Genomic DNA, 48,848 nt, shown 5'->3' on the forward strand with positions numbered 1-48,848 from the left:
GGCCGTTCCCGGCGTGACCGCCGGGCAGGGGTCCGTTCCGGCACCCGCGACGACGGGCGCGCCGTCCGCGGCGTCCGGCCGGCCCGCAGCCCGGGACGGCGCTTCCGCAACGCGGCAAGCCACCGCGCCGGCCCGTCCCGCTGCGGACAGACCCGTTGCGGACAGACCCGCGCCGGACAGACCAGCAGCGGCGGCCGGGGGCATGCCCGTGGCGCCTGCCCAGCCTTCCGTCCGCCCGGGCGCCGGCTCCGGGGAGCGCGCGCCCCGCTACCGCGTGGTGCTGCCATGAGGCGGCCCGCGGGCAATGCCGGACGGCCGGGACGGCAGAGATGAAGGCGTTCCGCGCCGCTCTCTGGTGGCTGAGCTTTCTGGCGGTGGGGGTCTGCCTCCAGGCGCTCGTGCCGGGGCTGGACGTTCTGGCGGTCGGTCTTATCATCCTGCTTCAGGAACGGGATTACCGGAACCTCGTCTGGCTTTTGCCGCTCTTTGTCCTTGTGCAGGAAGGCATGGGCACGCGGCCCTTCGGGGCGGTCATCGTCTGGTATGCGGCCACCATCGTGCTGTTCAGGATCGGGCGCTGGCTCTTTCAGGTGGAGAATTTCGTCTTCGTTTTCCTGCTTTCGGCCTGTCTGGGCGCGGCCTACTACGGCGTGACGTGGCTCATGGCGCCCCTGCAGAACCTGACGTTCAACGTGGAGGACACGCTGGACAAGAGCCTCGTCCAGGCGCTGTTCATGCCGTTCGCCTGGCGCCTCCTCGTGGCGGCGCGGGGCTGGAACGCGCCCCCGGCCGAGGAATGACGGGAATGTCGAAAAAACGCTGAACGCGCCCCGGGCGGTGGCTGCCGCCGGGCCAACTCCAACCCCTCTGGAACACATGCAGCAGAACGACGCACAGCCGACCGCCACCGGCGGGGAGAACCGGCGCCCGCAGGGGCGCTCCTGGCTCAGGATCCAGGTGGAAAACGAGGGCTACCAGCCCCCGCGTGGCGGCGTCATTCTCCTCCAGGTGCTGGTGGGGATCTTTTTTTTCGTCTTTGTGGTCCGTTTCTGGTATCTCCAGGTCCATCTGGGCGCGGAGTTCTCCCGGCAGGCGCAGGAAAACCGCCTGCGCCAGGAGCGCATCTTCGCGCCCCGGGGCCGCATCCTCGACCAGGGCAACCGCGTCCTGGCGGACAACCGCACCGCCTATGGCCTTTCCCTCGTGCGCGAGGATTGCGAGGACCTGCCCGCCACGCTCGCCCAGATCAGCGCCTGGTCGGGCATCCCCCTCGCCCATGTGCAGGAGAAGTACCAGCAGGACCGTTTCAAGGTGAAACCCTTCGAGCCTCTGCTCATGATCACGGACATCGACTTTGACCTGGTGGCGCGCATCGAGTCCGAGATCCATGCCTGGCCGGGACTGGAGATCGTCGTCCGCACCAAGCGCAGCTATCCCGAGAACGAACTTTTCGCCCATGTGCTCGGCTATGTGGCCGAGGCCAACGAGCGGGAGATGGAGTCCGACCCGGCGCTTGCCATGGGCGATCTGGTGGGCAAGCAGGGCCTGGAATTCAAGCTGGAAAAAGACCTGCGCGGCAGCAAGGGCCTCTACGACGTGGAGGTGGACGCCCACGCCCGCGCCCTGGGCAAGACCCTGCGCGAGGAGCCGCGCGGCGGCGCGGAGATGCAGCTCTCGCTCAACCGCGACCTCCAGCGCGCCGCCTGGAACGCGCTCAACGGCGAGGCGGGCTGCGTGGTGGTCATGGAGCCTGATACGGGCAAGCTGCGGGCGCTCGTCACCTCCCCGGCCTATGACAACAACCTGTTTGCGGGCGGCATTTCCCGGCGCGACTGGGAAGCCCTGCGTACCAGCAACCGCTTCCCGCTCCAGAACCGCGTCATCCAGAGCGTCTATCCGCCGGGTTCGGTGTGGAAGCTGCTCATGGCCGCCATGTTCCTCGAGCGCGGGGTAAGCCCGCGCGACACCGTGTTCTGCGCCGGGCAGGTGCGCCTGGGCAACCAGATCTTCCGCTGCTGGAAAAAGGGCGGCCACGGCAGCATGAACATGGAGAGTTCGCTCATCCATTCCTGTGACGTGTACTATTATCTCATGGCCGAGCGTCTGGGCATCGACAGGATCGAGCAGTTCGCCAGGGCCTGCGGGTTCGGCAGCCCCACGGGCATCGACCTGCCGCACGAAAAGTCCGGGCTCGTGCCTTCCAAGGCGTGGAAGAAACGCCGGTTCAAGCGGCCCTGGGTGCGCGGCGAGACCTTCAATGTCTCCATCGGGCAGGGCTATACCCTGGTCACGCCTGTGCAGATGGCCGTCTATGTGTCGGCCATGCTCAACGGCGGCGACCTGCTCAAGCCCCAGTTGCTGGAAAACGCGCCGCGCGAGGTGCGGGGGCATGTGCCCGCGCGTCAGGAAACGCTGGATTTTGTCGTCAATGCCATGCGCAAGACCGCCGGAGCGGGCACGGCCCGCGTGGTGGGCCGCAAGGACGCGGACATGGGCGGCAAGACCGGCACGGCCCAGGTGGTCAAGCTCAAGATGGCCGCCGGCGACCGGCGCCTGCGCTCTTCCGAGATGGAATACGCCCAGCGCGACCATGCCTGGATCGCCACCTGGGGCAGCAAGAACGGCAAGCGCTACGTGGTGATCGTCATGGTGGAGCACGGCGGCGGCGGCTCCAGCGTGGCCGGGCCTGTGGCGAAGCGCGTGTATGAACACCTGTTCGGGCCGGACACCGGCGTGCCCCCGCCCGTCCAGCCCCTGCCCCGGGCGGCGGCCGGCACGGCGCCCGGAGGCGCGGCCGCGCCCGCGCTGCCCGCAGCTGGTGCAGGCCATGGATAAGCGCCTCTTCAGCCACCTCAACTGGGGCCTGCTCGGCTGCATGTTCGCCCTCTATCTCGTGGGCGTGGGCAACCTCTATTCCGCCAGCGGCACGCGCCTTGAGGCGGGGCTGGCCTTTTCCGACTTTTACCAGCGCCAGCTCATCTGGGGGCTGGTGGGCCTGTGCGGCATGCTCGCGGCCATGAGCTTTGATTATCGCCGCCTGCGGAACATGGCGTGGCCGTTCTTTCTCATCGTGCTGGTCCTGCTCCTCCTGGTGCCGGTGGCCGGAAAGACGGTTTACGGCGCCAGGCGCTGGCTCTCGCTCGGCTTCATGAGCATCCAGCCCTCCGAGCTTGCCAAGCTGGCCGTCCTGGTGCTGGGCGCGCGCCTGCTCGCCAGGGACGGGCGCCCGCTCGGCTGGAAGGCCTTCTGCTCGGTCCTTGCGGTGGGCCTTGTGCCGGCAGGGCTGATCCTCATGCAGCCGGACCTCGGCACGACCATGCTCATCCTGCTCATCCTCGGCGGCATGATCCTCTTCCACGGGGTCAGGGGCTACGTCATCAAGACCTGTCTTGTGGCCGCGCCCTGCGCCGCGGCGTTCATGTGGTTCGTGGGCATGCATGACTACCAGCGCCGGCGCATCCTCACCTTTCTGGACCCCGGCAACGATCCGCGCGGTTCGGGCTACCACATCCTCCAGTCGCGCATCGCCATCGGCTCCGGCGAGATCTGGGGCAAGGGCTATGGCGAGGGCACGCAGAGCCAGCTCCGTTTTCTCCCGGAGCGCCATTCGGATTTCGCCGTGGCGGTCTTCGGCGAGGAATGGGGCTTTGTGGGCTGCGTCGCCCTGGTGACGCTGTTCTGCCTGTTCCTCCTGTCCGTCTTTTCCACGGCCGTCCAGGCCAAGGACAGGTTCGGCAGCATGCTCGTGGTGGGCGTCTTTTTTTATTTTTTCTGGCAGATCTTCATCAATATGGGCATGGTCATCGGCCTCATGCCGGTGGTGGGCATCCCGTTGCCGTTCATCAGCTATGGCGGCAGCGCGACGCTCGTCAACTTTACCTTGCTCGGGATTGTGCTTAATGTGTCCATGCGGCGCTTCATGTTCAAGGGCTAGCATCCGCGTCATGACGGGGGAGGAAAAATGGGCAAGGATGAGATCGCCTATCTCGGCTCGGATACCGTGTATGAAGGCAAGCTCAGCTTCAAGGGCACGGTGCGCGTCGAAGGCAGGTTCACCGGCGACATCACGAGCGATGGCACGCTCAATGTGGGCAAGGACGCCCAGGTGCACGGCACCATCGCCGTGGGCGAGCTTCTGCTTTCCGGGCATTTCAACGGCGAGGTGACGGCCAAGCGGCGCGTGGTGGTCTATGCCTCGGGCGTGCTGGAAGGCACGCTCCAGACGCCGAGCCTGCTCACCGAGGAAGGCGGCATCATCGAAGGCCAGATCACCATGCGCAATCCCGGCGCCATGGCGTCCAAAAACGCGTCCGCGGAGAACTAGGGTCTGGACCTATTTGTGACTGCTGGCTTGGGGTGTGGCAGCTTGTGCGATGCCACAATCATCCGTCAAAAACAGCCTTTTTTGCGCTGGCCTGACGCGTTGCGGACGATGCCCGTACCTCGCTTCGCTCGAACGGGCACGGCGCTTCGCGCCGCCTTCGGTCGCGTCACTGGGCGATTTTTGTCGGTCATGTACGTGAGTACACTCCCTCCAAAAATCGTCCACTTCCTTGCCAGCGCAAAAAAATCTTATTTTTTAGGATCCTTGCGGCGACAGCCCCGCCCTTCGCTCTGCTCCGGGCGGCCAGTGGAAAAAACTCTTTTCCTTGCTGAAAAAACCATAACGTACTTTAATGAGGTCTGAGCCTAGCCCCACCCGGCCCGGGGCGTTCAGTCCCCGCCGTTTTTGGAGCCTTCCGGTCCGCCGGCCGTCAGACGCTCGTAGTCCGCGGCGAGCCAGTGGCGGATGACGGCGATGCCGCTCCTGTCCGTCTCCTCGTCGCCATTGGCCGCCGCGGCGTCCATGTCTGTGGAGAGTTCAGCGGCGCCATGGTCCGGCGGGGCGCACGGCGACAGGAACTGGAGCAGGAGCGTCAGGCGTCGCAGGCGGATGCTGTAGCTGCTGCTCACGCAGCGGCAGAGCAGGAAGGTATCCAGCCGTTCGCCGCTCGTCAGGTTGAGGCTCAGGCGCAGCAGGAGCCGGCTTTCGTCCAGCAGGGTGAACTCGTCGAAAAATTCCACGTCTTCCAGGATCGCCTTGGCCCCTCCGGCGGAGATGTCAACGAGACGCACGGCGTACTGGCGTCCCGTCCCCGGCAGGTCCGGCGGCGCCCCGGGGGCGGTCCGCGCCGGTATCCAGAGTCCGGCATCGTCCACCTGGCCGGAAAAGACCCGGTAACGTTCATGCCGCCGCAACTCCCGCCGGGTGTAGCCGCGGGGCATTTCCACGCTGATGTCGCGCACGTCGCCCCGCGCGTCGATCGTCCCGGGGATCAGGGAGCTTCGGCAGAGAAAGCCGTTCTGCCCCGGGCTTGACCTGATGCCGAACTCCCGTTTCAGCACGGCCGGGGGGAGCTTGAAGTACAGGGCGCAACGCCCCCGTTCCAGCAGGGCCGCGCGCAGGGGAAAGACAAGTTCCAGATTGACGCGGCCCTTGCGGATGTCATGGATGCGGCACTCCACATTGTGCAGGCTGCGCCGCCTGTCCACAAAGCTGACGCTGACCATCGCCTGGTGCTTCCAGGCGGACTGGAAGATGGCCGCGGGCGGAGGTTCGCGGCGGCGCAGCGCCGCGCGCAACCGCCGCCAGAAGGGGTTCGTCTTCATCATCGTTTGCCCGTCAGACGTAGCGGCGCGGATTGAGCGCGCCCATGAGGCAGAGGATCTCGTAGGGGATCGTGTCCAGCAGTTGCGCCAGTTCCTGCGCGTCCACCGGGCGTTCGCCAGGCTCCGCCGGGCCGCCGAGCGCCCAGGCGAGGTCGCCCCGGGTGGTCTCGGGCAACGCGCTCACGTCAAGCATGAGCATGCTCATGCAGATCCTGCCCACCTGCGGAACGCGGCGCCCGCGCACGAGCAGGGAAACACGGCCGGAAAGCGCGCGCGCATAGCCCGTGGCATAGCCCGCGGCGGCCACCGCCACGCGCATGTCGCGCGGGGCGGTGAAGATGCGCCCGTACGAAACGCTTTCTCCCGCCCGGAGCGGATGGACGGCGAGGATGGGCGCGGCGATGCTCATGGCCCATTCCAGGGAGCCGTCCGCCAGCTCGCGCCCGGTGCCGGCAAAGGGATCGCCGCCATAGAGCGCCAGGCCGGGACGGCAGATGCCGCTGCGCTGCCGCGCAGGCCCGAGGGTCGCCGCGGAATTGCCCAGGGAGGGCAGGATGTCGGGAAAGGCCGTCCGCAGGCCCGCGAGGAAGCGCTCAAAGCGGCGGATCTGCATTTCGGTGTAGGCGTCTTCCGTCGGCATGTCCACGCTGGAAAGGTGCGAAAGGGCAAGACGCGGCGCGAGCGCGGGATGGGCGCGCAGCCGCTCGGCGAGGGCGGGGGCGTCCTCCGGCGCGAAGCCGAGGCGCCCCATGCCGGTATCGCACTTGAGCGCCACGGGAAGGCGGCGCGCGCCGCAGGCCGATGCGGCCGCGGCGGCGGCCGCGATGTCGTCGAAACAGGTGATCAGGGGCGTGAGTCCGCAGGCCGCGGCGGTGCGCCAGTCGTCGCCGGTGAGGCAGCCCATGAGGGGCACGATCTCCTGCCCCATGCCGGCCCGGCGCAGTTCCGCGCCTTCGTCGGCGGTGCCCACGGCAAAGCGCAGCGCGCCTTCCTCGGCAAGGACGCGCGCCACAGGCAGCAGCCCGTGCCCGTACGCGTCGGACTTGATGACCGGCATGAGGTCCGCGGGACTGCCCATGCGGTGGAAATTGCGGCGTATGGCCGCAAGGTCAATGCGGCAGAAGGCGGGCGTGAACGTACACGACATGGATGCTCCGGCTGGGCTGTCGGCCTGCGGCCGACCGGGACGGAGGGGACCTCCGTCCGCACGAAACGTTCGCCCCGCCCCTCCAGTATGGGCCGCGCCGGGCGAACGCGTGCCATGGTTGTACAGGAGACGGCGCGAAGCATCAAGGGGCGGCCTGCAGCGCCCGCTTTTGCAGGAGAGTTTCCGCGATTTCCTTGCGAAAACGCTCCGGCTGTGTGGAAACTTTCGGAATTCTCCGGCAAAAACAGCCGCGGACATGCCGCCAATGCCCGCAACGCCTCGACAGGCACAAAAAAATCCTCTACACTGGAGCCATCGCGGCGGAGGAACGCGCCATCGGGCACCCTGCATCTTTCCCGGTTTTTCGCCCGCAGAACCATCCCCCCGCCGGGCCGCGCGGTCAGAGAGCCAGCGGCCGAACGAACGGGTCATGCGCTGCCCTCTCGTCTCCCTTCTCTCCGCTTCCGCAGCACAGCCCGGCTTCCTTCCAACCTGTACGTCCAGGAGGCCGTATGCGGTTCAGCTTCGACAAAGCCGCCTGCCAGAATACACGCCGTGCCCTCCGCAAGGAGTGGCTGCTCACCAACGGTCTGGGCGGCTACGCCAGCAGCAGCATCCTTTACTGCAATACCCGGAAATATCACGGGCTGCTCGTGATCGCCACGCCCGACGGGCGCCAGGTGCTGCTCTCCGCCATGGAGGAATCCCTCTTCGGCGGCGGCAAGGAATTTCCCATCTCCACCCGCCAGCATCCCGGCGTCCTGCACCCCTCCGGGCACCAGTATCTGGAGAAGTTCACGCTCGACCCGTGGCCGCAGTTCACCTACCGGGTGGGCGACGTGCGCCTGCGCCGCGAGGTTTTGCTGATGCAAGGGCAGAACCGCGTCCTCTTCCGCTGGACGCTGGAAGGCCCCCCCAGGTGTCACGCGCGGCTGCCGCAGCTCACGCTCCGGCTCAGGCCGCTGCTCGCCTATCGGGGCTTTCACGAGCTTGCCAGGGCAAATCCGCAGGTGCGGACCCATACCGACGCCGTGCCCGGCGGCTTTGCCATCACGCCCTATGACGGCATGCCCCCGCTCTATGTCCAGGCCGGGAGCGCCTCGCTCTTCACGCCCGCGCCGGACTGGTTCTACAATGTGGTCTATTTCCACGAGCGCGAACGCGGCTTCCCGGACAGGGAGGACCTGTTCCAGCCCGGCGTCATGGACATTCCGCTCCCGCCGCTGCCGGAAGGCGGCAGCGTTTATGTGGCCGTGGGCACCGAAGAGGTCCCGGCGGCGGGCAAAAACGGCGGCACGACGGACCTGGAGGCGCTCTGGCGCGCCGAGAGCGAACCGCGCGGCGCGGCGCACCGCGAAGTGCGCGGGCTTATCGGCCATCTGGAAAAGGCGGGCGAACAGTTCTGCGTGCACAACACCACGGGCGCGGCGGCGGTCGTCGCCGGCTACCACTGGTTCGACGCCTGGGGACGGGACACGCTCATCGCCCTGCCCGGGCTGGCCTTTTACGGCGGCCGCACGGCCTTCGGGCTTGAGGTGCTCGCCCAGGTGCCCGCCAGCATGAAAAACGGACTCGTGCCCAACTGTTTTTCCGATCGGGGGGCGCACGCCTACAATTCCGCTGATGCCGCGCTCTGGTACGCCTTTGCCGTCCAGGCCTATCTGGCGGAAAATCCCGACGGTTACGCCTGGGTGCGCGAGCACGCCTGGAGCGCCCTCAAGGAGATCGTGGCCGGCTACCGCAAGGGTCCGGGAATGGACATCTTTGTGGACGAAAACGGCCTGCTCCACGCGGGCAACGGCCACACGCAGCTCACCTGGATGGACGCCATGGCCGACGGCCGGCCCGTGACGCCGCGCCACGGCTGCCCGGTGGAACTCAACGCCCTGTGGTACAATACCCTGGCCTTTGTGGATCACCTGGCCCACAAGTTCGACGAGCCGGAATGGTACGCCGGCGACCTGCGCGGCATGCGCCAGAGCTTTTTCGAGCATTTCTGGGTGGCGCGCGACGGCGGCTACCTCGGCGATGTCTGGCGCGACGGCATGCTCGATCAGAGCATCCGGCCCAACCAGATCCTCGCGGTCTCGCTGCCGCATCCCATCCTCGAAGAGCAGTACCGTCCCCAGGTGGTGGAGTGCGTCCGCAACCGGCTGCTCACCCCGTACGGGCTGCGGACCCTCGCCCCGGCGGACCCGGCCTACAAGGGCCGCTACGAGGGCGGGCCGGCCGAGCGCGACGCCTCCTATCACCAGGGCACGGTCTGGCCGTGGCTGCTCGGGCAGTACACCGACGGCCTGCTGCGCGTGGCCTGGGACGTGGACGGCGCGGCCCGGGGCCTGCTGGACCGCGTGACCCCGCTCTTCTCCGATCATCTGATGAACGCGGGCCTCGGCAGCATCTCGGAGATCTTCGACGCGTCGCCGCCGGCCCGGGCCAACGGCACCATCGCCCAGGCCTGGAGCGTGGCGGAATGCCTGCGGATGCTCATCCGTCTCAAGCGGGCCGCGCCCGGCGTCTACAACGCCTGGGAACACCGGATCGCGCACCGGCTCGCCTTCCCCAGCACCGGCGACACGGCCGGCATCTGCCGCGTGACCATGATCGTTGATGACGATTCCCCAACGCCAACCACGCCTTCCCCGGCGCCGTCGGGCAAGCGCGCGAAGAAGGGGGACGCATAATGCGAGTATTAATGTTCGGCTGGGAGTTTCCGCCGTACATCAGCGGCGGTCTCGGCACGGCCTGCTACGGCATGACGCGCGCCCTGGCCCAGCGCGGCGCCGAGGTCATCTTCGTCCTGCCGCATGTGCGCGGGGACGGCTCCAATGACTTCCTGCGCCTGGAATCGGCCTCGGGCACACCCATCACCGAAGAGGTCCAGGAGCGCATCGCCTGGGCCGGACAGGAGGTCTGGCGCTCCAACATCCGCTTCCTCTCCGTGGAAAGTCCGCTCATGCCCTACATGACGCCGGAGAGCTACACGGAAGCGCTGCGCCGCATGAGCGCCAAAACCACGCCCGGCGGCGAAGCCCTCCGGCTGGACGGCACGCGCGCCTTCACCTGGCAGCTCAAGGGCGGCTACGGTCCCGACCTCATGACCGAGGTCTACCGCTACGGCCGCCTGGGGGGCGCCATCGCCCTGCGCGAGGAGTTCGACGTCATCCATGCCCATGACTGGATGACCTACCCCGCGGGCATGCTCGCCAAGGCGCTCACCGGCAAGCCGCTGGTGGTGCATATCCACGCCACGGAATATGACCGCAGCGGCGAGAACATCAACGAGGTGGTGGCGGGCATCGAGCGCGCGGGCCTTCTGGCGGCCGACGTTGTGGTGGCCGTGAGCCAGCTCACGCGCAACATGGTCATCCAGCGCTACGGCGTGCCGCCGGAAAAGGTCAAGGTGGTCTACAACGCGGTGGAGCGCCACGAGGTGGAGCGGCATTACGAGATCCCGCCGCGCATCCGCCACGAAAAGCGCGTGCTTTTCCTTGGGCGCATCACCTTCCAGAAAGGGCCGGAATATTTCATGGAGGCCGCGCGCCTGGTGCTGGAAAAGATCCCCAATGTCCGCTTTTTCATGGCCGGCAGCGGCGACATGCTCCCCCGCCTGGTGCGGCGAGCGGGGCGCCTGCGTATCGGCAGCCGCTTCCACTTCGCGGGCTTTTTGCGCGGGGAGCAGGTGGACCGCATGTTCGCCCTGAGTGACCTCTATGTCATGCCCTCCGTGTCCGAACCGTTCGGCATCACGCCGCTGGAGGCCATGCTCTACGATGTGCCGGTCCTGCTCTCGCGCCAGTCGGGCGTTTCGGAAGTGCTTGAACACGCGCTCAAGGCCGACTTCTGGGATACGCGCGACATGGCTGACAAGATCTGCGCCGTGCTCCGCTATCCGTGCCTCGCCAGGGAGCTTGTGAAAAACTGCCGCGAAGAGATGAAATCCATCCGCTGGGGCAACGCGGCGGATCAGCTTCTGCATATTTACCGCAACGTCACCGGAGGCAACTGATGCCAGCTCTCTGCCTTTGCTATGAAGTGCATGAACCGTACAGGCTGCGGCGCTACACGGTCTTCGACATGGGCCAGAACTCCATTTATGAGGACGATGACCGCAACTGCGACATCCTCCTCTACACGGCGCGGACCTGTTACCTGCCCATGAACGACCTTTTGCTCAAGCTCTTCCGCCGGTACGGAAAGGACTTCAAGGTCTGCTTCTCCATCTCCGGCACGGCGCTCGACCAGTTCGAGCAGTATGCCCCCGAAGTGCTGGAGAGCTTCCAGGCCCTGAGCGCGACCGGCTGCGTGGAATTTGCCGCCGAGACCGCGCCCCACAGCCTCTCCTTTCTCTACTCGCGCGGGGAATTCGTCCGCCAGGTGGAATCCCACGCCAAACGCATCAAGCGCCTGTTCGGCAAAAAGCCCGTCACCTACCGCAATGCCGAGCTGGTCTATAACAACGACATGGGCGTGGCCCTGGGCGAGCTGGGCTACAAGGCCGTGCTCGCCGAAGGCGCGGACCATGTGCTCGGCTGGCGCAGCCCCAACTATCTCTATACCCCCGCGGGCGCGCCGGAGGTGTGCCTGTTCCTGCGCAACATCTCCCTTTCCGCGGACCTGGGGCGTCGCTTCAGCGATCAGGCCTGGGACCAGTGGCCGCTCACGGCGGAAAAATACGCCGCCTGGATCCACAGCCTGGCCGCCGATGCGGACATCATCAACATCTTCAACGACTACCATGTCTTCGGCCTGCGGAATACGCGCGAATCGGGCATTTTCGCCTTTATGGAGGCGCTGCCGGAGCGCATCCTCGCCAATGGGGACTTCCGCTTCACCACTCCGGCCGAAGCCGTGAAAAAGCTCCCCCGCGTGGGCGAGATCGACGTGCCGGAATTCATGTCCTGGGATTACGAGGGGCGCGACCTGACGGCCTGGCTCGGCAACGACATGCAGAAAGATGCCATCCACTCCCTCTACGGCATGACCGAGCGCGTCCACGCCCTCGGCATCCCGCAGATCACGCAGGATTTTGAGCGCTTGCAAAGTTCCGACCATTTCCATTATATGTCCACGAAATGGTTCACGGCCTTTGCGCCGGACAGGCCCAATCCGTTTCCCGGCCCGTATGACGCCTACATCACCTATATGAATGTGCTCGCGGACCTTCAGATGCGCGTGGCCGCGGCGGAAGCGGAAAAGGAACTGGAAGCCGGGCCGGCCGCGCCCCGCAAGGCACCGGCCGGAGCCGCCGCCACGGCCCGCAGGCCCGCGGCGAAAAAGGCCCCGGCAAAGAAAGCCCCGGCGACCGCGGCCGCGAAAAAAGCGCCCGGGACCGGCAAGGCCGGCGCCGGACGGACGAAGGCGCCCGCCCCGGCCCGCAAGACCGGGGAAAAGAAGAACTGAACCGCTTTTGAACGCCGCGCGGGACCGTGTGGGCAGCCCCGCGGTCCCGCGCCGGTTCCGCCTCCGCTTCCGCGCGGGGGCGGCGGTTTTCGCGTTGTACGGACAGGATACGGCCACAGGCAGTCCCCACGCACACAGGACAGTCGCGCCCGGCGACGCCCAAAGGAGAAGCTATGGAATTCCACAATGCTCCCGTGAGCCTTTTCGAGGTGAGCTGGGAAGTCTGCAACAAGGTCGGGGGCATCTACTCCGTCGTCAGCAGCAAGGCCCTCCAGGCCGTGGAGACCTTCGGGGAGGATTATTTCCTCCTCGGTCCCATGCTCCAGCACAATGCGGGATTTGAAGAGACGGACGAGCATATCTGGGATTCCGTGCGCTCGGCGCTCGCGGCGCGCAATCTCAAGTGCAGCCTGGGCCGCTGGAACATCCCGGGCAGGCCCAAGGCCATCCTGGTGAATTTCGACCAGCGCTACGGCAGCAACCAGCTCCTCTACGAACTCTGGAAGAGCTTCGGCGTGGATTCCCTGTCCGGCGGCTGGGACTATGTGGAACCCGTCATGTTCGCCACGGCCTGCGGCGAAGTCATCGCGGCCATCCACGAATGCCTCGTCCAGCCCACGGGCGGCCGCTCCGTGGCCCTCTTCCATGAATGGATGTGCGGCGCGGGCCTGCTCAGCCTGAAAAAGAACGCGCCCTCCATCGGCACGGTCTTCACCACGCACGCCACCATGCTCGGCCGCGCGCTTGCCGGCACCGGGCGGGACATCTACTCCAACCTCAGAAGCATCAACCCCGCCCAGGAGGCGGCGGCCCAGAACATCACGGCCAAGTGGTCCATGGAAAGCGCCTCGGCGCGCGAGGCCGACGCCTTCACCACGGTAAGCCCCATCACGGGCGAGGAGTCCACGGTCTTTCTCGGCCGCTCGCCGGACGTCATCACGGTCAACGGCCTGGACATGCGGGTCATCCCCGACTTTTCCGAAAAACGCCAGGAACCCCTGGAACACCGCGCCCGGGTCATGGCCGCGGCCAACCGCTTCCTGCGGACAGAGCTTTCGCCCTCCACGCGCATTTTCGCCATCTCCGGCCGCTACGAGATGCACAACAAGGGCATCGACATCTTCCTCGACGCGCTGGCCCGCGCGGACAAGAACCTGCGCGGCACGGACGCCTCCATCCTCGCCCTCTGCCTGGTCATGGGCGGGCACACGGGCGTCAACCCGGCGGCCATCTCCGGCGACCCCGCCGCCACGGACAACGGGCAGCCCTTCATCTGCAGCCATCACGCCTGGAACGCGCCGCAGGACCCCATCATCAACGCCTGCCGCCGTCTCGGCCTCAACAACCAGCCGGAAAGCCACGTCAAGGTCATCTTCGTGCCCGCCATGCTGGACGGGCACGACGGCTTTTTCAACATGCCCTATGAGGATGTCATCTCCGCCTGCGACATGGGCTTCTTCCCCTCCTGGTACGAGCCTTGGGGCTATACCCCGCAGGAATGCGCGGCCTGGGCCGTGCCCACGCTCACCACGGACCTTTCCGGCTTCGGCATGTGGGCGCGCGACGCCCAGAAAGGCAGCGAGGAGACGAGCGGCGTCGCCGTCATGCCCCGGCGCGGCATGAACTTCGACCAGAGCGCGGAGATCCTGCACAACTATGTGCTCAAGGCCGCCACCATGGACCCGGAGACGCTCGCCACCCTGCGGAGGAGCGCCCGGGATGTGGCCCAACTCACCTCCTGGAGCCACTTTTTCGCCAATTATCTCGAGGCGTTCCGCATCGCCCTGGAAAAGGCCGCGGCCCGCACCGAGCTGGAGAACGAGGAGCGCGAGGGCATGAACCGGGTGCTCCAGGCCTCCTCCTCGGTGACGCCCTTCCTGCGGCCCATTCTCGCCGTCGCCGAGCTGCCGCCCGAACTGGCGCGCCTGCGCGAACTTTCCAACAACCTCTGGTGGTGCTGGAACGACAAGGCCAAGGCGCTCTTCATGACCCTCAACCCGCAGATGTGGGACAAGTGCCACAACCCCATCCAGGTGCTGGGCCAGGCGGATTCGGAACGGCTGGAGAGCCTGCTCGCCAACGAGGAGTATCTGCGCCTCTACGGCGAGGTCATGGCCGAATTCGACGCCTACATGGCCGAGCCGCTGCGTGACATCGACGAGCATGTCACGGCCGCGCACCCCGTGGCCTATTTCTCCACCGAATACGGCATCAACGAGTCCGTGCCCATCTATTCCGGCGGCCTGGGCGTGCTTTCCGGCGACCACCTCAAGAGCGCCTCGGACATGGCGGTGCCGCTCTTCGGCATCGGCCTGCTCTACAAGAACGGCTATTTCAAGCAGGAGATCGACGAAAATGGCCGTCAGGTGGCGGTCTATCCCCTGAACAACTTCGCCCAGCTGCCCGTGAGCCAGGTCACGGACGCCAACAACGAACCGCTTTTCGTCCAGCTGGAGCTGCCGGGCCGCATCCTCTACGCGCGCATCTGGCAGATGAAAGTGGGCCGCGTCACGCTCTACCTCATGGATACGGACACTTCCCGCAACAGCGAGGAAGACCGCAAGATCACCGACAGGCTCTATGAGGCCAACCGCGAGATCCGCCTGCTCCAGGAAATGCTCCTCGGCATGGGCGGCGTGCGCCTCATCCGCACCCTGGGGCTGGAGCCGCATGTCTATCACATGAACGAAGGGCATTCGGCCTTTCTCGTCATCGAGCGGCTGCTCGAATGCATGGGTCAGGGCATGAGCTATGACGAGGCCACGGTGCGCGTGCGCTCCAATACCGTTTTCACCACGCACACGCCGGTGCCGGCAGGCAACGAGTCGTTCTCCCTCGACCTCGTGGGCCGCTATTTCGGTCAGTTCGCCACCAAGCTCGGACTCGACTGGACCCAGTTCGTCCAGCTGGGCCAGATGGAGGGGGGCAACGCCCACAACTTCGAAATGACGGTCCTGGCCCTGCGCCTCTCCTCCTGGGCCAACGGCGTGAGCCGCCTGCACGGCGAGGTCTCGCGCCATATGTGGAACAAACTCTGGAAGAGCCTGCCCCTGGCGGAAACGCCCATCACCTATGTGACCAACGGCGTGCACACGCCCTCCTATGTGGGCACGCAGATGCACGAACTGCTCACGCAATATCTGGGCGAGGGCTGGCTCCAGGCCGGGCCGGATTCGCCCATCTGGGCCAGGGTGGACGACATCCCGGACGATATCTACTGGGCCGCGCGCATGACCCAGAAGGAAGAACTGCTGAACGCGCTGCGCGCGGGCATCCCGGCCTACGCGCAGAAATTCCGCCTGAACCGCGCCGAGCGCGCCCTCATGGAAAGCGCCCTCAAGCCCGGCACCCTCTTCATCGGTTTCGCGCGACGTTTCGCGCCCTACAAGCGCGCCACGCTGCTCTTTTCCGACCCGGACCGCCTCGCCAGGATCATCAACGACCCCGAGCGCCCGGTGGCCTTTGTCTTTGCGGGCAAGTCGCATCCGGCGGACGAGGCGGGCATCAATATCCTTCAGGAAGTCATCAAAATGAGCCGCGACGAGCGCTTCCTCGGCAAGATCTTCTTCATGGAGGATTACAGCCTCGCGGTCTCGCGCCTGCTCTCGCAGGGCTGCGACGTGTGGCTGAACACGCCGCGCCGTCCGCATGAGGCCTCCGGCACCAGCGGCATGAAGCTCCCGGTCAACGGCGGCATCAACCTGAGCATTTCCGACGGCTGGTGGTGCGAGGGCTACAACCGCCAGAACGGCTGGACCATCGGCCCGGTGGTCAGTCTGGAACTGCCCACCGAAGAGCAGAACGACTACTCCGACGCGGAAGCCCTCTACACCCTGCTGGAGAACGCCGTGCTGCCGCTCTATCACGAGCAGAACAGCGCGGGGCTGCCCGCCAGCTGGATCGCCATGTCCAAGCGTTCGCTCAAGAGCCTCACCGCCATGTACAGCAGCAACCGCATGGTCCGCGACTATGTGGAGGCGGCGTACTGCCCGGCCGCCGGGCGCCGGGACGAACTGGCGGAGAACAACTGGGAGCTGTGCCGCGAACTCGCCGCCTGGCGCGAAGACCTGGCCGTGCGCTTCGGCACCATGAAGCTGGAGGAGATCATCCTCAGCGGCGCGGACGGCAACACCATGTTCTGCGGCGAACCGGTCAATGTGCGCCTGCGCCTGACCCCCGGCGAAATGAAGCCGGAGGAGATCCTCGTCCAGCTCGTCATCGGCAGGACCTTTGCCAACGGCAATTTCCGCGACACGCCGGATGTCCTGCGGCTGGAGCCGCGCGCCAACGGCAATGGCATCATCTACTCGGCCACCTATATCCCCCGGCGCAACGGCGCCTATCGCTATGGCATCAGGGTCATGCCCGTGCACAGGGGCCTGAGTTCCCCGCTGGCGACGGGTCTCGTGCTCTGGGGCTAGCTGGCCCGGCTTCCGCCGGACCTCTGGAACCGACGCCCCTCCCCCCCCCGGGGGAGGGGCGTTTTTGCCGCGCGGCGTCCCCGGCGAAAGGGTCCGGCAGGCATGCCGCCTTGACTTGCTCTCGCCTCCACTCTACAGTTAAAATTCCGGTCGAGCGCAGCGGACATCCCGCCCTTCGGCCGCGCGCCGGGCATCTTCCGGCCGCGCCCGAAAGGCGCCGCCACGCGCGGCAAATCCAAAGGGAAAGGTGGCATCATGGCTAATACAGTCATCATCGGCGCGCAATGGGGCGACGAAGGCAAGGGCAAGATCGTTGACATGCTCAGCGCCCGCAGCCAGGTCATCGTGCGCTTTCAGGGCGGCAACAATGCCGGGCATACCATCAGGGTCGGCAACGAGGAGACCATCCTCCATCTCGTCCCCTCCGGCATCCTCCATCCCGGCGCCTTGTGCCTGGTGGGCAACGGCGTGGTGCTCGACCCCGAGGTGTTCCTGCACGAAACGGACGAGCTGGCCGCCCGCGGCGTCGATGTCTCGCCCGGCCGCCTTGCCGTGAGCAAGAAGGCGCACCTTATCCTGCCCTACCACAAAAGCCTGGACAAGGCGCGCGAGGCCAAGCGCGCGGGGCACAAGATCGGCACCACCGGCCGGGGCATCGGTCCCTGTTACGAGGACAAGGCCGCGCGCGTGGGTCTGCGCGCGGGCGACCTGGCCGACCCGGATCTTGTGCGCGCCAAGGTGCGCCACGCGCTGCTGGAAAAAAACGTGCTGCTCCGCGAGCTGTACAAGTTCGAGCCGCTGGACCCGGACGCCGTCAGCGACGCCCTGCTCGCCCTGGCCCCGCGCCTGCTGCCCTATGTGCAGGATACGGACGCAAGGCTCCATGCCGCCATGGATGCCGGCGCCGATGTGCTCTTCGAGGGGGCGCAGGGCATCCATCTCGACATCGACCACGGCACCTATCCCTTTGTGACCTCGTCCAACACCGTGGCCGGCAATGCCGCCGCCGGCAGCGCCGTGGCGCCGTCCGCCCTGGAGCGCGTGGTGGGCGTCATCAAGGCCTACACCACCCGCGTGGGTTCAGGACCCTTCCCCACCGAGCTTCTGGACGATGCGGGCAGTTACCTGCGTACCAACGGCCACGAGTTCGGGGCCACCACGGGGCGCCCGCGCCGCTGCGGCTGGTTCGACGCGGTGGTGGCGCGCGAAAGCGTGCGCCTCAACGGCATCACGGACCTGGCGCTCACCAAGCTGGATGTCCTCCAGAACCTGCCTGTCCTCAGGATCTGCGTGGCCTATGAACTGGACGGCAAGACGCTGGACTACCTGCCGCAGGAGGAAGGCGCCCTTGGACGCGTGACGCCCGTCTATGAGGAAGTCCCGGGCTTTGAGGAGGATATTTCCGGCTGCCGTGATTTCGCCGAACTGCCGGACACGGTGCGCGCCTATGTGGAGCGTCTGGAGGAACTCGCCGGGGCGCGGATCTCCTTCGTCTCCGTGGGGCCTGGCCGGGAACAGACCATCGAGCGCTGACCGGCGTTCCGCGCCGTCCCGCGGCGCCGCCCGACGTCATGGACGCAGTCGACAGCCTTCTTCCGGCCATCACGGGCGAGGAGTTTGCCCGCCTGCGCGGCATTCTCGACCGTCTGGCGCTCACCCCGCCCCAGACCCTGCTGCTGGAGGGCGGCACGGAAGCCTCGCGCCAGGATCTGGCGCGTTACTGGGCCGCGGCCTGCAACTGCCCGCAGGCGCTCGCCGCGGCCGACCGGGGACAGCCCGCGGCCCCCTGCCTTGCCTGCCCGGTCTGCGGGCAGATCGCCGCCGGAGAGCATCTTGACGTCCTGGCCTTTGACGGCCGCATCGCCAACCGCGAGGACGAGGAAAACCCCGGCCCGGTGCTGGCCTTCAACATGCGCCGCGCCCGCGAACTCAAGAGCCGCCTGCGCGACGCGCCGCACGGCGCGGGCCGTCGCGTCGTCCTGCTCATGGGGCTTTCGCCCAGCCGGGACGAAGCCGCCAACGCCCTGCTCAAAGCCCTGGAAGAGCCTCTCCCGCACACGGTCTTCGTGCTGCTGGCGCCGCAACGCGAGCAACTGCTGCCCACGCTGGTCTCCCGCGCCTTCTGCCTCACACTGCCCTGGCCCGACAGCCCCGCCGCCGACCCGGCGCTGGCCGCCTGGGAAACGACGCTGGCGGACTTTTTGCGTACCGGCCAGGGCTTGCTCGAAAAGACCGCCGCCAGGGGCGGCCTGGACGCGGCACTGGCGGGCAGGCTCCTTCTGGGCTGCCAGAGGGCGCTCCTCCGCGTCCTGTCCCAGAGGACCCCGGAAGGCCCGCTGGATGCGGCCCTGGCGCCGTTCAGCCCCGCGGCTGACCACGGAACGCGGCACCGCGGGGCGCCGACGTCCCCGGAGGCGCGCGCGGCCCTGTGCGGCCGCTGGCTCGACGAGGCCCAGGAAATGCTCCGCTACGGCGTGGCGCCGGCCCGCGTCATGGAGGCCTTCGCCAGCCGGCTCTTTGTGCTCCTGCGGGAAGGGACGGCCGAAAACGGGGCATGACCGGCCGCGCGCCGCCTCACAGCCCGAGCAGGGACTCCACGGCGGCCATGTCCAGACTGGCGGCCACCACATCCGCCACCCTGTCCAGCTCCGGCCCAAGCTCCCAGGCGATCCCGTCCATGGCGGGCAGTCCGGCTTCCCGGCGCAGGCGCCCGAGCAGCGCATGGCGGAAGGCGTCGCTGTCGAACACGCCATGCAGGTAACTGCCCCAGACGCGCGCGCTGCCGGCGGCATCGACCCTGCCCCAGCCCAGCGCCCCGCCCGCCGCGTCCCGCATGATCACATGCGCGCCGCCGCCGCTGAGCACACTGCGGCCATGGTGGATCTCATACCCGGCCACCGGCAGGGGCGCCCCGCCCAGGGAGGACAGCGCCGTCCCCACTGTCCTTCGCAGGGTCTTGGCCGCCGCAAGCTCCGTGACGAGCGGCAGCAGCCCCAGCCCCCCGACGCTGCCGCCGGCTTCCAGCGCCAGCGGATCGTCAATGCGCTCGCCCAGAAGTTGCAGGCCGCCGCAGATGCCGACCACGGCGCCGCGCCCCCCGGCAAGACAACCCAGGGCATGGGCGCGCAGGGCCTCCGCCAGGCCGGAGGCCCGCAGGAAGCGCATATCTTCGATGCTGTTGCGGCTGCCGGGCAAAATGACGAGTGCCGGCGCGCCCAGCTCCCCAGGCCGCCGCACCACGCGCAGGCGAAGCCCGGGTTCGGCGCGCAGGGCGTCGCAATCCGTGGCATTGCTGATATGCGGCAGATCGATGAGCGCCACATCCAGCATGCCGGAGGCCCTGTCCGCCGTTCCGCCGGCAAGGCCGGGGGTCCGGCCCAGCTTGAAGCCGACGGAATCTTCCTCCGGCAGCCGCAGGTCGGGGATCATGGGAATGACGCCGAAAAACGGACGCCGCGTGCGGCGGCTCACCGCCTCCATGGCGGGCGCGAGCAGGCTCGCGTCCCCCCGGAAGCGATTGAGCGCGAACCCCGCCACCCGCGCGCGATCCGCGCGCCCCAGCAGGCTCATGGTGCCCGCCAGGGCGGCAAAGGCACCGCCCCTGTCGATGTCCGCCACCAGCAGGACCGCCGCGCCCGCCTGCGCCGCCATACGCATATTGACGATGTCATGCGGCCGGAGATTGATCTCCGCCGGGCTGCCCGCGCCCTCCAGCACCATGGCGTCCCTGCCGGCGGCAAGCTCCGCATAGGCGCGGCGCACCGCCTTCCAGGCCGCAGGCTTGTAGGCGAGGTACTCGCGCACGCGCATCATGCCCACGGGCTTGCCAAGCACGATGACCTGCGAGCCGTGGTCGGAAGTGGGCTTGAGCAGGACGGGATTCATGCGCGCATCCGGCTCCAGGCCGCAGGCCGCCGCCTGAAGGGCCTGCGCGCGGCCCATTTCCTCGCCGCGCAGAGTGACGAAGGAATTGAGCGCCATGTTCTGCGCCTTGAACGGCGCCACCCGAAGCCCGCGCCGCGTCAGGAGACGGCAGAGCGCGGCCGCGATCAGGCTCTTGCCCGCATCCGAGCAGGTGCCCTGTACCATGAGGGCCGGGACGCGGCTCCCGGAACGCGCGTCAGTCATGGACCCGTGCCGGGGAGACGCGCGCCCCATCCCGGGCGGCCGGCCGGAGCGCCAGGCGCGGCCGACCGTCCGCGCGGAAGAGCGGAAAGGAAAGGGAAACGGAGCGCACGCCCGGGCAGGCTCCTATTTCACGCTTTGGGCAAGCACGTCCAGCATAAGGGCATCCGGCTGCCGCTTGCAGGCATCCAGAAAGGCATCCAGGCTTTCATTGCTCTCGAGGACTGAGCCGGACCCGCCGCTCTTGCCCCGCTGGTACCCGTCCAGCCAGATGACGAAGCCGCTGCCGTCCTCCTCGTTGGCCGCATAGTCCTTGCAGGTGGTCTTGTCCGCGCGCCACGGCCCCTCATTGGCAACGACCCTGTTCTTGCGCGCCTTTTCCCAGAGCGGGAGGACCTTTTCCGCCGGAGCGGCCTGGCAGGTATCGTACACTTCCTGGATCAGCGGCGCCATGAGGGCCGGATCGGCCACGGGCGCCCCCGCCCGGGCCGCCGCATACCCGTCCAGCTGCAGGCCCTCGAACAGCGGAGGCTCGCCGGAAACGGTGGAGGCCACCAGTTCCGCGCAGATATAGGTGGCGGGATCGATCTTTTCGTCGGCCGCCACGGCATTTCCGGCAAGCAGCAGGGCGCAGCAGCACAGCAACAGCGTTTTCCGCATGGGAGTCTCCTGAAAAAGGGGGTACGGCATGCACCGCGCCCCTCAAAAAATGTGATGGGTCCGGACAGGATCGGACCGGCGCCCTTCCCGGGGGCAGGACCGGGCATTGCCACGCCGGGCCACGCCGAACCGCGCCGAACCGCGCCGGGCCGGACCCGGCCGGACCCGGCCGGCCCAGAACGAGCAAACATCCGGGAAAGCGCCGCGCCCGCATCTGCCCGCGCGAAAGAGCCGAAGGTCTCTCCCCGGGAATGCCGCCGGAATTTCCGGGCCGCTTCAGGTTCCGGACGATGCCGATGGCCCTGCGCTGGCGCCTGAGTATACGGTCAACCGCCATGATGGTCAAAGGCCGCGGGAGGCATTGGCGTGGCCGGGATCTGTCCAGCGCCGCCATACACCGTCAACGGAGTCCGGCCGCGATTGCGTTGCCACGCGAAGCGCGGCGCACGCAACCGGAGAGCAACGCGGCGTGTATTTTGACAGGTTCGGCACTTCCCACTCAGGAGAAAATGTCCAGACGCCAGACGTTTTTTCCGCCATTTTTGGCGGAATACAAGGCTTTATCCGCTACCTGATAATACTCCATATAGCTATGCCTGACAGTCTGACTCAGGCCTATGCCAATACTGGCGCGTATTTGGAAAGGCAAATCCTTTTGTGCATCAAGCGTTTCAAAAATTCGTTCGCAGATATTCTTAATAAAGTCCGTACCATTCCCGTGCACAAATGCTCCAAACTCATCGCCACCCAGTCGAAAAACAATGTCATTGTTCCGAAACACATTTCTGAGGATCTTTCCAAATACCTGCAATGTACTGTCTCCGACAGCATGCCCATATGTATCATTGATGCCCTTGAAGTCATCCAGATCAAAAAGAAACAGGGCTTTGGAATTTTCTTCAGCGCAAATATCGTTTATCATGGCAATCGCGGTTTTTCTATTATACAGCCCTGTCAATCCGTCTCTGGATGCTTCATTTTCAAGCCTGTGTCGATGTGCGACTTCCTGATCGATATTATGCGCCAACACGAGAATATATCTTTTCTTGAACACCTCGTTAAAATATGTTGTAAATATCAATTTATACCATTGAAAATTGCCCTCGTTCCCGGTCAGATTCAAGGCAAATTCTCCCGTAATTTCACTCTCCCTCCTATCTTCATGTAACGATGAAAAAATATTTTCCATATCCGGCAAGTCCTTCTCCTGAAGGACCCCGTATTCGACGAGACTCCCGGGAACATTCTCCACCCGAAGCGGCAGGTTGCTTATGCGGGGGAGAATGTCATTATCATTGATAAGAGTTTTCTCATCAACATCATAAAAGAACATATAATCTATGGCGTTTTTCAATACGATTTCCATACAACGCCGGGCATCCTCAAGCTCCCGCTGGATATATATCCTGCCTGATACATTCGTAATGATGCAAGCACAGTAGCCGTACGCGATCTGGTAGCAGCTTATCTCAAGGTATCTCCCTATCTCAGGACTGTAATCCTTGAGCGTCTGGGCTACGCCATTGCATGCTGTATCCCAGTACGGAAGCAGCCATTTCCTGTCGCCATCAGGAAAAAGATCTTTATAAAAAGATGCGCCGAGCAATCTTTCAAGTTGGACATTTTCCAGTTTTGCCAATGCCTCATTGGCATAGACAAACGTAAAGTCGACGGGATTGTTTGTTTCGTCAACTTCAAGATGGATAATGGCAACAGCGGCTGACATCCTGTCCAGACACGCCGCCAGGAAGCCATCGCTCCCCCCGGAACAAGGACACTTCGGCATACTGTTTTCAGGAAAATGACAAGGCATGGAGACTCCTGCTCACCAGGGGAAAATGTTCATAAAACATCGGTGCTCTTTTCCATTTCATACCAGCGAATGGTCCATCACTCTCCAACACAACTCCTCGCAAAAGATCCCTATATCTCATATACCGCGTCGCGCGCAACAGCAGCAGTTGTGATGCGGAGGGGAAACCCGCGGCGCTCCCCGGTCCACCATAGGGGGGAGACATCTGCGCGTTCCGTCCCGCTGGTGGGGCGCTTCCGGCGTGCGCCCGACCGATCCGGCCTTCGCCTAGTGTCTACTTGCAAAAGTAGACACTACAAAACCCGTAAGGGTTTTGCGGCGGCATAGCCGCCGTGAGTGAGCGAAAAACCACGCTTTTTCGCGAACGATCCTGCAAAAATTCTGCGCGGAATTTTTGCAAGTAGACACTAGCGGGACCGCACATTTCCGGGATGGATGGTCGAAGCACCCGCGGATACACGCACCCCCGCCCACCGTATCCGCCGGAGAGCGCCGAAGGTCTTTCCTGAAGGAATGCGCCCCAGATGCCGGACAGCCTGATGGCCGGCACCAAGTTTTGATCATACGGTCAACAGCCATGACGGTCAAAGATTTTTGGCAGCTTTCGCGTGATCGCAACGGGTCCGCATCCTCCAGTGTCCAGAGCAGTTTGCTGAGGAAAATCTCTGCCGTACAGCTATTTTTCTCGGCTTTCCCCGTGGGCCGGCCGCCGAAAACGCAAGGGGCGCGCCCCTGCGGACGCGCCCCCCGGCTTGTGTGTACGCTGCTCCGAACGCTTAGGCGTTCTTCATTTCCTGGATGAGGCTGTTCAGCTTGTTGGCCTGGTTGGCAAGGTCGGCCACTGCCTGATTGGCGCCGGCCATGGCCTCGGCGGTCAGGCGGGACATGTCGTTGACCTCGATGATGGAGCGGTTGATCTCTTCGCTGGCGGCGGACTGTTCCTCGCTGGCGGCGGCAATGGCCTGCACCTGGTCGGACGTGGCTTCCACCGTGGCGACGATCTCTTCCAGCGCCGTGCCGGACTGATTGGCGAGCGAGGTGGCTTCGCTGATGCGCTGCACCGCGTTGTCCACGGCGCCCATGCTCTTGTCCGTGCTCTCCTGGATGGCGCGGATGGCATTGCTGACATCCTGCGTGGAGGCCATGGTCTTTTCCGCGAGCTTGCGGACTTCATCGGCCACCACGGCGAACCCGCGGCCGGCCTCACCCGCGCGGGCCGCTTCAATGGCCGCATTGAGCGCGAGCAGGTTGGTCTGGTCGGCGATGTCCGAAATGACGCCCATGATGCGGCTGATGTCCTGGGCGCGCTCGTTGAGCTGGACCATGTCTTCCTTGAGCTGGAGCGAGACTTCGTGCACTTCGCCGATGCTCTGGACGACCTGCTGGACCACATGCTCGCCGGCCTCGGCCTTGGCCTTGGTATCCGTGGAGGCGCTGGAGGCGGACCCGGCGTTGCGGGCCACTTCCTGCACGGTGGCGTTCATCTCGTTCATGGCCGTGGCGGCTTCCTGGAGACGCTGGGCGGATTCGGAGGCGCCGTGGTCGGACTGCTCGATCTGGGCGGACAGTTCCGTGGACGCGGAGGAGATGATCTCCACCATGCCCTCGAGCTGGCCGGCGGCGGCGAGCATGCCTTCACGCTTGGCGCTCTCGGCCTTGCGGGCGGCCTCTTCGGCGCGGGCCATGGCGGCCTTGGCCTCTTCGGTGGCCTTGGCGGCCTGCTCGGACTTGGCATTGGCCTCGGCGATGTTCTGCTTGAGCGCGGCCACCATGGAGCGCAGGGCGTCGGCGAGCTTGCCGGTCTCGTCCGTGGTGTGGACATCAAGCTCATTGTCCATCTGGCCGGCGGCCACATCCTGGGCGAAGACCTGGGTGGTGGCGAGCGGCTTGACGATCATGCGCGTGATGGTGATGGACACGATGACGCCGAGCACAAGCACGATGATGAGCATGATGGTGACCACCGTGGTGGAGGCCGAAAGGCTGCTGGCCGCGTCCGTGACCACCTGATTGGTGTTCTTGGTGGTCAGCTCCACCATGGCGGTGGCGTTGGCGAACATGGTGCGGAACTGCGCGTAGCGCGTCTTGCCCGCCTCGGCGAGGTCGCGCTGCACGGTGGCAAGTTCGTCGGCCTCGCGCGAGAACTCGTTGTATTCCTTCATGGTCTCGGCAAAGAGGTCGCGGCACTCCTGGCGCAGCAGATTGCCGGCAATGGCCTGGGACTTCTTGCTGATGCCGGGCAGGCGCTGCTGGATCTCCGCGAACAGGGCCACGTCGCTGTTGCGCTCGGCCGCGAGCAGTTCCCTGAACACGGTGCTCGCATCGGTGTACATGGTGGCCGCATCGACGATATTCTGCGAATACTGGGTGGCCGCGCTCGAGTTGCCGGACTGGATGAAGCCGCGCTGGGTCTCGCCCATGGTCTTGATGAGCACGGCGATCTTGGCGAGCGCCTCGTTGCCGCTGCTCATCATCTTGACCACCAGCGCCTCGGCGCGCTCGTTGAGGGCCTGGTTCTTGCGGATCAGATCCTCGTAGATGACGATGTTCTTTTCCGCCCTCTCAAGAGCCTTGGTCGTGTTCTCGAAATGGATAACGCTGTTGATCTGCTTGAGCGCGGCCAGCTTTTCCTTGTACAGCTTGAGGTAGTCAAAGGTCTGCTTGATGTTGGCTTCGTCGCTGTTTTCAAAATAGGCGCGCGCGTAATAGGCCGCGTTGAGCAGATCGTTCTGGAGATCCATCCAGTTGATGAGCCGGGGCATGCGGTCGTTGGCGATAGTTTCCGAAACCTCGGTGCCCTCGCTCATGCCGCGGATGGCAACAAAACCCAGGACCATCGTCAAAAAGATTACGGCACAAAATCCCCCGCCGATTTTCTTGCCTATACTCATTACCAGCCTCCCATGCCTTCATTTCCTGCCGCCCCGGCAATCGGGCAGCGTTCCTGCCAGTTCCCGCGCGGCGCTGCCGGGTCTGCCCCGGCAGACCTGCCATAAGAACACCGCCCGCCGGGCTTCCATTGCCTGCTCTATCGGCCATGGCGCGCAAAAGATTAGGCTTGCGCTCCATGACCGGCCCATACGCTACAAAAATCTGTCGTCCCGTTCCAGATGGCCGCGCACATAATCTTCCACGCCCGCCTCCAGCGGCGTGAAACGCAGCGGGCAGCCCGCGCGGGCCAGCCAGCCCATGTCCGCCCGGGTATAGGCCTGATACCTGCCCCGCAGGGTGACGGGCATATCCACATAGTCGATGACCGGCTCGCGCCCCAGGGCCACGAACACGGCCCGCACAAGATCGTTGAAGCTGCGCGCCTCGCCCGTGCCCGCGTTGCGGATGCCGTTGACGTGCGGATGCTCCAGCAGCCACGCCAGAAGCCGGACGCAGTCCTTCACATAGACGAAATCGCGCTTCTGTTCGCCGTCGGGCACCGCCGGGTCCTCCGAACGGAAGAGTGCCATGCGCCCGCTCTCGCGGATGCGGCCGTGGGTCTTGAAAACGACGCTCGCCATGTCGCCCTTGTGGTACTCGTTGGGCCCGTACACATTGAAAAACTTCAGGCTCGCCACCGCGTCTTCCAGACGCTCGCGCTGGAGCCAGAGGTCGAGGAGCTGCTTGGAATAGCCATACATGTTCAGGGGCCGCAGGCGCGGAACAAGGGCCGGATCGTCGCTGAAGCCCAGCGAACCGTCGCCGTAGGTGGCGGCGGAACTGGCGTTGATGACGCGCGCCCCCTTGTCGAGCGCATATCGGCAGACATCGCGGCTGTAATGGAAATTGTTTTCCATCAGAAAGTCCGCGTTCGTCTCGGTGGTGGAGGAGCAGGCCCCGAGGTGGATCAGGCCGTCCAGCTTCCAGGGCAGGGCGTCACGGCGCACAAGGTCGAGAAAAACCTCCTTGTGCAGGTAGTCCGCATACCTGCGCTTGACGAGATTGCGCCACTTGGGGCTGCTGCCGAGATCGTCCACCACGACGATGTCGTCAAGGCCCTGTCCGTTCAGCTGCCAGAGGAGCGCGCTCCCCAGGAAACCGGCGCCGCCGGTGATCACATACATGCCGCCTCCACGCCGAAGGATGCCCGGCGCTGATGCCCGCGCGGACTCCGGCAGAAAAGGGAACTCGGCTCCCGGATACTGCTCCGGGAGATGCTAGCGCAAAGCTCCGGCGCCCTCAAGCCCCATACGGGTCCGCGCTGGACAGCGACGACGATTTGCCGCATAGTCGGAGCATGGCGCGGGGCGCCATGCCAAAGCCCCGCGCCCATCCGGGCCGCGCCGTCCCGGACGCGGTCCAAGACAAGGAGACTTCCATGCTTCGCACGCATATATCCCACGCCACGCCGCCCGCGCGGGAGCGGCTCCGCGCGCCCGCAGCCCTGCTCAGGATGGCCGTTCCCGGCATCCTGGCAGGTTTTCTGTTTTTCTTCCCCTCCGGAGTGGTCCTGGCCGCTCCCGGCGCCCACATGCCGGACCACCGGGCCGCCGCGCCCGGCCATGCGCCGCGCCACGCCACGGCGGACGACCGCTTCGCCGCCATGGACAAGGACGGCGACGGCCGGGTGGTGCTGGAGGAATTCCGCACCGCCAACCCCGGCATGTCCGAACGCGCCTTCGTCGTCATCGACAGCAACGGAGACGGCGGCATCGAGCGCGCCGAGTGGGCCACCTTCCTCCAGGGGCATGCGGCGGGCATGCGGCCCGGGGGCATGGAGGGCGGCATGAACGCCCCCGAGCACGCCCCGCGCATGAACAATATGCCCGGCGATCCCATGATCCCGCCGCCGGACAGCGCGGACCTGCCCCTCATGCGCCCGCCCAGTGGCGACTGAGCGCCGTCCGCTCCCCGACCTTCCTTTCCCGCCGCCCCCGGACACGCCACCCGGGGACGCGCGGGAAGCTGAGGAACGGGAGCGCGCGCCTTTCCGCCGGGAGCCTCCCGCGTCCGCCGGGAACCGCCGCACCGCGCATCGCGGCGGCCGCACGCATGCAGCCGGAGTGCCGGGAAGCCTCGCCCAGCCGGACTTTCTGCCCATGAGCGCCGCCGAGCTGGACGCGCTGGGCTGGAACGGCCTTGACGTCCTGCTCGTCAGCGGCGATGCCTATGTGGACCACCCCGCCTTTGGCTGCGCCCTGCTCGGCCGCTGGCTCGTGAGCCGGGGCTTTCGCACGGGCCTCGTGTGCCAGCCACGCCGGGACGTTCCCGACGACCTGCTCGTCATGGGCCGGCCCCGGCTGTTCGCGGGCATCAGCGCGGGCGCGCTGGATTCCATGCTCGCCCACTACACGGCCTTTCGCAAAAAACGCCATGACGACGCCTATACGCCGGGAGGCCGCGCGGGCAGGCGCCCCAACCGCGCCTGTCTGGTGTACGCCAATCTCGCCCGCCGCGCCTTTCCCGGCCTGCCGCTCGTCCTGGGCGGCATCGAGTCCTCCCTGCGCCGGGCCACCCATTACGATTTCTGGACCGACGCCCTGCGCCGCCCCCTGCTGATGGACGCCAAGGCCGATCTGCTCGTCTGGGGCATGGGCGAACGCGCCATCCTGGCCTGCGCGCAGCGGCTGGAGCGCGCCGCCGCGCAAAACGCCGATGCCCGCGCCGTGGAAGGCGCCGCCCTGAAGGGCATCCCCGGCACGGCATGGTGCGAACGCATGGACGCGGACGGAAAACCGGACCCCGACGACGCCGCCCTGCGGGAAACTCTGGCGCGGGGTCCACTCCTGCGTTTTCCCTCCCATGCGGACATCTGCGCGGACGCCGACCAGCTGCTCCGGCTGGCCCTGCTCATGGAGCGCCATGTCCACCAGGGCGACGCCTGGGCCTTCCAGCCCGTGGACGCCCGCTGCATGGTCTTTGCGCCGCCGGCCGCGCCGCTCGCCACGGAAGAGATGGACGAACTCCACGGCCTGCCCTTCCGGCGGGCGGCCCATCCGTCCTACAGCGAACCCATCCCGGCGGCGGAGATGCTTGCCACGAGCATCACGAGCCACCGGGGCTGCGGCGGCGGCTGCGCCTTCTGCTCCATCGCCCTGCATCAGGGGCGGCGCGTCAGCTCGCGTTCGCAGGGGTCCATCCTGGCGGAGGCCGCCGCCCTGGCGCGCGCCCATGCGGGCAGGACGACGCGGCGCGGCGGGAGCGGCCTCGCCATTTCCGACGTGGGCGGTCCCACCGCCAACATGTGGCAGGCGCACTGCGCGCTGGAGGCGGCCCCGGGCCGGCCGCCCTGCCGCCGCACGAGCTGCTGCTTCCCGTCGCCGTGCCCCTCCTTCATCACGCCGCAACGCCGCCATGTGGGCCTGTTGCGCGCCGTGGCCGCCCTGCCCGGCATCTCGCGGGTGCGCGTGGCGAGCGGCGTGCGCCCCGACCTCGCCCTGCGGGAGCCTGCGGCCCTGGCGGCCTATGCCGCCGAGTTCACCGGCGGCCAGCTCAAAGTGGCGCCCGAACACTGCCAGCCCGCGGTGCTCGAGCGCATGCGCAAACCGGGCATGGCGGCGCTGGACGCCTTTCTTGAGGTCTTTGCCCGCGCCAGCCGTGAGGCCGGGCGCGAGCAGTATGTGATCCCCTACCTCATGAGCGGCTACCCCGGCTGCACGGACGACGACATGCGCGCCCTCGCTGCCTGGCTGGAACGCAGGGGCTGGAACCCGCGCCAGACGCAATGCTTCATCCCCACGCCCGGAACGGTGGCTACGGCCATGTTCTACTGCGGCAAGGACGAGTCCGGGGAACCGATCGCCGTCGCCCGGAGCGATGCGGCCCGTCTGCGGCAGCACGGCATCCTCATGGGCCGCACCGGCACCCGGAAGGCGAAACGGGGCGCGCCCGGGCGCGCCCCGGGACCCGCGCCGTCCCCGCCCCGCAACCGGCGCCCGCCGCGCCGTCAGGAAAGGAACTGACCATGTCCCGTCCCCGCCCCGCATCCGCCGCCCGGCCCGGCGGCCTTTCCGAAGCCGCGGAAGCGCGCCTGGCGCATCTGGAAGAGACCGCCTTTTTTCAGGAGGAACGGCTCCGGGAGCTGGATGCCGCGCTCACGGCGCAACAGGCCCAGATGGACGCCATGGAACGGCAGCTGGCGGACCTGCGCGCCCTGGCGCGCGCCTTGCGGGACAAGCTCGCCGACGCGCCGGAAGCCACGCTGCCGCCGCACTTCATGCCCGAACGCTATTAGCGCCGGACCTCATCAAAAAATCTGTCCCTCTGCATAGTTTTTAGACAGATGCACAGTTTTTTTACAGGCTTGTGATCAGAATTTTTTCAAGATCCCCTCTCTGGGCCGCCTCCGTTTTTGCGCCATCCGGGCGCCTTCCGCCCCTGACGCGCCGTTTCCCCGCGTTGGCAAGCTTTATGCTTCAGCCGGTGCAGCCTCACCTTCCTGTACAACTCTTTTTTGAGAGGGAAAATATATGAACACCGCCCCCTTGCAAGGCATCAGAATCGTCGATTTCACCGCTGTCCAGTCCGGCCCGTCCTGCACCCAGCTTCTGGGATGGCTCGGCGCCGAGGTCATCAAGATCGAACGGCCCGGCCACGGCGACGCCACCCGCAAGGAACTCCAGTTCGACCCCGATTGCCCGAGCTATTATTTCCTGCAACTGAATTCCGGCAAAAAGTCGCTCAGCCTGGACGCGGCCACGCCCGACGGCAAGGAGATCCTCACCCGCCTCATCAAGGGCTGCGACATCTTTGTGGAAAATCTGCACCCCGGCGCCATGGACAAGCTGGGCTTTTCCTGGGATGTGGTCCACAAGCTCAACCCCAGATGCATCTACGGCTCGCTCAAGGGCTTTCCGCCCACCTCGAAATACGCCCACCTCAAGGCCTACGAGCCTGTGGCCCAGGTGACGGCGGGCGCGGCCTCCACCACCGGCTGGTGGGAAGGCCCGGACAATATCCCCACCCAGAGCGGCGCGGCCCTGGGCGACTCCAATACCGGCATGCACCTCGCCATTGGCCTCCTGGCCGCGCTTGTGCAGCGGCAGCACACGGGCGAAGGCTGCTTCGTCTACCAGTCCATGCACAACGCCTGCCTCAACCTCTGCCGCATCAAGACGCGCGACCAGCTCACCCTTGACCGCATCGGCTATCTGAGCCAGTTCCCGCAGTATCCCAACCAGAAGTTCGGCGACTGCGTGCCGCGCTCCGGCAACCAGGAAGGCTCCGGCGTGCTCGGCTGGACGTACAAGTGCAAGAACTTCGCTACCGACCCCAACGATTGCGTCTATATCATCATCCAGCGCGACGCCAAGAGCTTCGAGAAGTTCTGCGAGGGCATGGGCTTCCAGGACTGGCTCACCAACCCCGACTTCAACACCGCGGATGCGCGCGACAGGAACAAGCAGGCCATCTACAAGCGCATCGGCGAATGGACCGCCACGCGCGACAAGTACGAGATCACCGAGCATCTCGCCAAGTTCGCGGTGCCTGTTGGTCCGGTGCTCTCCACCAAGGAGATCATGGACGACGAATCCCTCTATGACGGCAATACCCTGGTCAAGATCGACCAGCCCGGCTACGGCGGCAAGGTCGGCACCTTTGTGACCGTGGGCGTGCCCTTCACCCTGAGCAACTTCCAGCCCACGTACGGGCCGTGCCCGACCCTGGGCGGCAATAACGCGGAAGTGCTGGAAAGCCTCGGCTTCACCGCGGCGGACGTGGCGAAGTTCGCCGCCAACGGCACCACCGAGCCGCTGCCCAAAAAGGCGTAGGCCGGCATATTCCGGGAGGGCGCGGTTCCCGCCCCTCCCGGGCATCCCCGGCGGGGCGGCGCCCGGCCCCGCCTCCCGCGAACCGCCCGCCGGGCGTTGCAGCACCATATGAAGCATCTCACCAACAGGGGCAGATCATGACGACTCAGACAACTTCCGCGACCGCTCCGCACTTTCCGGACCAGGTCACCGGCATGTATATCCTGGCAAAGGCGCTCAAGAATGCGGGGCTGGACACCATGTACGGCCTTGTGGGCATCCCGGTGACGGATTTCGCCTACCTCTGCCAGCAGCAGGGCATCAGATATGTGGGCTTCCGCTTCGAGCAGCAGGCGGGCATGGCCGCGGCCACGCACGGCTATCTCACCAAAAAGCCGGGCCTGCTGCTCACCGTGAGTTCCCTGGGCTTTCTCAACGGCCTCACGGCCACCATCAACGCCACGGTCAACTGCTACCCCATGATCCAGATTTCCGGCTCCAGCGACCGCGCGCCCGTGGACATGCAGCAGGGCGGCTATGAGGACCTGGACCAGCTCAACGTCGCCAAGGGCCTTGTCAAGGCGGCCTTCCGCGTCAATGACCCGAAGGATATCCCCACGGCCGTGGCCCGCGCCTACCGCGCCGCCGTTTCCGGGCGGCCCGGCGGCGTCTATCTGGACATCACCGCGCCGTGCCTCGGCCAGATCGTGGACGCCAAAACGGCCGAGCCGTGGTACTTCACGCCCGTGGACCCCTGCCCGAAGCAGCTCCCAGCGCCGGAAGCCATCGACCGCGCCCTGGCCCTGCTCGCCAGCGCGAAGCGCCCGGCCATCCTGCTCGGCAAGGGCGCGGCCTATGCCCAGATCGACGACAAGATCAGGGCGCTCATCGAAAAGACGGGCATCCCCTTCTTCCCCATGTCCATGGCTAAGGGACTCATGCCGGACGATCACCCGCTGAGCGCGCTTTCCTGCCGCTCGACCATCATGGAGCAGGCCGACGTGGTCATGCTCGTGGGCGCGCGCCTCAACTGGCTGCTCTCGCGCGGGCACGGCAAGTGGAACCCGGCCGGAAAGTTCATCCAGCTTGACATCGAGCCGCAGGAGATGGACTGCAACCGGCCCATCGCCGCGCCCGTGGTGGGCGACCTGGAGAGCGCCGTCTCGGCCCTGCTTGACAGGCTCCCCACCTGCAAGCTCGGCATGGACCCGTCCTGGGTGCCGCAGCTTCAGGCCGAAACAAAGGAAAAGGACGCCAAATTCGCCGCGCGCCTGGCCTCCCACGCCAAGGACACGCCCATGACCCACTGGACGGCGCTCAACACCATCAAGCCCATCCTCGAGGGCGATCCCGATGTCATCCTGGTCAACGAGGGCGCCAACACGCTTGACGACACCCGCGACACCATCAACATGTTCAGGCCCCGGCACCGCATCGACTGCGCCACCTGGGCCATCATGGGCATGGGCATGGGTTCGGTGGTGGGCGCCGCCGTGGCTACCGGCAAGAGCGTGGTCGCCATCGAGGGCGACTCGGCCTTCGGGTTCTCCGGCATGGAAGTGGCGACCATCTGCCGCTTCCATCTGCCCTGCACGGTGGTGGTCTTCAACAACGGCGGCATCTACAACGGCATCGGCGTCAACCTCGCCCACAATGGCGACCCCGCGCCCACCACGCTGGATATCGACGCCCACTATGAAAAGATCTGCGAGGCCTTTGGCGGCAAGGGCTACTATGTGACCACTCCCGACGAGCTGAAGGCGGCGCTCACCGAGTCCATCGCCTCCAGAAAGCCCTGCCTCATCAATGTGCAGCTTGCCGCGGATTCCGGCAAGGAAAGCGGCCACATCGGCTTCCTCAATCCCGAGGCGCTCCAGCATCCGCTCGCCTAGCGGAAATCGCGGGCCGGCCCGGGACGCCTCCCGGAGCCGGCCCGCGAGCATATATCCCAAATCCCCCGGGGGGATCCCATGTCACATATCATCCTGTACGCCATCGTCCCCATCGTCGTGGTCATGCTTGCCGGCTACATTTCAGGCAAGAAGGGCGTTTTTGACGGCAACGATTCCAAAAAGTTCAACAAGGTGGTCCTGGATTACGCGCTGCCCGCGGCGCTCTTCGTTTCCATCGCCCAGGCCAGCCGCGACATGCTCTACAAGGACCTCAAGCTCTCCCTTGTTTCGCTTGTGGTCATCATGGCCTGTTTCATGGCCGTGTACTTCATCTACAAGTACTGCTTCAGGAACAACACCGGCGCCGACGCGGCCGTTTCGGCCCTGATCAGCGGTTCGCCCACCATCGGCTTCCTCGGGTTCGCCGTGCTGGAGCCTATCTTCGGCGCCACGCCCGCCGTGGCCCTTGTGGTCGCCATCGTGGGCATCGTGGTCAATGCCGTGGGCATCCCGGTGGGCCTTTCCCTGCTCAACGCCTCGCTGGAAAAGGAAAAGGCCGGGAGCGGCAAGAAGGAGAGCGCGTGGCTGCCTGTCATCCACGCCCTGGAACAGCCCGTGGCCTGGGCGCCCATCCTCGCGGTGATCTGGGTGCTCGTGGGCATTCCGTGGCCCGCGTGGGCAAGCCCGTCCTTTGACCTCATAGCCAAGGCCAACGCCTCCATGGCCGTGTTCTCCGCGGGCATCACGCTTTCGTCCATCAAGGTGGTCATCAACTGGCAGGCCATCCTTGGCTCCATCCTCAAGCTCATCGTCATGCCCGCCCTGGCCCTCGCGGGCGGCATCCTCTGCGCCATGGACCCGCTCAACATCAAGATGCTCGTCGTGGCCTGCGCCCTGCCGCCGGCCTTCTCGGGCATCATCATCGCCGATGAATACGACACCTATGTGGCTACGGGCACCTCGTCCCTGACCCTGAGCGTCATCCTCTTCATCGGCTTCTGCCCGCTCTGGATCTGGATCACCGATCTCGTCCTCAGCGGTGCGTTCTAGAGCGTTTACGCAAGGAAATTGCGGAAACGCTCTGGCGGCTGCGAGAGCAGACGCCCGCGCCGGAATAAGGCGGAAAACCACGCTTTTCCGCCGAAATGAAGGCAGCGAAACCTGAGGAAAATATCTGTCTTACAGATATTTTCCTCAGCAAAATGCTCTAAAGGCCCCGCGCCGGCGCGGACAGCCCGCGCCGGTACGCATACACTCCCTCCCAAAAAAGCGTCCGCCCCGGCAGGTGCCCCTGCCCGCCGGGGCGGGCCTCCTTTTGGCTCCCGTTGCCCGGCGGCGCGCGGATACAGCTTGCCAGGCGCACGCTTTTGGGCTATGCAAGTCGTTCCCATTTCGCACACTCCGGCGACTTTCCGGGGTCCCCGGGCGGATGCGCGGCGCATCCGGCCTCCCCGGGGTGGAAAGTCCGCACGGCCGGGGTGGAGGCACAACCCATTGGAGGAAACCATGGCCTACGTCAGCATGAAGCAGATGCTGGAAACCGGGGTGCACTTCGGGCACCAGACCCGGCGCTGGAACCCCAAGATGCGCCCCTATATCTTCGGCGCGCGCAACGGCATCCACATCATCGACCTGCAGCAGACCGTCAAGCTGTTCCGCGACGCCTATGACAAGATGGTGGACACCGTCGCCAGGGGCGGCAAGGTGCTCTTCATCGGCACCAAGCGCCAGGCCCAGGAGGCCGTGGCCGCCGAAGCCTCGCGCGCGCACCAGTTTTATGTGACCAACCGCTGGATGGGCGGCACGCTGACCAACTTCGTCACCATCCAGAAGAGCGTGGAACGCCTCAAGAAGCTGGAATCCATGTTCGCGGACGGCTCCATCAACCGCTACCAGAAAAAGGAGATCCTCCTGCTGGAGCGCGAGATGCACAAGCTGGAGGAATCGCTCGGCGGCATCAAGAACATGGACCGCCTGCCCCAGCTCGCCTTCATCATCGACCCCAACCGCGAGGACATCGCCGTCAAGGAATGCCGCAAGCTCGGCATCCCCATCGTGGCTGTCACGGACACCAACTGCGACCCGGACAATATCGACTTCATCATCCCCGGCAACGACGACGCCATCCGGGCCATCAAGCTCTTCGTGACCGCCTTTGCCGAAGCCTGCCTTGAGGGCGAGGCCATGATGAAGGACACCCGCACCGTGGCCCAGGCCGAAGAGGTCATGGCGGAAGCCGCCCGGGAGGAGACGGCGGCCGAAGCGGACGCCCAGGCCCCCGAAACGGCCGGGTAGGGCATTCCGCCGCCAGCATTTCGGCCGCACGGACGGACCCTGAACAGCACGACATCCGGGCGCGCGGCATGCCCGCCGCCCGGGATTCTGGAGAAAGCAATGGCGATCAGCGCACAAATGGTCAAGGAACTGCGCGAAAAGACCGGCGCAGGCATGATGGACTGCAAAAAGGCCCTGGTGGAAGTCAATGGCGACATGGAAAAGGCCGTGGACTGGCTGCGCCAGAAAGGCATGGCGAAGGCCGCCAAAAAGTCGGACCGCGCCACCTGCGAAGGCCTCGTGACTTCCGTGATGAGCCAGGACGGCAAGCATGTTGCCATGGCCTCGCTCATGTGCGAGACGGACTTCGTGGCGCGCGGCGACCAGTTCCAGGCCATGGCCCGGCGCGTGGCGCAAGCCGTGCTGGAGCACGACCCCGCCGATGTCACCGGCCTGGACGGCATCGTGGGTGACGAGGTCAAACAGCTCATCGCCTCGGTGGGCGAAAACATGCGCCTCGGCAAGTTCGCGCGGCACAGCGCCGCCGCGGATACCGAAGCCGTGGGCCAGTATATCCATGCCAACGGCAAGATCGGCGTCCTCGTCTTCCTCACCTGCGGCAAGGCCGCCAGCGTCGGCACCCCCGAGGTGAAGGAACTTGCCAAGAACCTCGCCATGCAGGTGGCCGCCACCAGCCCCATGGCGCTCGACGCCTCGAGCCTGGACCAGGCCGCCGTGGCGCGCGAACGCGAGGTCTATCGCCAGAAAGCCCTTGAGGAGGGCAAACCCGCCAATATCGTGGACAAGATCGCCGAAGGCGCGGTGAAAAAATTCCAGAAGGAAGTCTGCCTGCTGGAGCAGCCCTATATCCGCGACGACAAGAAGAGCGTGGCGGATGTGGTGCGCGAGGCGGCCAAGGCCGTCAATGACACCATCACGGTGACGGGCTTCGAGCGCATCCAGCTCGCGGCGGAATAGTCCGTTTTTGTGCCGCGCTCCTTTCCGAAACGGAAAGCCGGAGCGCTGAAAAGGCCACGGGGCGCGCCCCGTGGCCTTTTTGGTTGACGTTGTTCTACTTTTTTGGGTTGATGACGCGCCTGTGCTGTGTGGCAAGGCCGCAATCATCCATCAACCGCATTGCATACCATACCCTTTTTGTTCCCCTTCACGCCTGGCGCGTTGTCAGAACGAATACGCGAACGTCAGCTGGGCCTTCCAGGCATCCTGTTTCTCGAAGGAGCCGTTGCCCGCGCCGCCATAATACCCACCTTTCTGCCAGGTGTCCTGATCCATCAGGTTGACGATGTAGCCAAGCTCCAGGTTCAGCTCGAGGTTCTCGTACACGCGCCACTGGTTGACGAGGTTGAACTCCAGCAGCCCGTCGTTGGTGGTGAGGTACGGTCCGTCGCCGCCGTAGCCATCGCGCCAGGAGCGGGCGCTCTTCATGTACTTGACCATGGACGGGCTGTTGGTGCCCCCCCAGTAGGCCACCCTGAAGGTATGCGAAAGGTCCTCCAGGAACGACATGTCGCGCAGCTGGAGTCCGAGGCCCCAGGTGCCCGAATAGGTCATGGCCCAGTCGCAGCTGTCGTCAAACGAACCCCAGGCGAGGTTGCCGTCGCCGATGAACGAGGTGAAGTTGCCCGCGCCCGCGATGGAAGGCAGGCGTTCGGAACCGTTCTTCACATTGCCGTCATCGCCGGAGGCATACCAGCCGAAAATGCCGGGCGCGCCCCATTCCAGCTTGTATTCCACCAGGGCCTTGACCAGCCAGCCCTGCCGCTGCGTGCTGCCGCGCACGATGTCGCCGGCATTGCCGCGCCTGATGATGTCGAAGCGCCCCATTTCCTCCACAAAGCCGTAGTTGAGATCGATCTCGATGTTCAGCGGGTCGAGAACGGAAATGACGATGGGCAGGCCCGCCCAGAACATGCTGCCGTACGCCTTGCCCGTGGAGGATGTGGTCAGCGGGCTGCCGCCGGCGAAGTTGAAACCGGGGGTCAGGCCGGGAACGGTGAGGCCGAGAATGCCGTCCGAGGTTTCCCACGGCTCGTTCTCATTGACAACGTCCAGACCGCGCAGGGCGTTCCTGCCCAGCATGCCGTACATCACCCAGGGGGTGATCCCGTAGCCGTCCAGCGTGATGGGCAGGGACAGGGCGAAGAGGTCCATATTGTCCAGATAGCCCGCGCGGTCGCCGCTCCTGTCGAAATAGACGTCCGAGAAGTTGTCGTTGACCGGCCGCATCCACAGGGCCGTGAGGCTCACCGCGTCCGAGAATCTGTAGCTGGCGACGATGCCCGCCACATCACCGTCCATGATGGCCGAGCCACCCGCCGCGTTGGGCAGGGACAAGCCCTGGATGCCCATGCGGAACGAAAGGTCGGTGGAGGGCACCGTCCAGTCGATGAAGGCGTTCTTCAGCCTGATGACATTGGTGCCGTCAGCGCCCAGGGCGCCGCCGTCTTCCGCCCTGCCCCAGCGCTGGTCGCCGATCTCGAAGCCCACGGTGCCGGACAGGGACTCCGAGGCGACCGCGTCAAGCTGGAGCCGCAGCCGCTGATTGGACTCGAACGTGTCATTGCTGTTGGTCCGGGTCTTTGGCCCGTGGCCCGGTTCCCGGTACTTGCCGTACAGCTCGCCCGTGCCCGCGCCGAAGCCCACCAGCCATTCGCCGCTCACCCTGAAGTCGACGGCAGCCGCCGGCGCCCGCGCCCCCAGCAGCAGGGCCGCCGCCAGAAACAGGGTACACAAAAGTTTTTTTGCCGTTTTCGCCCCCCGACCAGTCCTGTTCATGCTTCCTCCTCTGGACTTCCCGGACGGGAGGTGTCCCGCCCGAAATACTGGATCTCTCCGCGAGCACGGTGCCACAGGCCGCATATCGTGTCAATAAATTAAAAATTGTGCTACTAGACTCATCCCACATGAATCAAGAAAAGAGAGTAGAGCAGGAGCTTCACGGTGTCAATAAAATTGAAATTCATTTTCTATTCACTGCATCTATGCTTCCGGGAACTTCCGGACCCGGGCACTGGACCCACCGCGCGAGCGCGCGGGAAACGGCGAACGGGGGGATTGACATATGTCAACAGATGTTGAATTATCAATGCATGCAAACGCGCGCCGCATGCATGATCTTTGAAGCGCTCGCTTCCGACCTGCGCCTGGAGATTTTCCGGCTGCTGGTCAGGCACGCGCCCGGCGGACTCGTCCAGGGCGATATCGCCCGGGAACTGGACATCCCCTCCACCAATCTTTCCTTCCATCTCAAGGCGCTCGTGCAGAGCGGGCTTGCGGATGTGGCGCGCGAGGGCAGGTTCATGCGCTACCGGGCCAATATTCCGCGTATGCTGGAGGTCATCGGCTACCTCACGGAAAACTGCTGCTCCGGCGATCCCGGGGCATGCCAGCGTTTCCGGGACGCCAGCCCGGCGGCACATATCCTGCCCAGGCGCAGCAGCTGAGAGCGTTTTCGCAAGGACGGCAAATTTTTTTCCGGAAAAATATCAACTGATCAACATCTATCAATATATTGAAGGAGCGCCGCCCATGGACACGGGATCCGCCTGCCGCTGCCGCGCGAAAACTCCGCCGACGGACCGGGAGAACGCCCCCGGAAGCTGGAACGCGAAATATCTGGCCGCCATGACGGCCCTGGCCGTCCTCTGGCTGCTGGCATACCGCCTTGCGCTCCCTTTCGCGCGCTGGCTGGTTTTCGACGCGCTCGGCATGGCTCCGGGCACGCATGTGGCCGCTGCACTGGAATTTTTTCTCTATGATACGGCAAAGATCCTCCTGCTGCTGGCAGCCCTGATCTATAGCATCGCCTGGCTGCGCGCGTCGCTGAACGTCGAACGGGTGCGGGACTGCCTTGCCGGCAAGCGGCGCGGCTACGGCTATGTTCTCGGCGCGCTGTTCGGAGCGGTCACGCCGTTTTGTTCCTGCTCCGGCATTCCGCTGTTCCTCGGTTTCACCACGGCCCGCATCCCTGTGGGCATTACCATGGCGTTCCTGATCACCTCGCCACTCATCAATGAGCTTGCCGTGGTGCTGCTCTGGGGGCTGCTCGGCGGGAAATTCACCGTGATCTATGTGGCGGCGGGCATGGCCGCGGGCATCCTCGGCGGCCTTTTCATGGACGGCATCGGGGCGGAGCGCTGGCTCCAGCCCTTCATCAGGGAAACCGTGGACAACGCTCCCGCCCGCCTGGCCGTCAGCGAAAGCGGACAGAGACAAAAGCTGACGCTCCGGCAGCGGCATGTCTTCGCCCATGGGGAGATGGTCTCCATCGTCAGACGCATCTGGAAGTGGGTCATCATCGGCGTGGGCATCGGCGCTGTTCTGCACGGCTTTGTGCCGAAAAACTGGTTCGCGGAACATCTCGGCGCAGGAGAATGGTGGTCGGTCCCCGTCGCGGTTCTGGTGGGCATTCCCCTGTATTCAAATGTGACGGGCATCGTGCCCGTTATGGAGAGCCTGCTGCTCAAGGGGCTGCCCCTGGGAACGACGCTGGCGTTCTGCATGAGCGCCGTGGCGGCCAGCATCCCCGAAGTGCTGCTGCTGCGCCAGATCATGACGTTCCGGCTGCAGGCGGCCTTCATCGGCTACCTGTGGGTGATCTTCACGCTCATGGGCTGGCTGTTCAACAGCCTTGGCCCGCACCTTTGACACACGGGAGGCGGACATGGAAATCACGATATTCGGCCCCGGCTGCGCCAGATGCGCGGAAGCCGAGACCCGGGTCAGGGAGGTGGCCGCCGCCAAGGGCGGAAACATCAACGTGCAAAAGGTCTCCGATCTCAGGGAAATGCTGGCGGCAGGCGTGCTGTCCACGCCGGCCATCGCCATTGACGGCGTCGTGAAGGCCACGGGACGCGTCCCCGGCAAGGAGGAGATCGCGGCCTGGATCGAAGGGTCCTGAGGGTCCGTGGCTCCCGGGGGCGGCTGCTGTTGCGGCGGAAATGGCTGAACACCGGACGGCTGCGAAAGGATGGCAGCGAAGAGTGCCTGAAACACGATATACATGGCAACCCTTCAAAATCTGCTCCTCCTGGAGCACGCGGTTTGCCATCGATCAATACCGGTAGCCCGGCCTCCAGGCGCCCGAAGCGTCGCCGCAGTCGGGACAGGGCAGGCTGTTGCCGCACACGGTGCAGCTGTGCGGGGTGAAACGCCCCACGCCATGGCAGCGCGGGCATGCGCCCTGACGCGCGTCCTCATGGAGCATCCCGCTGCCGCGGCACTCGGGGCAGAGAGAGGTGCTCTGCCCGTTCCAGCAGGCGCCGCAGGAAAGGCGGCCCGAGCCGCCGCATGTCTCGCAAATGGGCATTTTCACCTCCTGTTTCGTCCCCCCGCGCGGCGCCGGTTCGCGCGCGCCCTTCCGCAGGGATGGCTTGACACATCGGCACGCTTTGGTTAAGAGCATGCCCTTGGCGTTTTGTCCATACCCAAATTTCGGAGGATCCCATGCCCACCATCAACCAGCTCATCCACACCGAGCGCGAGCCGGTGGTGAAGCGCAAGAAGACGCCCGCCCTTCAGGCCTGCCCGCAGAAGCGGGGCGTCTGCACGCGCGTGTACACCACCACCCCGAAAAAGCCGAACTCGGCCCTGCGTAAGGTCGCCCGCGTGCGCCTGACCAACGGCATCGAAGTGACGGCCTACATCCCCGGCGAGGGCCACAACCTGCAGGAGCACTCGGTGGTGCTCATCCGCGGCGGCCGCGTCAAGGACCTTCCCGGCGTGCGCTACCACATCATCCGTGGCACGCTCGACGCCTCCGGTGTGGCCGACCGCCGCAAGAGCCGTTCCAAGTACGGCGCCAAGCGGCCCAAGTAGTCGCGGCGGAGCGCGCCTTCGCCCTTTCCCGCCGGGCCGTCGCGGCCACGGCATAACCCGAAGCCCTGTGGGCGTGCGCCATGCGCCGCGCCACGGCTGCCGTTGCGGAAACAGCGGCGCCGGCGCGTCGCGGGGTTGGTGACGCCGCATCCGGGAACGCAAGGAGAAACCCCATGCCACGCAAAGGTCCGGTCCCCAAGAGGGAGATCCTGCCCGATCCGTTGTATTCCAGCCGTCTGGTCACCAAGTTCGTCAACCGGCTCATGTATGACGGCAAGAAGGGCGCCGCGGAAAAGATTTTCTACAGCGCGCTGGACACGCTGGCCGAAAAGACCGGCGAAGATCCCATGCGCGCCTTCGAGAAGGCCCTGGACAACGTGAAGCCGCACATGGAGGTCAAGGCGCGCCGGGTGGGCGGCGCGACCTACCAGGTCCCCATGGAGGTGCGGCCCGAGCGCCAGGTCTCGCTCGCCATCCGCTGGCTCATCAACTACGCCCGCTCGCGCGGGGAAAAGGGCATGACCGCCAAGCTCTCCAACGAGCTGCTCGACGCCTGGAACGGGCGCGGCGGCGCGGTGAAAAAGCGTGAGGACACGCACCGCATGGCCGACGCCAACAAGGCCTTCGCCCACTACCGCTGGTAGGGGCGCACGACCGGACTCGCCGCCGCCGGGGCCGCATCCGCAAGGATACCGCCCCGGCGTTGATTATCGCCGCTTTCGCCGCAGGGAGGAATTACCGTGGCACGCACCGTTCCCGTAGACAAACAGCGCAATATCGGCATCATGGCCCATATCGACGCCGGCAAGACCACCACCACCGAGCGCATCCTCTACTACACCGGCGTTTCGCACAAGATCGGCGAAACGCATGACGGCCAGGCCACCATGGACTTCATGGAGCAGGAGCAGGAGCGCGGCATCACCATCACCTCCGCCGCCACCACCTGCTTCTGGAAAGACTGCCGCATCAACATCATCGACACGCCCGGCCATGTGGACTTCACCATCGAGGTGGAGCGCTCCCTGCGCGTGCTCGACGGCGCGGTCTGCGTCTTTGACGCCGTGGCCGGCGTGGAGCCGCAGTCCGAAACGGTCTGGCGCCAGGCCGACCGCTACCATGTGCCGCGCATCTGCTTTGTGAACAAGATGGACCGCATCGGCGCCAACTTTTTCCGCTGCGTGGGCATGATCCATGACCGTCTGGGCGCCAAGGCCGTGCCCCTGCAGCTGCCCATCGGCGCCGAGGACAAGTTCGAGGGCGTGGTGGATCTGGTGCGCGGCAAGGCCATCTACTACGACAAGAGCACCAAGGGCGCGGAATTCAAGGTGACGGACATCCCCGCGGACATGCAGGCCCTGTTCGAGGAAAAACACCACGAACTGCTCGAAGCCGTGGCCGAGGAGGACGAGGCCCTGCTTGAAAAGTATCTCGGCGGCGAGGCGCTCACCGAGGACGAGATCAACTCCTGCATCCGCAAGGCCACCATCTCGCGCAGCATCGTGCCGGTGCTGTGCGGCTCGGCCTTCCGCAACATGGGCGTCCAGCCCCTGCTCGACGCCGTGGTGGACTACCTGCCCTCGCCGGTGGACATCCCGCCCATGACCGGCCATGTGCCCGGCCATGAGGACGAGATCATCGAGTGCCGCTGCGATGACAAGGAGCCTCTGGCCGGCCTGGTCTTCAAGCTCTTTTCCGACCCCTTCATCGGGCACCTGTCGTTCTTCCGCATCTATTCCGGCGTTATCGAGACCGGCATGAGCGCGCTCAACGCCAATACCGGCAAGAAGGAACGCATCGGCCGCATCCTCAAGATGCACGCCAACAAGCGCGAGGACATCAAGTGGGCCGGCGCCGGCGACATCGTGGCCCTGGTGGGCCTCAAGAACGCCTCCACCGGCGACACGCTCTGCGATGACAAGCGCCCGGTCATCCTCGAATCGCTCAATATCCCCGAGCCGGTCATCGAGGTGGCTATCGAGCCGAAAACCAAGGCCGACCGCGACGCGCTCTCGGCGGCCCTCGGCAAGCTTGCCAAGGAGGACCCCTCCTTCCGCGTCAAGGGCGACGAGGAGACCAACCAGACCCTCATCGCGGGCATGGGCGAGCTTCATCTGGAGATCATCGTCGACCGCCTCACGCGCGAGTTCAACGTCAACGCCAATGTGGGCAAGCCGCAGGTGGCCTACCGCGAGACCATCTCCAAACCGTCCAAGTCGGACATGAAGCATGCCAAGCAGTCCGGCGGCCGCGGCCAGTACGGCCACTGCGTCATCGAGGTGGAGCCGAACCCGGGCAAGGGCTACGAGTTCATCAACTCCATCACGGGCGGCGTCATCCCCAAGGAGTACATCCCGGCCATCGACAAGGGCATCCAGGACGCCATGAAGTCCGGCGTGCTGGCCGGCTTCCCGGCCGTGGACCTCAAGGTCAACCTGGTCTTCGGCTCCTACCACGAGGTGGACTCCTCCGAGCAGGCCTTCTACGTTGCCGGCTCCATGGCTATCAAGGATGCCATGAACAAGGCCGCGCCGGTCCTGCTGGAGCCGATCATGGACGTGGAAGTGGTCACGCCCGAGGAATACCTCGGCGACGTCATGGGCGACCTCAACGGCCGCCGCGGCCGCGTCCAGAGCATGGAAGCCCGCGCGGGCGGCGCGCAGAGCGTGCGCGCCCAGGTGCCCCTGGCCTCCATGTTCGGCTACGCCACGGACCTGCGCTCGCGCACCCAGGGCCGCGCCACCTTCACCATGCAGTTCGACCACTACGAACGCGTGCCCGCCGCTCTGGCCGAAGAGATCCAGAAGGCCAGAAGCTAGTGTCTACTTGCAAAAGTAGACACTACAAAACCCGTAAGGGTTTTGCGGCGGCATAGCCGCCGTGAGTGAGCGAAAAACCACGCTTTTTCGCGAACGATCCTGCAAAAATTCTGCACAGAATTCTGCGCAGAATTTTTGCAATTAGACACTAGAGCGTCCGCCATCCGCAGTCACCAAAAAAGCCCCCGGCAACGGGGGCTTTTTTTCGGCGCGGCGCGCGGACGGCGGGGCCACAACGCGCCTAGCCTTCCTTTTTCTCCACCTTGGCCCAGGTGTCGCGCAGGGTGGCCGTGCGGTTGAAGACCGGCGCTTCCGGCGTGCTGTCCCTGTCCTTGCAGAAATAGCCCAGCCGTTCGAACTGGACGGTCCTGCCCGTTTCCAGCCCGGCCAGGGCCGGTTCGAGCCAGGCCGTGGTCACCGTGAGCGAATGGGGATCGAGATTGTCCAGGAAGGTGCCGCCCTCCGGGGCCTTGTCCGGATCGGGCACGGCAAAGAGCTGACCATAGAGCCGCGCTTCGGCCCTGACGGCATGCCGCGCCGGGACCCAGTGCAGGGTGCCCTTGACCTTGCGGCCGTCCGGGCTTTGGCCGCCCCGGCTCTCCAGGTCGCAGACGCAGCGCAGCTCCCGCACCTCGCCGTTCTCGTCCAGGACCGCCTCGCGGCAGGTGACGAGAAAGGCGTGGCGCAGGCGCACCTCGGCGCCGGGAGAAAGGCGGTGGAATTTTTTGGGCGGCTCCAGACGGAAGTCGTCGCGCTCGATGAACAGCTCGCGCGTGAAGGGCACCGTGCGGCTGCCGTAGCTGGCGTCCTCCGGGTGCCAGGGCATCTCCAGCTCCTCCACCCGGTCTTCCGGCCAGTTCTCGATGACCACGCGCACCGGGTCCAGCACGGCCATGGCGCGCGGGGCCACGGCATTGAGCCGCTCGCGCACGCAGTGCTCCAGCAGGGAGTATTCCACCGTGGAATCGGCCCGGGCCACGCCGATGCGCCCGCAGAAGTCGCGCAGGGCCTCCGGCGGCACGCCCCGGCGGCGCAGGCCGCTCAGGGTGGGCATGCGCGGATCGTCCCAGCCGGCCACATGGCCTTCGCGCACCAGCTGGATGAGCTTGCGCTTGGACAGGATGGTATAGGTCAGGTTGAGGCGCGCGAACTCGATCTGCTGCGGATGATAGACGCCCAGGGCGTCCAGCACCCAGTCGTACAGCTCGCGGTTGTTGACGAACTCCAGCGTGCAGAGGGAATGGGTGATGCCTTCGAGGGAATCCGACAGGCAGTGCGCGTAATCGTACATGGGATAGATGCACCATGCGGTGCCCGTGCGGTGATGCGCCTCGTGCCGGATGCGGTAGAGCGTGGGGTCGCGCATGACGAGATTGGGCGCGGCCATGTCGATCTTTGCGCGGAGCACGCGCGCCCCGTCGGGGAACTCGCCCGCGCGCATGCGCCGGAACAGGTCCAGATTCTCCTCCACGGTGCGCTCCCGCCACGGGCTTTCCCTGCCAGGCTCGGTGAGCGTGCCCCGGAAGGCGCGGATCTCGTCGGCGGAGAGGTCGTCCACATAGGCCTTGCCCCGCCGGATCAGCTCCTCGGCGTAGTCGTACAGGCGCTCGAAATAGTCCGAGGCGTAAAACTCCCGGTCATCCCAGCGGCCGCCGAGCCAGGCCACATCCTCGCGGATGGCGGCCACATATTCGGTCTCTTCCTTGACGGGATTGGTGTCGTCAAAGCGCAGGTTGCACTGGCCGCCATACTCCCCCGCCACGCCGAAATTCAGGCAGATGGACTTGGCATGCCCGAGATGGAGATAGCCGTTCGGCTCCGGAGGAAAGCGGGTATGCACCATCCCCCCGAAGCGGCCCGAAGCCGTATCCGCCTCGATGCGGGCGCGGATGAAATCCGTTCCGGGACGGGCCGCGCCGCCCTGCCCGTTGGTATCGGCCTGCCCTGTGGGAGAAAGATGCTGCGATTCCATGCCGCGCTCCGAAAAAGGTGGTCGTGGGCCGCACGATTGCGGTCGGAAAACATTCAAGCATATCCCGGGCATCTCTGGCGGTCAATGCGCGCCTGCGCCGGCCCGGAGGCGCCGCGCACCCGTCCTGTCGTTTCCACGCCCGGACGCGCCGGCTCCTCCGCTGGCGGCCGCCCCGCGCGACGCGCCGGGGCAACTCCGCACAGCGATGCATCCAATATGGTGAAATATAACGATAAATAAAAAAATACTTGCAATTTCGCGTGGCATTGCGTACATACAGGCGTTCCGCTCTTCCGTACCCTTCCCCCGGCCGCCGCGCGGCGGCCTCCGTGTCAAGAGATACTGGCGCCAGCCAGCCGCAGGGAGATGTCATGACCCGCAAAGACCGCACCGAAGGCATCTACAGCCGCCGCGAAGTGCTCGACGAAAGCGAGCGCCGCCAATACTGCCTCATCCAGCTCAAGGACCTGCTTTCCTACGCCTACCGCTATTCGGAAGACGTCAAGAAGCGCTTTGACCGCGCGCAGTTCAATGTGGAGAAGTTCAAGACCCTTTCGGACATCAAGCACATCCCCATCCTCAAGAAAAAGGAACTCATCTTTCTCCAGTCCATGGGTCCCCGGCTCGGCGGCCTGCTCACCAAGGACATCGGCGAGCTGAAGCGCGTCTTTCTCTCGCCCGGGCCGATCTTCGACCCCGAGGACCGCGGGGAGGACTACTGGGGCTATACCGAGGCGTTCTATTCCGTCGGCTTCCGGCCCGGCGACGCCGTGCAGAACACCTTCAACTACCAGCTCACCCCGGCGGGCCTGATGTTCGAGGAGCCGCTGCGCAACCTCGGCTGCGCCGTCATTCCGGCGGGTCCCACCGACGCGGCCACCCAGCTTGACATCATGCAGAAACTGCGCGTCTGCGGCTATGTGGGCACGCCGAGCTTCCTCATGCATCTGGCCCAGAAGGCAGAGGAAAAGGGACTCAACCTCCGCAAGGACCTGTTCCTGGAAGTGGCCTTCGTGACCGGCGAACGCCTCTCCGAAAAGATGCGCTCGCAGATGGAAAAAAAGTACGACCTCATCATGCGCCAGGGCTACGGCACGGCGGATGTGGGCTGCATCGGCTACGAGTGCTTCCACAAGTGCGGCCTGCACATCGCCAACCGCTGCTATGTGGAGATCTGCCATCCTGATACGGGCATTCCGCTCAAGGACGGCGAGGTGGGCGAGATCGTGGTCACGGCCTTCAACAAGACCTATCCGCTCATCCGTCTGGCTACCGGCGACCTTTCCTATATCGACCGCGGACCCTGCGCCTGCGGCCGGACGAGTCCGCGCCTCGGCAGCATCGTGGGCCGCGTGGACACCACGGCCCGCATCATGGGCATGTTCGTCTATCCGCATCAGGTGGAACAGGTCATGAGCCGCTTCGAGGAGATCAAGCGCTGGCAGATCGAGGTCACCAACCCTGGCGGCATCGACGAAATGACGCTCTTCATCGAAACCAGCGGCTTCAAGCGCGAAGAGGAGCTGCTCCACCAGTTCCGCGAAAAGATCAAGCTCCGCCCCGAACTCAAGATCCTTGCGCCCGGCAGCCTGCCGCCACAGATCAGGCCCATCGAGGACAAGCGTCACTGGGATTAGCCTCCGTCCGCGCAGGGCGTTTTTGCCTTCTCACCCCGGCAGACAAGGAAGGAGGATGCCATGGACATGCAGACACCTGACGACGCCTCCCTGGCGGCCGCCATCGCCTGGCTGCGGGCGCGCCATGGGGACGTCATGGCTGCGGAACGGGAAGCGCTGGCGCGCATGGACGCCGGCGACATCCCCGGCTATACCGCAAAAATGCGCGCCAAGGCCGAAAGCCTGGCCGCGCTGGCGAAGGACGCGGCCCCGCAGCTCGCATCCCTGCCGGAGCCGCTGCGCGACCGGCTCGCCGCCGCGCTCAAGCGCTTTTCCCAAAGCGCGGCCATGGCGCTCAGGCTGGATTCCGTCTTCTTCATGTCCGCCCTGCTCTATCCTGACGAGCACAAGCCCGGCGAACCGGACAACCTTGCCCTGTTCATCGACCGGCTGGAGTCCCAGGGCCAGGACTTCGCCTAGTGTCTACTTGCCAAAGTAGACACGACAAAACCCGTAAGGGTTTTGCGGCGGCATAGCC

36 protein-coding genes are annotated in these 48,848 nt (G+C 65.5%); 26 read left to right on the forward strand and 10 right to left on the reverse strand.

The window, feature by feature from the left end:
- Positions 1–329: 329 nt before the first annotated feature.
- From QZ294_RS09425 to QZ294_RS09440, 4 genes are all read left to right on the forward strand, one after another.
- Positions 330–800, forward strand: coding sequence for a hypothetical protein (locus QZ294_RS09425; RefSeq protein ID WP_297049407.1), 471 nt, complete (start codon positions 330–332; stop codon positions 798–800).
- Between the two features lie 76 nt (positions 801–876).
- Positions 877–2,835, forward strand: coding sequence for a penicillin-binding protein 2 (mrdA, locus tag QZ294_RS09430; RefSeq protein ID WP_297049410.1), 1,959 nt, complete (start codon positions 877–879; stop codon positions 2,833–2,835).
- The gene (gene rodA, locus QZ294_RS09435) at positions 2,828–3,934 is read left to right on the forward strand and encodes a rod shape-determining protein RodA (protein ID WP_297049412.1); all 1,107 of its coding nucleotides are present in this window, start codon (positions 2,828–2,830) and stop codon (positions 3,932–3,934) included. The genes mrdA and rodA overlap by 8 nt, the downstream gene beginning before the upstream one ends.
- Before the next feature lie 27 nt (positions 3,935–3,961).
- Positions 3,962–4,324 carry a polymer-forming cytoskeletal protein gene (locus QZ294_RS09440; protein ID WP_297049415.1) on the forward strand — a complete coding sequence of 121 codons (363 nt, stop codon included), beginning with the start codon at positions 3,962–3,964 and terminating at the stop codon, positions 4,322–4,324.
- A 389-nt stretch (positions 4,325–4,713) separates the two neighbouring features.
- On the opposite strand, the gene QZ294_RS09445 is transcribed toward QZ294_RS09440, so the two are convergent.
- Both QZ294_RS09445 and alr read right to left on the reverse strand, forming a co-directional pair.
- On the reverse strand, positions 4,714–5,652 hold the full coding sequence (locus tag QZ294_RS09445) for a hypothetical protein (RefSeq protein ID WP_297049418.1): 939 nt from the start codon (positions 5,650–5,652) through the stop codon (positions 4,714–4,716).
- 10 nt (positions 5,653–5,662) lie between these two features.
- Entirely contained in the window at positions 5,663–6,796 is a 1,134-nt protein-coding gene (alr, locus tag QZ294_RS09450) for an alanine racemase (RefSeq protein ID WP_297049421.1), read from the reverse strand.
- Between the two features lie 512 nt (positions 6,797–7,308).
- Between alr and QZ294_RS09455 the strand changes: the two genes are divergently transcribed.
- From QZ294_RS09455 to QZ294_RS09480, 6 genes are all read left to right on the forward strand, one after another.
- Positions 7,309–9,480 (forward strand): amylo-alpha-1,6-glucosidase, encoded by a 2,172-nt coding sequence (locus tag QZ294_RS09455; RefSeq protein ID WP_297049424.1) that lies wholly within the window; start codon positions 7,309–7,311, stop codon positions 9,478–9,480.
- A complete protein-coding gene (locus QZ294_RS09460; RefSeq protein WP_297049426.1) occupies positions 9,480–10,805 on the forward strand; it encodes a glycosyltransferase family 4 protein in 1,326 nt (441 codons plus the stop codon). Before QZ294_RS09455 ends, QZ294_RS09460 begins: the two co-directional genes overlap by 1 nt.
- Complete coding sequence (locus QZ294_RS09465) at positions 10,805–12,199, forward strand: glycoside hydrolase family 57 protein (RefSeq protein WP_297049429.1); 1,395 nt, start codon at positions 10,805–10,807, stop codon at positions 12,197–12,199. The genes QZ294_RS09460 and QZ294_RS09465 overlap by 1 nt, the downstream gene beginning before the upstream one ends.
- 173 nt (positions 12,200–12,372) lie before the next feature.
- Positions 12,373–16,620 (forward strand): alpha-glucan family phosphorylase, encoded by a 4,248-nt coding sequence (glgP, locus tag QZ294_RS09470; protein WP_297049432.1) that lies wholly within the window; start codon positions 12,373–12,375, stop codon positions 16,618–16,620.
- A gap of 255 nt (positions 16,621–16,875) precedes the next feature.
- Positions 16,876–18,153 (forward strand): adenylosuccinate synthase, encoded by a 1,278-nt coding sequence (locus QZ294_RS09475; RefSeq protein ID WP_297049435.1) that lies wholly within the window; start codon positions 16,876–16,878, stop codon positions 18,151–18,153.
- Positions 18,154–18,191: 38 nt separating this feature from the next.
- Positions 18,192–19,178 carry a DNA polymerase III subunit delta' gene (locus QZ294_RS09480; RefSeq protein WP_297049438.1) on the forward strand — a complete coding sequence of 329 codons (987 nt, stop codon included), beginning with the start codon at positions 18,192–18,194 and terminating at the stop codon, positions 19,176–19,178.
- Between the two features lie 16 nt (positions 19,179–19,194).
- On the opposite strand, the gene QZ294_RS09485 is transcribed toward QZ294_RS09480, so the two are convergent.
- From QZ294_RS09485 to rfaD, 5 genes are all read right to left on the reverse strand, one after another.
- Positions 19,195–20,748 (reverse strand): cobyric acid synthase, encoded by a 1,554-nt coding sequence (locus tag QZ294_RS09485; RefSeq protein ID WP_297049441.1) that lies wholly within the window; start codon positions 20,746–20,748, stop codon positions 19,195–19,197.
- A gap of 123 nt (positions 20,749–20,871) precedes the next feature.
- Positions 20,872–21,405: a hypothetical protein gene (locus tag QZ294_RS09490; protein ID WP_297049444.1), complete on the reverse strand. Its 534-nt coding sequence runs from the start codon at positions 21,403–21,405 to the stop codon at positions 20,872–20,874.
- Between the two features lie 499 nt (positions 21,406–21,904).
- Positions 21,905–23,218: a sensor domain-containing diguanylate cyclase gene (locus QZ294_RS09495; protein ID WP_297049450.1), complete on the reverse strand. Its 1,314-nt coding sequence runs from the start codon at positions 23,216–23,218 to the stop codon at positions 21,905–21,907.
- Between the two features lie 776 nt (positions 23,219–23,994).
- Positions 23,995–26,109 carry a methyl-accepting chemotaxis protein gene (locus tag QZ294_RS09500; RefSeq protein WP_297049453.1) on the reverse strand — a complete coding sequence of 705 codons (2,115 nt, stop codon included), beginning with the start codon at positions 26,107–26,109 and terminating at the stop codon, positions 23,995–23,997.
- 192 nt (positions 26,110–26,301) lie between these two features.
- Positions 26,302–27,273: an ADP-glyceromanno-heptose 6-epimerase gene (rfaD, locus tag QZ294_RS09505; protein WP_297049456.1), complete on the reverse strand. Its 972-nt coding sequence runs from the start codon at positions 27,271–27,273 to the stop codon at positions 26,302–26,304.
- A 254-nt stretch (positions 27,274–27,527) separates the two neighbouring features.
- On the opposite strand from rfaD, the gene QZ294_RS09510 reads away from it, so the two are divergent.
- The 8 genes from QZ294_RS09510 (at position 27,528) to tsf (ending at position 37,043) form a co-directional block, all read left to right on the forward strand.
- A complete protein-coding gene (locus tag QZ294_RS09510) occupies positions 27,528–28,046 on the forward strand; it encodes an EF-hand domain-containing protein (protein WP_297049460.1) in 519 nt (172 codons plus the stop codon).
- Positions 28,047–28,248: 202 nt separating this feature from the next.
- Positions 28,249–30,111 (forward strand): YgiQ family radical SAM protein, encoded by a 1,863-nt coding sequence (locus QZ294_RS09515; RefSeq protein ID WP_297049463.1) that lies wholly within the window; start codon positions 28,249–28,251, stop codon positions 30,109–30,111.
- Between the two features lie 2 nt (positions 30,112–30,113).
- Positions 30,114–30,383 carry a SlyX family protein gene (locus QZ294_RS09520; RefSeq protein ID WP_297049465.1) on the forward strand — a complete coding sequence of 90 codons (270 nt, stop codon included), beginning with the start codon at positions 30,114–30,116 and terminating at the stop codon, positions 30,381–30,383.
- A gap of 235 nt (positions 30,384–30,618) precedes the next feature.
- Complete coding sequence (gene frc, locus QZ294_RS09525; protein ID WP_297049467.1) at positions 30,619–31,920, forward strand: formyl-CoA transferase; 1,302 nt, start codon at positions 30,619–30,621, stop codon at positions 31,918–31,920.
- Positions 31,921–32,057: 137 nt separating this feature from the next.
- Positions 32,058–33,791 (forward strand): oxalyl-CoA decarboxylase, encoded by a 1,734-nt coding sequence (gene oxc / locus QZ294_RS09530; protein WP_297049468.1) that lies wholly within the window; start codon positions 32,058–32,060, stop codon positions 33,789–33,791.
- A gap of 78 nt (positions 33,792–33,869) precedes the next feature.
- Positions 33,870–34,841, forward strand: a complete 972-nt coding sequence (locus QZ294_RS09535) for an AEC family transporter (protein ID WP_297049473.1) — start codon at positions 33,870–33,872, stop codon at positions 34,839–34,841.
- Positions 34,842–35,297: 456 nt separating this feature from the next.
- On the forward strand, positions 35,298–36,086 hold the full coding sequence (gene rpsB, locus QZ294_RS09540) for a 30S ribosomal protein S2 (protein WP_297049477.1): 789 nt from the start codon (positions 35,298–35,300) through the stop codon (positions 36,084–36,086).
- Positions 36,087–36,185: 99 nt separating this feature from the next.
- On the forward strand, positions 36,186–37,043 hold the full coding sequence (gene tsf / locus QZ294_RS09545) for a translation elongation factor Ts (RefSeq protein WP_297049480.1): 858 nt from the start codon (positions 36,186–36,188) through the stop codon (positions 37,041–37,043).
- A gap of 204 nt (positions 37,044–37,247) precedes the next feature.
- Here tsf and QZ294_RS09550 read toward each other — a convergent pair whose 3' ends face one another.
- Positions 37,248–38,861, reverse strand: coding sequence for an outer membrane homotrimeric porin (locus tag QZ294_RS09550; RefSeq protein ID WP_297049484.1), 1,614 nt, complete (start codon positions 38,859–38,861; stop codon positions 37,248–37,250).
- Positions 38,862–39,196: 335 nt separating this feature from the next.
- On the opposite strand from QZ294_RS09550, the gene QZ294_RS09555 reads away from it, so the two are divergent.
- The 3 genes from QZ294_RS09555 (at position 39,197) to QZ294_RS09565 (ending at position 40,986) form a co-directional block, all read left to right on the forward strand.
- A complete protein-coding gene (locus QZ294_RS09555) occupies positions 39,197–39,529 on the forward strand; it encodes a helix-turn-helix transcriptional regulator (RefSeq protein ID WP_297049486.1) in 333 nt (110 codons plus the stop codon).
- Positions 39,530–39,614: 85 nt separating this feature from the next.
- Positions 39,615–40,733 (forward strand): permease, encoded by a 1,119-nt coding sequence (locus QZ294_RS09560; protein WP_297049489.1) that lies wholly within the window; start codon positions 39,615–39,617, stop codon positions 40,731–40,733.
- 16 nt (positions 40,734–40,749) lie between these two features.
- Positions 40,750–40,986, forward strand: a complete 237-nt coding sequence (locus QZ294_RS09565; protein WP_297049492.1) for a thioredoxin family protein — start codon at positions 40,750–40,752, stop codon at positions 40,984–40,986.
- 153 nt (positions 40,987–41,139) lie between these two features.
- On the opposite strand, the gene QZ294_RS09570 is transcribed toward QZ294_RS09565, so the two are convergent.
- Positions 41,140–41,394, reverse strand: a complete 255-nt coding sequence (locus tag QZ294_RS09570) for a molecular chaperone DnaJ (RefSeq protein ID WP_297049495.1) — start codon at positions 41,392–41,394, stop codon at positions 41,140–41,142.
- Between the two features lie 137 nt (positions 41,395–41,531).
- Between QZ294_RS09570 and rpsL the strand changes: the two genes are divergently transcribed.
- The 3 genes from rpsL to fusA all read left to right on the forward strand — a co-directional run bounded on the left by rpsL (position 41,532) and on the right by fusA (position 44,722).
- On the forward strand, positions 41,532–41,903 hold the full coding sequence (gene rpsL / locus QZ294_RS09575) for a 30S ribosomal protein S12 (protein WP_297049497.1): 372 nt from the start codon (positions 41,532–41,534) through the stop codon (positions 41,901–41,903).
- Between the two features lie 173 nt (positions 41,904–42,076).
- Positions 42,077–42,547, forward strand: a complete 471-nt coding sequence (gene rpsG / locus QZ294_RS09580) for a 30S ribosomal protein S7 (protein WP_297049500.1) — start codon at positions 42,077–42,079, stop codon at positions 42,545–42,547.
- Positions 42,548–42,643: 96 nt separating this feature from the next.
- Positions 42,644–44,722: an elongation factor G gene (gene fusA / locus QZ294_RS09585; RefSeq protein ID WP_297049503.1), complete on the forward strand. Its 2,079-nt coding sequence runs from the start codon at positions 42,644–42,646 to the stop codon at positions 44,720–44,722.
- Positions 44,723–44,963: 241 nt separating this feature from the next.
- Here fusA and QZ294_RS09590 read toward each other — a convergent pair whose 3' ends face one another.
- Positions 44,964–46,694 (reverse strand): glutamine--tRNA ligase/YqeY domain fusion protein, encoded by a 1,731-nt coding sequence (locus QZ294_RS09590; RefSeq protein WP_297049506.1) that lies wholly within the window; start codon positions 46,692–46,694, stop codon positions 44,964–44,966.
- 371 nt (positions 46,695–47,065) lie between these two features.
- Here QZ294_RS09590 and QZ294_RS09595 point away from each other — a divergent pair, with 371 nt between their 5' ends.
- Both QZ294_RS09595 and QZ294_RS09600 read left to right on the forward strand, forming a co-directional pair.
- Positions 47,066–48,331 (forward strand): phenylacetate--CoA ligase family protein, encoded by a 1,266-nt coding sequence (locus QZ294_RS09595; protein WP_297049509.1) that lies wholly within the window; start codon positions 47,066–47,068, stop codon positions 48,329–48,331.
- A 60-nt stretch (positions 48,332–48,391) separates the two neighbouring features.
- The gene (locus QZ294_RS09600) at positions 48,392–48,790 is read left to right on the forward strand and encodes a hypothetical protein (protein ID WP_297049512.1); all 399 of its coding nucleotides are present in this window, start codon (positions 48,392–48,394) and stop codon (positions 48,788–48,790) included.
- Positions 48,791–48,848 lie beyond the last annotated feature (58 nt).

Origin of the sequence: uncultured Desulfovibrio sp., from assembly GCF_910584445.1 — a bacterium.
Taxonomy (GTDB): Bacteria; Desulfobacterota; Desulfovibrionia; order Desulfovibrionales; family Desulfovibrionaceae; genus Desulfovibrio.

Bases quoted from the DNA above. Each gene is read 5' to 3' on its own strand.
- QZ294_RS09495 (WP_297049450.1), bottom strand. From the start codon at position 23,218: ATGCCTTGTCATTTTCCTGAAAACAGTATGCCGAAGTGTCCTTGTTCC.
- QZ294_RS09565 (WP_297049492.1), top strand. From the start codon at position 40,750: ATGGAAATCACGATATTCGGCCCCGGCTGCGCCAGATGCGCGGAAGCC.
- QZ294_RS09590 (WP_297049506.1), bottom strand. From the start codon at position 46,694: ATGGAATCGCAGCATCTTTCTCCCACAGGGCAGGCCGATACCAACGGG.
- QZ294_RS09595 (WP_297049509.1), top strand. From the start codon at position 47,066: ATGACCCGCAAAGACCGCACCGAAGGCATCTACAGCCGCCGCGAAGTG.
- rpsL (WP_297049497.1), top strand. From the start codon at position 41,532: ATGCCCACCATCAACCAGCTCATCCACACCGAGCGCGAGCCGGTGGTG.
- QZ294_RS09500 (WP_297049453.1), bottom strand. From the start codon at position 26,109: ATGAGTATAGGCAAGAAAATCGGCGGGGGATTTTGTGCCGTAATCTTT.
- QZ294_RS09570 (WP_297049495.1), bottom strand. From the start codon at position 41,394: ATGCCCATTTGCGAGACATGCGGCGGCTCGGGCCGCCTTTCCTGCGGC.
- QZ294_RS09490 (WP_297049444.1), bottom strand. From the start codon at position 21,405: ATGCGGAAAACGCTGTTGCTGTGCTGCTGCGCCCTGCTGCTTGCCGGA.
- QZ294_RS09520 (WP_297049465.1), top strand. From the start codon at position 30,114: ATGTCCCGTCCCCGCCCCGCATCCGCCGCCCGGCCCGGCGGCCTTTCC.
- QZ294_RS09555 (WP_297049486.1), top strand. From the start codon at position 39,197: ATGATCTTTGAAGCGCTCGCTTCCGACCTGCGCCTGGAGATTTTCCGG.
- frc (WP_297049467.1), top strand. From the start codon at position 30,619: ATGAACACCGCCCCCTTGCAAGGCATCAGAATCGTCGATTTCACCGCT.
- QZ294_RS09425 (WP_297049407.1), top strand. From the start codon at position 330: ATGAAGGCGTTCCGCGCCGCTCTCTGGTGGCTGAGCTTTCTGGCGGTG.
- QZ294_RS09560 (WP_297049489.1), top strand. From the start codon at position 39,615: ATGGACACGGGATCCGCCTGCCGCTGCCGCGCGAAAACTCCGCCGACG.
- QZ294_RS09600 (WP_297049512.1), top strand. From the start codon at position 48,392: ATGGACATGCAGACACCTGACGACGCCTCCCTGGCGGCCGCCATCGCC.
- rpsB (WP_297049477.1), top strand. From the start codon at position 35,298: ATGGCCTACGTCAGCATGAAGCAGATGCTGGAAACCGGGGTGCACTTC.
- rfaD (WP_297049456.1), bottom strand. From the start codon at position 27,273: ATGTATGTGATCACCGGCGGCGCCGGTTTCCTGGGGAGCGCGCTCCTC.
- glgP (WP_297049432.1), top strand. From the start codon at position 12,373: ATGGAATTCCACAATGCTCCCGTGAGCCTTTTCGAGGTGAGCTGGGAA.
- QZ294_RS09480 (WP_297049438.1), top strand. From the start codon at position 18,192: ATGGACGCAGTCGACAGCCTTCTTCCGGCCATCACGGGCGAGGAGTTT.
- QZ294_RS09515 (WP_297049463.1), top strand. From the start codon at position 28,249: ATGAGCGCCGCCGAGCTGGACGCGCTGGGCTGGAACGGCCTTGACGTC.
- rpsG (WP_297049500.1), top strand. From the start codon at position 42,077: ATGCCACGCAAAGGTCCGGTCCCCAAGAGGGAGATCCTGCCCGATCCG.
- QZ294_RS09550 (WP_297049484.1), bottom strand. From the start codon at position 38,861: ATGAACAGGACTGGTCGGGGGGCGAAAACGGCAAAAAAACTTTTGTGT.
- QZ294_RS09440 (WP_297049415.1), top strand. From the start codon at position 3,962: ATGGGCAAGGATGAGATCGCCTATCTCGGCTCGGATACCGTGTATGAA.
- QZ294_RS09485 (WP_297049441.1), bottom strand. From the start codon at position 20,748: ATGACTGACGCGCGTTCCGGGAGCCGCGTCCCGGCCCTCATGGTACAG.
- QZ294_RS09475 (WP_297049435.1), top strand. From the start codon at position 16,876: ATGGCTAATACAGTCATCATCGGCGCGCAATGGGGCGACGAAGGCAAG.
- QZ294_RS09445 (WP_297049418.1), bottom strand. From the start codon at position 5,652: ATGATGAAGACGAACCCCTTCTGGCGGCGGTTGCGCGCGGCGCTGCGC.
- QZ294_RS09460 (WP_297049426.1), top strand. From the start codon at position 9,480: ATGCGAGTATTAATGTTCGGCTGGGAGTTTCCGCCGTACATCAGCGGC.
- QZ294_RS09510 (WP_297049460.1), top strand. From the start codon at position 27,528: ATGCTTCGCACGCATATATCCCACGCCACGCCGCCCGCGCGGGAGCGG.
- QZ294_RS09535 (WP_297049473.1), top strand. From the start codon at position 33,870: ATGTCACATATCATCCTGTACGCCATCGTCCCCATCGTCGTGGTCATG.
- mrdA (WP_297049410.1), top strand. From the start codon at position 877: ATGCAGCAGAACGACGCACAGCCGACCGCCACCGGCGGGGAGAACCGG.
- QZ294_RS09465 (WP_297049429.1), top strand. From the start codon at position 10,805: ATGCCAGCTCTCTGCCTTTGCTATGAAGTGCATGAACCGTACAGGCTG.
- alr (WP_297049421.1), bottom strand. From the start codon at position 6,796: ATGTCGTGTACGTTCACGCCCGCCTTCTGCCGCATTGACCTTGCGGCC.
- tsf (WP_297049480.1), top strand. From the start codon at position 36,186: ATGGCGATCAGCGCACAAATGGTCAAGGAACTGCGCGAAAAGACCGGC.
- oxc (WP_297049468.1), top strand. From the start codon at position 32,058: ATGACGACTCAGACAACTTCCGCGACCGCTCCGCACTTTCCGGACCAG.
- rodA (WP_297049412.1), top strand. From the start codon at position 2,828: ATGGATAAGCGCCTCTTCAGCCACCTCAACTGGGGCCTGCTCGGCTGC.
- QZ294_RS09455 (WP_297049424.1), top strand. From the start codon at position 7,309: ATGCGGTTCAGCTTCGACAAAGCCGCCTGCCAGAATACACGCCGTGCC.